General features: G+C 65.0%; 52 protein-coding genes and 1 riboswitch (1 of these 53 running past the window's edge). Of the genes, 7 read left to right on the top strand and 45 right to left on the bottom strand.

The window, feature by feature from the left end; genetic code table 11:
* The 4 genes from cobS to yihA all read right to left on the bottom strand — a co-directional run.
* A protein-coding gene (cobS, locus tag H7688_RS04320) for an adenosylcobinamide-GDP ribazoletransferase (protein WP_183359840.1) crosses the window boundary here: on the bottom strand, positions 1 to 391 show its 5' portion. Its footprint begins 368 nt before the window's first position; only the first 391 of its 759 coding nucleotides appear in the window; it begins with the start codon at positions 389 to 391; its stop codon lies off the left edge, out of view.
* Positions 392 to 415: 24 nt separating this feature from the next.
* Complete coding sequence (cobT, locus tag H7688_RS04325; protein WP_183359841.1) at positions 416 to 1,468, bottom strand: nicotinate-nucleotide--dimethylbenzimidazole phosphoribosyltransferase; 1,053 nt, start codon at positions 1,466 to 1,468, stop codon at positions 416 to 418.
* A gap of 80 nt (positions 1,469 to 1,548) precedes the next feature.
* Positions 1,549 to 2,070, bottom strand: coding sequence for a bifunctional adenosylcobinamide kinase/adenosylcobinamide-phosphate guanylyltransferase (cobU, locus tag H7688_RS04330; RefSeq protein WP_183359842.1), 522 nt, complete (start codon positions 2,068 to 2,070; stop codon positions 1,549 to 1,551).
* An 89-nt stretch (positions 2,071 to 2,159) separates the two neighbouring features.
* Positions 2,160 to 2,340: riboswitch (cobalamin riboswitch) on the bottom strand.
* A 39-nt stretch (positions 2,341 to 2,379) separates the two neighbouring features.
* The gene (gene yihA / locus H7688_RS04335) at positions 2,380 to 3,036 is read right to left on the bottom strand and encodes a ribosome biogenesis GTP-binding protein YihA/YsxC (RefSeq protein ID WP_183359843.1); all 657 of its coding nucleotides are present in this window, start codon (positions 3,034 to 3,036) and stop codon (positions 2,380 to 2,382) included.
* A 144-nt stretch (positions 3,037 to 3,180) separates the two neighbouring features.
* On the opposite strand from yihA, the gene H7688_RS04340 reads away from it, so the two are divergent.
* Complete coding sequence (locus H7688_RS04340; RefSeq protein ID WP_183359844.1) at positions 3,181 to 4,032, top strand: HDOD domain-containing protein; 852 nt, start codon at positions 3,181 to 3,183, stop codon at positions 4,030 to 4,032.
* Positions 4,033 to 4,072: 40 nt separating this feature from the next.
* On the opposite strand, the gene H7688_RS04345 is transcribed toward H7688_RS04340, so the two are convergent.
* Entirely contained in the window at positions 4,073 to 4,264 is a 192-nt protein-coding gene (locus H7688_RS04345; RefSeq protein WP_183359845.1) for a hypothetical protein, read from the bottom strand.
* Between the two features lie 206 nt (positions 4,265 to 4,470).
* Here H7688_RS04345 and H7688_RS04350 point away from each other — a divergent pair, with 206 nt between their 5' ends.
* Genes H7688_RS04350 through glgP form a run of 3 tightly spaced genes read left to right on the top strand, consistent with a single transcriptional unit; the run spans position 4,471 to position 9,884 of the window.
* Complete coding sequence (locus H7688_RS04350) at positions 4,471 to 5,877, top strand: sensor histidine kinase (protein WP_183359846.1); 1,407 nt, start codon at positions 4,471 to 4,473, stop codon at positions 5,875 to 5,877.
* 55 nt (positions 5,878 to 5,932) lie between these two features.
* Entirely contained in the window at positions 5,933 to 7,300 is a 1,368-nt protein-coding gene (locus H7688_RS04355; RefSeq protein ID WP_183359847.1) for a sigma-54-dependent transcriptional regulator, read from the top strand.
* 25 nt (positions 7,301 to 7,325) lie between these two features.
* Positions 7,326 to 9,884, top strand: coding sequence for an alpha-glucan family phosphorylase (gene glgP, locus H7688_RS04360; protein WP_183359848.1), 2,559 nt, complete (start codon positions 7,326 to 7,328; stop codon positions 9,882 to 9,884).
* 6 nt (positions 9,885 to 9,890) lie between these two features.
* On the opposite strand, the gene flhB is transcribed toward glgP, so the two are convergent.
* The 9 genes from flhB to H7688_RS04405 all read right to left on the bottom strand — a co-directional run bounded on the left by flhB (position 9,891) and on the right by H7688_RS04405 (position 15,750).
* A complete protein-coding gene (gene flhB, locus H7688_RS04365; protein WP_183359850.1) occupies positions 9,891 to 10,952 on the bottom strand; it encodes a flagellar biosynthesis protein FlhB in 1,062 nt (353 codons plus the stop codon).
* Positions 10,953 to 10,958: 6 nt separating this feature from the next.
* Positions 10,959 to 11,744 carry a flagellar biosynthetic protein FliR gene (fliR, locus tag H7688_RS04370; RefSeq protein ID WP_183359851.1) on the bottom strand — a complete coding sequence of 262 codons (786 nt, stop codon included), beginning with the start codon at positions 11,742 to 11,744 and terminating at the stop codon, positions 10,959 to 10,961.
* 1 nt (position 11,745) lies between these two features.
* The gene (gene fliQ / locus H7688_RS04375) at positions 11,746 to 12,015 is read right to left on the bottom strand and encodes a flagellar biosynthesis protein FliQ (RefSeq protein ID WP_183359852.1); all 270 of its coding nucleotides are present in this window, start codon (positions 12,013 to 12,015) and stop codon (positions 11,746 to 11,748) included.
* 153 nt (positions 12,016 to 12,168) lie between these two features.
* Positions 12,169 to 12,927, bottom strand: coding sequence for a flagellar type III secretion system pore protein FliP (gene fliP / locus H7688_RS04380; RefSeq protein WP_183359853.1), 759 nt, complete (start codon positions 12,925 to 12,927; stop codon positions 12,169 to 12,171).
* On the bottom strand, positions 12,924 to 13,394 hold the full coding sequence (gene fliO, locus H7688_RS04385) for a flagellar biosynthetic protein FliO (protein WP_183359854.1): 471 nt from the start codon (positions 13,392 to 13,394) through the stop codon (positions 12,924 to 12,926). The genes fliP and fliO overlap by 4 nt, the downstream gene beginning before the upstream one ends.
* Positions 13,391 to 13,651, bottom strand: a complete 261-nt coding sequence (gene fliN, locus H7688_RS04390) for a flagellar motor switch protein FliN (RefSeq protein WP_183360343.1) — start codon at positions 13,649 to 13,651, stop codon at positions 13,391 to 13,393. The genes fliO and fliN overlap by 4 nt, the downstream gene beginning before the upstream one ends.
* A 47-nt stretch (positions 13,652 to 13,698) precedes the next feature.
* The gene (gene fliM, locus H7688_RS04395; protein ID WP_183359855.1) at positions 13,699 to 14,679 is read right to left on the bottom strand and encodes a flagellar motor switch protein FliM; all 981 of its coding nucleotides are present in this window, start codon (positions 14,677 to 14,679) and stop codon (positions 13,699 to 13,701) included.
* 12 nt (positions 14,680 to 14,691) lie between these two features.
* Positions 14,692 to 15,249 carry a flagellar basal body-associated FliL family protein gene (locus tag H7688_RS04400; protein WP_183359856.1) on the bottom strand — a complete coding sequence of 186 codons (558 nt, stop codon included), beginning with the start codon at positions 15,247 to 15,249 and terminating at the stop codon, positions 14,692 to 14,694.
* Positions 15,250 to 15,540: 291 nt separating this feature from the next.
* A complete protein-coding gene (locus H7688_RS04405; RefSeq protein ID WP_183359857.1) occupies positions 15,541 to 15,750 on the bottom strand; it encodes a hypothetical protein in 210 nt (69 codons plus the stop codon).
* A 152-nt stretch (positions 15,751 to 15,902) separates the two neighbouring features.
* Between H7688_RS04405 and H7688_RS04410 the strand changes: the two genes are divergently transcribed.
* The 3 genes from H7688_RS04410 to H7688_RS04420 are packed head-to-tail and all read left to right on the top strand — an operon-like array spanning position 15,903 to position 17,773.
* Positions 15,903 to 16,574 carry a hypothetical protein gene (locus H7688_RS04410; RefSeq protein ID WP_183359858.1) on the top strand — a complete coding sequence of 224 codons (672 nt, stop codon included), beginning with the start codon at positions 15,903 to 15,905 and terminating at the stop codon, positions 16,572 to 16,574.
* Positions 16,571 to 17,113, top strand: a complete 543-nt coding sequence (locus H7688_RS04415; RefSeq protein WP_183359859.1) for a FlgO family outer membrane protein — start codon at positions 16,571 to 16,573, stop codon at positions 17,111 to 17,113. Before H7688_RS04410 ends, H7688_RS04415 begins: the two co-directional genes overlap by 4 nt.
* A 21-nt stretch (positions 17,114 to 17,134) precedes the next feature.
* The gene (locus tag H7688_RS04420) at positions 17,135 to 17,773 is read left to right on the top strand and encodes an outer membrane beta-barrel protein (protein WP_183359860.1); all 639 of its coding nucleotides are present in this window, start codon (positions 17,135 to 17,137) and stop codon (positions 17,771 to 17,773) included.
* Between the two features lie 326 nt (positions 17,774 to 18,099).
* On the opposite strand, the gene H7688_RS04425 is transcribed toward H7688_RS04420, so the two are convergent.
* The 31 genes from H7688_RS04425 to ftsH all read right to left on the bottom strand — a co-directional run bounded on the left by H7688_RS04425 (position 18,100) and on the right by ftsH (position 56,501).
* A complete protein-coding gene (locus tag H7688_RS04425; protein ID WP_183359861.1) occupies positions 18,100 to 19,278 on the bottom strand; it encodes a hypothetical protein in 1,179 nt (392 codons plus the stop codon).
* Between the two features lie 35 nt (positions 19,279 to 19,313).
* On the bottom strand, positions 19,314 to 24,158 hold the full coding sequence (locus H7688_RS04430) for an Ig-like domain-containing protein (RefSeq protein ID WP_183359862.1): 4,845 nt from the start codon (positions 24,156 to 24,158) through the stop codon (positions 19,314 to 19,316).
* 252 nt (positions 24,159 to 24,410) lie between these two features.
* Positions 24,411 to 25,655 carry a flagellar hook-basal body complex protein gene (locus H7688_RS04435; RefSeq protein WP_183359863.1) on the bottom strand — a complete coding sequence of 415 codons (1,245 nt, stop codon included), beginning with the start codon at positions 25,653 to 25,655 and terminating at the stop codon, positions 24,411 to 24,413.
* A 220-nt stretch (positions 25,656 to 25,875) separates the two neighbouring features.
* Positions 25,876 to 26,265: a TIGR02530 family flagellar biosynthesis protein gene (locus tag H7688_RS04440; RefSeq protein ID WP_183359864.1), complete on the bottom strand. Its 390-nt coding sequence runs from the start codon at positions 26,263 to 26,265 to the stop codon at positions 25,876 to 25,878.
* Positions 26,266 to 26,937, bottom strand: coding sequence for a flagellar hook assembly protein FlgD (locus H7688_RS04445; protein ID WP_183359865.1), 672 nt, complete (start codon positions 26,935 to 26,937; stop codon positions 26,266 to 26,268).
* Positions 26,938 to 26,955: 18 nt separating this feature from the next.
* Positions 26,956 to 28,941, bottom strand: coding sequence for a flagellar hook-length control protein FliK (locus H7688_RS04450; RefSeq protein ID WP_183359866.1), 1,986 nt, complete (start codon positions 28,939 to 28,941; stop codon positions 26,956 to 26,958).
* 118 nt (positions 28,942 to 29,059) lie between these two features.
* Positions 29,060 to 29,569 carry a MotE family protein gene (locus H7688_RS04455; protein WP_246329708.1) on the bottom strand — a complete coding sequence of 170 codons (510 nt, stop codon included), beginning with the start codon at positions 29,567 to 29,569 and terminating at the stop codon, positions 29,060 to 29,062.
* A complete protein-coding gene (gene fliJ / locus H7688_RS04460) occupies positions 29,566 to 30,012 on the bottom strand; it encodes a flagellar export protein FliJ (protein ID WP_183359867.1) in 447 nt (148 codons plus the stop codon). Before fliJ ends, H7688_RS04455 begins: the two co-directional genes overlap by 4 nt.
* Positions 30,013 to 30,053: 41 nt before the next feature.
* A complete protein-coding gene (locus tag H7688_RS04465; protein ID WP_183359868.1) occupies positions 30,054 to 31,376 on the bottom strand; it encodes a FliI/YscN family ATPase in 1,323 nt (440 codons plus the stop codon).
* Positions 31,363 to 32,076 (bottom strand): FliH/SctL family protein, encoded by a 714-nt coding sequence (locus H7688_RS04470; protein WP_183359869.1) that lies wholly within the window; start codon positions 32,074 to 32,076, stop codon positions 31,363 to 31,365. The genes H7688_RS04465 and H7688_RS04470 overlap by 14 nt, the downstream gene beginning before the upstream one ends.
* Positions 32,063 to 33,055, bottom strand: coding sequence for a flagellar motor switch protein FliG (fliG, locus tag H7688_RS04475; protein WP_183359870.1), 993 nt, complete (start codon positions 33,053 to 33,055; stop codon positions 32,063 to 32,065). The genes H7688_RS04470 and fliG overlap by 14 nt, the downstream gene beginning before the upstream one ends.
* Positions 33,056 to 33,132: 77 nt before the next feature.
* On the bottom strand, positions 33,133 to 34,704 hold the full coding sequence (gene fliF, locus H7688_RS04480) for a flagellar basal-body MS-ring/collar protein FliF (protein WP_183359871.1): 1,572 nt from the start codon (positions 34,702 to 34,704) through the stop codon (positions 33,133 to 33,135).
* A 90-nt stretch (positions 34,705 to 34,794) separates the two neighbouring features.
* Entirely contained in the window at positions 34,795 to 35,097 is a 303-nt protein-coding gene (gene fliE / locus H7688_RS04485; protein WP_183359872.1) for a flagellar hook-basal body complex protein FliE, read from the bottom strand.
* A 45-nt stretch (positions 35,098 to 35,142) separates the two neighbouring features.
* A complete protein-coding gene (gene flgC / locus H7688_RS04490) occupies positions 35,143 to 35,577 on the bottom strand; it encodes a flagellar basal body rod protein FlgC (protein ID WP_183359873.1) in 435 nt (144 codons plus the stop codon).
* Positions 35,578 to 35,994, bottom strand: a complete 417-nt coding sequence (flgB, locus tag H7688_RS04495) for a flagellar basal body rod protein FlgB (protein WP_183359874.1) — start codon at positions 35,992 to 35,994, stop codon at positions 35,578 to 35,580.
* A gap of 112 nt (positions 35,995 to 36,106) precedes the next feature.
* The gene (locus tag H7688_RS22775; RefSeq protein ID WP_183359875.1) at positions 36,107 to 38,203 is read right to left on the bottom strand and encodes a tetratricopeptide repeat protein; all 2,097 of its coding nucleotides are present in this window, start codon (positions 38,201 to 38,203) and stop codon (positions 36,107 to 36,109) included.
* Positions 38,204 to 38,486: 283 nt separating this feature from the next.
* Positions 38,487 to 39,518 carry a response regulator gene (locus H7688_RS04505; RefSeq protein ID WP_183359876.1) on the bottom strand — a complete coding sequence of 344 codons (1,032 nt, stop codon included), beginning with the start codon at positions 39,516 to 39,518 and terminating at the stop codon, positions 38,487 to 38,489.
* A gap of 9 nt (positions 39,519 to 39,527) precedes the next feature.
* Positions 39,528 to 40,037, bottom strand: coding sequence for a chemotaxis protein CheX (locus tag H7688_RS04510; protein WP_371873159.1), 510 nt, complete (start codon positions 40,035 to 40,037; stop codon positions 39,528 to 39,530).
* Complete coding sequence (locus tag H7688_RS04515; RefSeq protein WP_183353458.1) at positions 40,034 to 40,396, bottom strand: response regulator; 363 nt, start codon at positions 40,394 to 40,396, stop codon at positions 40,034 to 40,036. The genes H7688_RS04510 and H7688_RS04515 overlap by 4 nt, the downstream gene beginning before the upstream one ends.
* A gap of 162 nt (positions 40,397 to 40,558) precedes the next feature.
* Positions 40,559 to 41,590 carry a sensor histidine kinase gene (locus H7688_RS04520; RefSeq protein ID WP_183359877.1) on the bottom strand — a complete coding sequence of 344 codons (1,032 nt, stop codon included), beginning with the start codon at positions 41,588 to 41,590 and terminating at the stop codon, positions 40,559 to 40,561.
* Between the two features lie 242 nt (positions 41,591 to 41,832).
* Complete coding sequence (locus H7688_RS04525) at positions 41,833 to 42,225, bottom strand: rhodanese-like domain-containing protein (protein WP_183359878.1); 393 nt, start codon at positions 42,223 to 42,225, stop codon at positions 41,833 to 41,835.
* Between the two features lie 5 nt (positions 42,226 to 42,230).
* Positions 42,231 to 43,061, bottom strand: a complete 831-nt coding sequence (locus tag H7688_RS04530) for an MBL fold metallo-hydrolase (RefSeq protein ID WP_183359879.1) — start codon at positions 43,059 to 43,061, stop codon at positions 42,231 to 42,233.
* Positions 43,058 to 43,270, bottom strand: a complete 213-nt coding sequence (locus tag H7688_RS04535) for a YgaP family membrane protein (RefSeq protein WP_183359880.1) — start codon at positions 43,268 to 43,270, stop codon at positions 43,058 to 43,060. The genes H7688_RS04530 and H7688_RS04535 overlap by 4 nt, the downstream gene beginning before the upstream one ends.
* Positions 43,271 to 43,287: 17 nt before the next feature.
* Complete coding sequence (locus H7688_RS04540; RefSeq protein WP_183359881.1) at positions 43,288 to 43,734, bottom strand: C-GCAxxG-C-C family protein; 447 nt, start codon at positions 43,732 to 43,734, stop codon at positions 43,288 to 43,290.
* Between the two features lie 171 nt (positions 43,735 to 43,905).
* On the bottom strand, positions 43,906 to 47,112 hold the full coding sequence (locus H7688_RS04545; RefSeq protein WP_183359882.1) for an efflux RND transporter permease subunit: 3,207 nt from the start codon (positions 47,110 to 47,112) through the stop codon (positions 43,906 to 43,908).
* Positions 47,113 to 47,403: 291 nt separating this feature from the next.
* Positions 47,404 to 48,501 carry an efflux RND transporter periplasmic adaptor subunit gene (locus tag H7688_RS04550; protein WP_183359883.1) on the bottom strand — a complete coding sequence of 366 codons (1,098 nt, stop codon included), beginning with the start codon at positions 48,499 to 48,501 and terminating at the stop codon, positions 47,404 to 47,406.
* Positions 48,498 to 49,838, bottom strand: coding sequence for a TolC family protein (locus H7688_RS04555; RefSeq protein ID WP_183359884.1), 1,341 nt, complete (start codon positions 49,836 to 49,838; stop codon positions 48,498 to 48,500). Before H7688_RS04555 ends, H7688_RS04550 begins: the two co-directional genes overlap by 4 nt.
* Positions 49,839 to 50,181: 343 nt before the next feature.
* Positions 50,182 to 52,470, bottom strand: coding sequence for a YncE family protein (locus tag H7688_RS04560; protein ID WP_183359885.1), 2,289 nt, complete (start codon positions 52,468 to 52,470; stop codon positions 50,182 to 50,184).
* A gap of 220 nt (positions 52,471 to 52,690) precedes the next feature.
* Entirely contained in the window at positions 52,691 to 53,581 is an 891-nt protein-coding gene (locus H7688_RS04565; RefSeq protein WP_183359886.1) for an ATP-binding protein, read from the bottom strand.
* A gap of 340 nt (positions 53,582 to 53,921) precedes the next feature.
* Positions 53,922 to 54,503 (bottom strand): DUF4337 domain-containing protein, encoded by a 582-nt coding sequence (locus H7688_RS04570; protein WP_183359887.1) that lies wholly within the window; start codon positions 54,501 to 54,503, stop codon positions 53,922 to 53,924.
* A gap of 210 nt (positions 54,504 to 54,713) precedes the next feature.
* Positions 54,714 to 56,501, bottom strand: a complete 1,788-nt coding sequence (gene ftsH / locus H7688_RS04575) for an ATP-dependent zinc metalloprotease FtsH (protein WP_183359888.1) — start codon at positions 56,499 to 56,501, stop codon at positions 54,714 to 54,716.
* Positions 56,502 to 56,741: the final 240 nt, after the last annotated feature.

The raw sequence follows: 56,741 nt of genomic DNA on the forward strand, positions 1-56,741 counted from the left end.
GGGCCGGCACCGCCAGAAGTGCCTGGTACTTGAGCCCCAGGGCGAGCACGAGTCCGACCGCTCCCACCGCGCCGACCCGGGAGTCCTTCATCACCTCGAGAAAACGCTCCCGGGAGCCCCGGGCCGCCAGGCCGTCGCAGACGTCGGCAAGCCCGTCCAGGTGCAGGGCGCCGGTGACCCCGGCCAACAGGACGACCAGGATAAGGTCCACCAGGGCACGCGGCACAAGCGGCGAAAGCAGGCAATCGGCCCCGGCCAAAAGCGCCCCCAGGGCCAGCCCCACCAGCGGGAACAGGCTCATGGAACGCCCCAGGTCATCCTCCTCGCAACGCACCGTCAGGGGGAGCGGGATGATGGTGAGGAACTGGAAGGCGATCAGGAACAGTCGCATGTGGGTGCCCCTCCGGTCCGCAGACTACCCTTCCGAAACGCCGGCCTCGGCGAAGGTTGCCATTTCGTTGAGGATCTTGAGTCCCGCATCGATGAGCCCCATGGCGAGTGCCGCGCCGGTCCCCTCGCCCAGGCGGAACTTCAGGTCCAGAAGGGGGGTTGCGCCGATGCGCTCCAGCATCATCTGGTGGCCGATCTCGACCGAGGTGTGGGCGGCGAAGAGGTACTCGCGTACGCAGGGGTGCATCTCGCAGGCGATCAGGGCACCCGCGGTGGAGATGAAGCCGTCCACCACGACCGGCAGTCGGTTGGCCGCGGCGCCCAGCACCAGCCCCGCGATACCGGCGATCTCCAGCCCCCCCACCTTGGTGAGTACGTCGAGGGGATCGTTGGGATCCGGGCGGTTCAGCTCGAGCCCCGCCTCGATGACCTTGATCTTGTGCTCCAGTGCGCTGTCGTTGATGCCGGTGCCGCGGTGGGTCACCTCGCGCACCGAGCAACGGGAGAGCGCCGCGATGATCGCCGAGGAGGGGGAGGTGTTGCCGATCCCCATCTCGCCGGTGCCGACCATGGTGACCCCTTCTGCCTTCGCCTTGGCGGCGAGCTCGATACCGACCTCGAGCGCGGCCACGGCCTCCTCGCGGGTCATGGCGCTACCCTTGGCGAAGTTGCGGGTCCCCTTGGCGATCTTCTTGATGATGAGCCCCGGTGCCGGGTCGAAGTCGTAGTCGACCCCCACGTCCACCACCCGCACCTCGGCACCCGAGTGGCGCGCCAGCACGTTCACCCCGGCGCCGCCGCGCAGGAAGTTGAGCACCATCTGGGGGGTGACCTCCTTGGGGAACGCCGAGACACCTTCCTCGACGATGCCGTGGTCACCGGCGAAGGTGAAGATGACCTTCTTGCCCACCTGCGGGCTCAGGTTTCCGGTGATGGCGGCAAAGCGTCGCGCCACCTCTTCCAGGGTGCCCAGCGAGCCGAGCGGCTTGGTCTTGTTGTCGAGCTTCGCCTGGGCCTGGGCGAGAAGGGTTTCATCGACGGGGGAGATGGCGGCGAGGGTGCGGGTGAGCAGTTCCATGGGGGTTGGGGTCTCCTTTTTTCATCGGTTCGATCGGTCGGGTCGGGCCGATCAATTTTGGTTTGTCGGCAGTGCCAGCGCTATTTCAGCTTCAGCGGCAGCCCGGAAATGGTGACGTACACCTCATCCGCCGCGGCGGCCATGAGCTGGTTCGCCTCGCCGGCCAAGTCGCGGTAGGCGCGGGAGACCGGGTGTTCGGGGACGATCCCCATGCCGACCTCGCTGGTCACGATGACCAGCGGCGTCTGCCAGCCGGCGCAGCGCCCGGTGAACTCGCGCACCCGCTCGAGCGCCTCCGCGGCGCCGCCGGGGGAGCTGAACATCAGGTTGGCAAGCCACAGGGTCACGCAGTCGAGCAGGACCACGCTGTAGCTGCCGTCGACCCGGCTCAGCGTCTCGGCCACGGCGACCGGCTCCTCGACGGTCACCCACTCGCTGCCGCGCCGGCCGCGGTGCCTCTCGATACGTTCGGCCATCTCGGCGTCACCCGCCTGGCCGGTCGCCAGGTAGCCGCGCGGCCCGGGATAAGCTTCGGCCAGTTGCTCCGCGAAACGGCTCTTGCCGCTGCGCGTCCCCCCCGTCACCAGGGTCACCTTGGACATGAAAAAACCCCCCTTCCGACGGAAGGGGGGTCTGGTAAAAATCGTTAAACGGCACGATGTCAGCGAGAGCCCCTCTGCCACGGAGGTTGCGTTCTGCGGTCATCCGGGCAGGTTTCCTGACTTACGGGTCCACTTACTCACCGCGCCTTCCCGATACTCTCAGTGGCATTGTTGCGGCTTTCATCACCGTTCACAGTTGCGGGACAGCGAGGGATTTGCACCCTCTTCCCTTTTAACCCCTCTCGGGGCACCTGGACGAGCTTTTATTGTGACTGACCTTGTAACAGAGGGGTGAGTCAAAGTCAATCGCTAAGGCTTTGTGGAGTCCGCCGAAGGCTCCTCCTGAGCATCGGCACCCGGCTCGCCGACCGGCGGGAGCGCCGCCTGTGCCAGTACCATATCGATCCTTTTCCAAATACCCTCTTTACCTTCTTTGGAAAGTGCCGAAAAGTAGTTCAGGTCCTCTTTAACAAGCCCCATGCGCTGCATGATAATCGCGCTCTGCTTGGCACGCTCGTTCTTGGAGACCTTGTCGCACTTGGTCACCACGATGATGGGCGGGATGCTGAAGGCCCGCAACCACTCGAGCATCTGCAGGTCCTCGTCGACCGGGACCCGGCGGATGTCCAGGATCAGCACCACGCCTGCCAGGTTCTTGCGCGTGGAGAGGTAGGTCTCCATCATGGGACGCCAGTTGCGCTTCACATCCAGCGGCACCTTGGCGTAGCCGTAGCCGGGGAGGTCGACCAGCATGAAGTCCTGGTTTACCTGGAAGAAGTTGATGAGCTGGGTACGCCCGGGGGTCGAACTGGTACGCACCAGGTTCTTCCGGTTCACCAGCACGTTGATCAGGCTCGATTTCCCCACGTTGGAGCGCCCGGCAAAGGCGATCTCCGGCAGGTCGCCCTCCGGGTAGTGGGCGGGCTTGGTGCCACTTTTAATGAATTCAGTTGTTTTTACGATCACTCAGGGAACCTTCTCTTTAATTTTCGGCCAGTATAGCCCGCGGGCCCGGTCGGTTCAATCATTAAATCCCCTATTCGCAGGGGCAAACCGTGTGCTATAGTACAGGGCGTTCAACGCCGACTCACACTCAAGGATGATCCAGGTATGAACAAAGAACTCGAAAACGCCATCATGAGGGCTGCCGATCTGCCGACCATCCCGGTCGTGGCGATCAAGGTGATGCAGTTGATCGAAAGCGAGTCGGCGACCGCGGACGAGCTGGCCAAGATCGTGGCCTCGGACCCGGCGGTCGCCGCGCGGGTACTCAAGATCTCCAATTCGTCCTTCTACGGCTGCCAGCGCCAGATCCAGACCTTGTCCAGCGCCATCGTGGTGCTCGGCTTCAGCACCCTACGCAGCCTGGTGGTCGCCGCCTCGGTGAAGCAGGTCTACCGTCCCTACGGGCTCACCGAGAAGATGCTCTGGGAGCACTCCTTTGCCGCGGGACTCGCCGCCAGGATCATCGCCGGCCAGACCCGCGCCGTCAACGAGGAGGAGGCCTTCCTCGCCGGCCTGTTCCACGACATCGGCAAGATCATCATGAACACCCTGGACCGCAACAAGTTCCACGAGGTCATGCAGCACTGCTACAACGAGGGGAGATCCTTCCCGGAGGCCGAGAAGGGGGTGTTCGCCTTCGGCCATGACGAGGTGGGTGCCTACGTGGTCAAGAAGTGGAATATGCCGGATACCCTCTCGCTGGCGATCCTGCAGCACCACCGGATGGACTTCGGCATCGAGGATCCGCCGGGACTGGTTACCCTGACGGCGGTCGCCTCGCTGGCCGACCAGTTCTGCCTGAAACTGGGGATCGGGGCCCGCGCCCCCAAGGAGGACCTGGACATCGCCGGTTCCAAGGCCGGCCGCCTCTTGAGGCTCCCGGCAGACCGGATCAACGCCCTGCTGGAGACCTTCGGCACCGCCTTCGAGACCGATCGCGCACTCTTCATGAGCTGACCGCCCCGCCCAGCAGCAAGCGGTCGTCGAGGCCTGGTGCCTACTCCCGAACAGGCTCCGGGTCCGCATCCTTTTCGGAGGCGCTGCGCTGCCGGGCCTCGTCGGAGATGCTGACGCTGTCCCTGCCCCCCTTTTTTTCGGGCGGTTTTTCGCGCTTTCGCTGGCGCTCCTGCCCTCCCGCGTCCGGGTCGATGCGCAACTGCCCCGGAATCCTGTCGACGCTGTAGCTCATGCTCTCCTCCTTCGTGTGGCCAGGGGCCTGCACGGAAAAAAACGCCGTCCGGCATCATACCAGTTGACAGAACCCTATGGGAAGCTAATTAATAGTCTCGGCACGCACCCACCCGGGCCCGGGACATACGGCTTGTACAGCGGCAAACGCTGATGTATACTTGCCCACTTGGTGGGAATTCTCTCATAAAGTAGGATTACATCGTAATGAGACTGAATACCAAGCTGGTGATGATCATGCTCTCCATGCTGATCATCGCCATGTTGATCCTCTTCATCCTGAACCAGTTCAGCCAAAACGACCTGGTCCAGGAGATCCAGGAAAGTTCCACCGTGGTATCCAAGGCGATCCAGCTGAGCGTCGAAGATCTGACCTCCGAAACGGACGTAGAGTCCTCCCGCCTGAAGGAATATCTGCAGCAGGCACGCAACAAGGGCATCAGCCAGATCAACATCATCAACAACGAGGGCGAGATCATCAACTCGTCCGACCCGGAACAGGTCGGCAAAAAGCGCGAGATCAAGAAGCTGGAGAAGGGGCTCAAGGCCTCGCGGCGCGGCGTCGACTCCGGGACGCTCAAACCCTACGACCTGGTGGTACCGGTCATCGTGGGGGACGAGCAGCTCGGTTACGTGCAGGTCAACATCCTGCTGGACAACATCCGGGACATCCAGCACGCCAACTTCGTCAGGCGCCTGGTAGCGACCAGCCTGGTCTTCCTGTTCGGCATGTTCCTCACCATCTTCCTGGCGCGGCGCTACACCTCGCCGATCCATCGGCTGGCCACCGGGGTGAAGGACGTCTCCGAGGGGGACCTGAGCGTCACCTTCGACGTGGCAAGCGACGACGAGATCGGCGAGCTGGCCCAGAACTTAAACGAGATGGTGGAGAAGCTCAAGGAGCGCGAACTGCTGGAGAAACGGCTCTACGAGGCGGAGCACCTCTCGAAGGTGGGGCAGCTCGCGTCCGGCATCGCCCACGAGATCAGGAACCCGCTCAACTACATAAGCCTCGCCATCGACCACCTGAAGAGCGAGCTGTTACCGGCCTGCCAGGGGCGCGGCGCGGAACTCGAGTCGATCACCAACACCATCAAGGAAGAGGTGCGCAAGGCGAACTACATGGTGCTCAACTTCATGAACTACGGGCGCCCCCTGAAGCTTCGCCTGCAGACGGTGCACTACCCGGAACTTCTGGACAAGGCGATGACCATCCTGGAGGACAAGCTGAAGGAGGCGCGCGTGGAAGTGCGCCGGGAGATCCCGGAGGGGCTCCCCGCCATGCTGGTCGACCCCGAGCTGATGCGCAACTGCCTGTGCAACTTCATCACGAACGCCGCCCAGGCCATGCCCCAGGGTGGAGTCATCACCCTGGGCGCCGGGGTGGACCAGGAGGCCGAAGAGGTCCGGCTGAGCTTCAGCGACCAGGGGGTGGGGATCGAACCCCAGGACCTGGAGAAGGTGTTCCAGCCCTACTTCACCACCAAGGAGGCGGGGATCGGCCTCGGGCTCGCCATCACCGAGCGCATCATCAAGGAACACGGCGGGAGCCTCGAGGTGGAGAGCTGCCCGGGGTGCGGCACCACCTTCACCGTGCGCCTTCCCCTGCGCTAACACGATTTTCTCAACCGTAACCGTAACCTCAACCCGGTTTCAGATTGGAGCAGCAATGAGTGGCAGTATCCTGATAGTTGACGACGAAAAAGGGCAGCGCGACATCCTCTCCGCCATCCTGAGCAAGGAAGGGTACGAGATCGCCGCGGCTCCGGGCGGGCGCGAGGCGCTCGAGGAGTTGGAGCGGGGTGAGTTCGACCTCCTGCTCACCGACCTCAAGATGCAGGGGATGTCCGGGATGGAGCTCATGGAGCGGGTACTCGCCGACAACCCCGGTCAGTGCGTCATCATGATGACCGCCCACGGCACCATCGACTCGGCGAAGACCGCCATCAAGATGGGGGCCTTCGACTACCTGGAAAAACCGCTGGAGCGCGACGACCTGATCCTCACCCTGCAGCGCGCCTTCGAGAAGATCAACCTCCTCAAGGAAAACCGGGTGCTGCACAAGCGGCTCGCCGAGACGAAGATGCTCCCCAACATGATCGGCGAGCACCCCAAGATGATGGAGGTGGCCCGGATGATCAACAAGATCGCCCCCACCTCGACCACGGTGCTCATCTACGGCGAGTCCGGTACCGGCAAGGAGCTGGTGGCCCGCGCCATCCACGACGGCTCGCCGCGCCGCGACAAGGCCTTCTTCGCCATCAACTGCGCCGCGATTCCCGACTCCCTCATGGAGAGCGAGCTGTTCGGCCACGAAAAGGGCTCCTTCACCGGCGCCGGCACCCGCGAGATCGGCCTTTTCGAGGCCGCCGAGGGGGGCACCGTCTTTTTGGACGAGATCGGCGAGATGAACATCGCCATGCAGGCGAAGCTGTTGCGCGCCATCCAGGAAAAGGAGATCCGGCGCGTGGGGGGGAAGGTGAACATCCCGGTGGACGTGAGGATCATCTCGGCCACCAACAAGGACCTCGAGCAGGAGACCCGCAAGGGTGCCTTCCGCGAGGACCTCTTCTACCGCCTCAACGTGATCCGCATCACGCTCCCCCCCTTGCGGGAGCGGGGCAACGACATCCTCACCCTGGCCAATTTCTTCCTGAAGAAGTACAGCGAATCAAGCGGCATCACCCTGAAGGGGATCAGCAAGCCGGCTCTTAAGATCCTCCTCGAGTACAGCTGGCCCGGCAACGTGCGCCAGCTGGAATCGGTCATCGAGCGCGGCGTGCTCATGGCCGAGAGCGACTACATCCAACCCGAGGACCTGCCCGCCGAAGTGCACCACGAGGCGGAACCGGCGGGAAGCCTCCCCTTCGAGTTCCCCGTCGGGGGGATCTCCATCGACGAGCTGGAGCGGGACCTGATCATCAAGGCGATGCAGCGCGCCGACTGGGTGATCAGCAAGGCCGCGCCGCTTTTGGGCATGAGCTACAAAACACTACAGTACCGGCTGGAGAAATTCGGCATCGGCAAGCCGGAGTAAGCCGCCGGTTGAAAAGGAGTGCGTCATGAATCTCGCCAGGACGCTCCACCGATTCACCGTAGTTCCCTCCCTCCCCAAGGAGCTGGCAGGGCTGGCCCGCATCGCCTACAACCTCTGGTGGAGCTGGGACGCCGACGCCATCGGCCTCTTTCGACGGCTCGACCCCGAGCTCTGGCGGGTCACCCGCCACAACCCGCTGGAAATGCTGGGGAGCCTGCAGCAGGCCACCCTGGAGAGCCTCATGGCGGACGAAGGGTTCATGTCCCACCTGGCCCAGGTGGAAGAGAGCCTGGACGCCTACCTCACCGCGCGCACCTGGTACCAGCGCCACGGCAACCCCGGTGCGCGCATCGCCTACTTCTCCATGGAGTTCGGGCTCCACGAATCCCTCCCCATCTACTCCGGGGGGCTCGGCATCCTGGCCGGCGACCACCTGAAGTCGGCCAGCGACCTCGGGCTCCCGCTGGTCGGCGTCGGGCTCCTCTACCGCCAGGGGTACTTCCGCCAGTACCTGAACCTCGAGGGGTGGCAGCAGGAGATCTACCCGGAGAACGACTTCTACAACCTCCCCCTGCACCTGGAAAAGGACCCCTCCGGGCTGCCGCGGCTTTTGGAGCTGGACATCGCCGGGCGCGCCGTGAAGGTGCAGATCTGGCGGGTCCAGGTGGGGCGGGTGCGCCTCTACCTCCTCGACACCAACCTGGAGGTGAACCTCCCGGCAGACCGGGAGATCACCACCCGGCTCTACGGCGGCGACCAGGAGATGCGCATCAAGCAGGAGATCCTGCTGGGTATCGGCGGCATCCGGGCCCTGCGCTTCCTCGGGCTGGAACCCAACGTCTGCCACATGAACGAGGGGCACGCCGCCTTCCTCGCCCTGGAGCGCATCCGCACCCACATGGAGGAGGAGCGGCTCACCTTCCCCGAGGCGGTCGAGGCGGTGCGCGGCGGCAACATCTTCACCACCCACACCCCGGTCGAGGCGGGGATCGACCACTTCCCCCCCGACCTGCTGGAAAAGTACCTGGGGCACTACTACCGCGGACTCGGGCTCGCCCCGGAGGCCTTCCTCGCCCTCGGGATGCAGACCCCGGAGCGCGCGGGGGAGAGCTTCTGCATGGCGGTACTTGCCATGAAACTCTCCAACCACTCAAACGGCGTGAGCGAGCTGCACGGCGAGGTCTCCCGGAAGATGTGGGCGGACGTCTGGCCCGACCTCCCGGAGGAACAGCTGCCGCTCACCTCGATCACCAACGGGGTGCACCAGAACACCTGGCTCTCCGAGGAGATGGCGGCCCTCTTGGTGCGCTACCTGGGGACCCGCTGGATCGAGGAGCAGGGAGGCGAACAGATCTGGCACAAGGTGACCCGGATCCCCGACGCCGAACTCTGGCGCACCCACCGCCGCGGCACCGCCCGCCTGGTGGACTACGCGCGGCGTACCCTCAAGGGGCAGCTGCAGCAATTGGAGGCGAGCGCCAAGGACATCGCCAACACCAATGAGGTGCTCGATCCCGAGATCCTCACCATCGGCTTCGCGCGCCGCTTCGCCACCTACAAGCGCGGCACGCTTTTGTTGCACGACAAGGAGCGCCTGGCCGCCATCCTGAACCACCCCACCCGTCCGGTGCAGATCGTCTTCGCCGGCAAGGCGCACCCCGCCGACCACCAGGGGAAGGAGCTGATCCGGCAGATCGTGCAGCTCTCGCACCAGGAACGCTTCCGGCGTCGCATCGTCTTTCTCGAGGACTACGACATCTCGGTGGCGCGCCACCTGGTGCGCGGGGTCGACGTCTGGCTCAACACCCCTTTGAGGCCCCTGGAGGCGAGCGGCACCTCCGGCATGAAGGTCGCCTTCAACGGCGGGCTGAACCTGAGCATCCTGGACGGCTGGTGGTGCGAGGGGTACCGGGGGAACAACGGCTGGGCCATCGGGCGCGGCGAGGTGTACGACGATCTCGCCTACCAGAACGAGGTGGAGAGCCGGGCCATCTACGACCTTCTGGAGAAGGAGATCGTACCGCTTTTCTACCACCGGGACGTGGACGGCATCCCGCGCGGCTGGACCGCCTGCATGAAGAACTCGCTGCAGTCGCTCTGCCCGGTGTTCTCCACGGACCGGATGGTGCGCGAGTACACCCGGCGCTGCTACCTGCCGGCCTACGAACACTGGGAGCGCCTGAACCGGGACGACAAGCGGCTCGCGGTGGAGCTTGCCCACTGGAAGGAGAAGCTGCACACCCTGTGGGGGCAGCTCTCCATCGACGAGGTGCAGGCCGAGATCGACCGCGAGGTCACCGTGGGGGACCGGCTTCCCATCAAGGTGCGCATCAGCACCGGCCAGATCCCGCTTTCGGAGATCGCCGTGGAGGCCTATTTCGGGGTCCTGGATTCGCGGGGGAGCATCATGGGGGGGGAACTGGTGTCGCTGGAACCGGCAGGGAGCGCGGAGAGCTGGAGCGGGCACTTCGAGGGGGAACTCGAGTGCCGGTTCTGCGGGCGGCACGGCTTCATGCTGCGGATCATGCCGCGCCATCCCGAGCTCGGCCCGGTCTACGCGCCGGGGCTGGTGCTCTGGGGCTAGGTTTTTCTACATCTTTCCTTTCAGGCTGTACACATAGGCCAGGATTTCCGCGACCGCCGCGAAGAGCGACTCGGGGATCTCCTGGCCTTCTTCCACCTGGCCGTAGAGTTCGCGGGCCAGGAAGCGGTTCTCCACCAGGGTCACGTTGTTCTCCCGGGCTATGATCTTGATCTGCAGGGCCATCTGGTCCACCCCCTTGAACACCACGATCGGGGCGGCGTTCTTGGAGCGGTCGTACTTGAGCGCCACCGCGTAGTGGGTCGGGTTGGTGACCACGACGTCGGCGGTCGGGATGATCTGGCGCATGCGGCGCCGGGCCATCTGGAACTGCTTCTGCTTGATCTTCCCCTTGACCGCCGGGTCCCCTTCGGCGTTTTTGTTCTCGTCCTTCACCTCCTGCTTGGTCATCTTCAGGTTTTCCAGGAAGCGCCACTTCACGAAGGCCAGGTCGACCACCGCGAGGACGATCAACACCCCGCAGGTGTGCAGCACGATCTTGAAGGCAAGGTGGCCGATGAACTCCAGGATCCCGGGGAGGTCGCGGTCCACCAGGTAGATGATCCCCTCCATCTCCTCGGTCAGGATCTTGTACGCCATGTACCCCACGATCAAAAGTTTGACAAAGGACTTGGCCACCTCGAACAGGGAGTCCTTGTTGAAAAGCTTGCTGATCCCCTGCGCCGGGTTCAGCCGGGTGATGTCGAACTTGAGCTTCTCGGTGCTCAGCATCACCCCCCCCTGACTCATCTCCACCACGATCCCCGCCACCAACACGATCAGGACAAAGGGCCCCAGGATGAGGGCCAGGCAACCGAACTGCTTGATGAGGAGCGCGTGCACCCCGGTGTAGGTGAGGTCGGTGCGGGTGATTCCCGCGAAGATGTCGTGCATGTTGCTTTTCAGCGTCTTGAGGATGATGCCGGAGGTGGCGTAGAGCCCGATCATCGCCGAAATGAGCGAGATCGCCGAAGTCATCTCGCGGCTGCGCGGCACGCTCCCCTTGCTCTTGGCCTCGTGGACCTTCTTGCTTGTCGGTTTTTCTGTTTTGGAATGTTTGTCGTCTGACATGGCGGGCTAGGCGAGCAGCTTGAAGAGCACGCGCATCTGCCCGGTCATCGCCCCGAAGGCGACCTCGAGGACGCGCAGGAAGACCGGCAGGGAGATCCCCAGGATCACGAAGCCGATGCCGATGTTCAAGGGCATGCTCACCATGAAGACGTTCATGGCGGGGAAGCTGCGGGCCACGATCCCCAGGGCAACCGAGGTGGCCAGAAGCGCCACGGCCACCGGTGCGGCGAGCTTGAGGGCGATGACGAAGACCCCGGTGGATGCGTCCACCAGGAACTTGAGGAGCTCGGGACTCGTGTGCCAGGCGCCCACCGGGATCACCTGGTAGCTCTCCACGATGCCGCGGATGAAGAAGTGGTGCACCCCCAGGGAGAGGAAGATGAGCGTTGCCAGCGCCCCCTGGAACATCGCCATGGTCGGCACGTTGTTCTGGGTGGTCGGGTCGAAGAGCGTCGCCATGGAGAGGCCGATCTGGGCACCCACCTGCTGTCCGCAGAACTCCACGGCGGCAAACACGAACTGGGAGAGGAGCCCCAGGGTGAGCCCGATCAGGCTCTCCAGGATGACCAGGAGCGCCAGGGAGATGATGTCGCTGGGGAGGGTGGCGAGGTGCGGTTTCACGATGGGGAAGAGCAAAAGCGCCATGGCGAAGATGAGCGGTGCCTTGATGCGGTTCGGGACGATGCGGGCGCCGAACAGGGGGATCGCCGCGAAGAGCCCGGCCACCCTGGCGAGCACCAGGGCGAACGGGATCAGGTCGTCGAGCGCCTTGAGCGGCAGGGCGTCGAACACGCTAGTGCCTCATGTTCGCGATCATGCCGTAGACCTCGCGGGTGAAGTCGCTCATGTAGGTCATCATCCAGGGGAAAAAGATGACCATGGCGACCATGACGGCGGCGATTTTCGGTGCGAAGGCGAGCGTCGCCTCGTTGATCGAGGTGACCGCCTGGAAGATGGAGATCAAAAGACCGATCACCAGGGCGCAGATTAAAAGAGGCGCCGAAAGAAGCAGTACCGCCTCGAAGCTGCGGCGGCCGAGTTGTACGACCAGTTCGGGTGTCATGGGAACTCCTTGAACGCGGGAAAAAACGTTGAATCGTTGAGGTGCTGCGTCGGCAAAACGTCGTTGACGGGTGCGGAGACGCCGAGTCGGCGTACCCCGGGAAAAGGTCCCGCTCAACCACTCGACCCCTGTTACGCCGTTGCCCCGCCTCTATTACCCGAAGCTCTTCACCAGCGAGCCGATGATGAGGCTCCAGCCGTCCACCAGGACGAAGAGGAGGATCTTGAAGGGGAGCGAGATCATGACCGGCGGCAGCATCATCATACCCATCGACATGAGCACCGAGGCGACCACCATGTCCAGGACCAGGAACGGGATGTAGACCAGGAAGCCGATCTGGAAGGCGGTCTTCAGCTCGCTCACCACGTAGGCCGGGATGAGGGTCAGGGTCGGGATGTCGTCGGCGTTGCGCGGCCGGGGGAGCTTGGAGAGCGACAGAAACAGCGCCAGGTCCTTCTCCCGCACCTGGGAGAGCATGAACTTTCTGATCGGCGCCACGCCGCGCTTGATCGCCTCCTCCTGGCTGATGGTCTGGGCCTTGTAGGGCTGCAGCGCCTGGGTGTTCACCTGCTGCCAGACCGGGGCCATGATGAAAAAGGTGAGAAACAGGGAGAGCCCTACCACGATCTGGTTGGAGGGGGCCTGCTGGGTCCCCATGGCGCTCCTCAGGAAGGAGAGCACCACCACGATGCGGGTGAAGGAGGTGGTCATCATCAACAGGCTCGGCGCCAGCGAGATGACGGTCATCATGAAGAAGATCTGCAGCACCACGGCCACATCGCCCGGCTTGGAGACCTTCCCCATCCCGACGCTCACCGTGGGAATCGACAGCGGCTCGGCGCCGGCCGTTGCTGCAAGGGTCAGGGAGGCGAGGATAACCAGCAGCGCTCCCAGAAAGGCTTTAGTTCTCACGCGAAACCGCCACTCTTTTTTTGCAGGCTGAATTCCGGCACCCGGGGGGCGGCGGCCAGCTGCTTGATCTTGTTCATGAGGTTGGCCGGGATCAGGGTGGCGCAGCCGCGCTCGTCCACGATCTCGATCTCCTCGAGCATCTCCACCTGCTTCAAGAAGTTGATCCCCTCGCCGGTGTTGGAAAGCAGCAGGTACTCCCCCGCCACCTCCACCAGCATGAGCGACTTCTTGGGAGCCAGGTGCCGGGTCTCCACGACCCGGATGTAGCTGAAGGGGGTACCGCCGGCCTGGGGGAGCTTCAGGTAGCGCCCGGCCAGGTAGTAGAGGATCAGGATGATCCCGATGACCAGGACCAGCGAACCGACCATCCTGGCGAAGCTGCCGGCCAGATCGGCGCCGTCCGAGGCGAAGGCCCCCGCGGGGACCAGCACCAGCAAACCGCCTATCAGCACGCTCAATCTTCTCATAGCACCTTGTCCACCCTTTCGTTGGGGCTCACGATGTCGAGGAGCCGGATGCCGAACTTGTCGTTCACCACCACCGCCTCGCCGCGCGCCACCAGCTTCGAATTGACGAAGACGTCCAGCGGCTCACCGGCCAGCTTGGTAAGTTCCACCACCGACCCCTGGTTCAGTTGCAGGACGTCGCGCACCAGCATCTTGGTGCGCCCCAGCTCGACCGTGAGCTGCAGCGGGATGTCCATGATGAACTCGAGGTTCTTCATCTGCGGGGATTCTTTGGAATCTTCCAAGGCAAGTTTGTCGTTCACATTCAAGTATCACCCCCTATACGCAAGGGGCGGCTGATCTGCACCGCCTTGTTCCCCCCGCTAACACCTGCTATTCCCATGAATTTCTTGGTCCCGCCGATCTTGACCAGGAGGTCGTTGCGGTTGCTCCCTTCAAGCATGACGGTATCTCCGGGAGTCAGCTCCAGAAGTTCCTCCAGCGAGATGGTGGCGCTCCCCATTTCGACCGAGAGGTCGAGCGGCGCGTCGAGCAGCTCCTCGGAAAGCCGGTAGGACCAGAGCGGGTCCACGGCCATCATGTCGGTCTGCACGCCGCGCTTCAACTTGTCGCGGATCGGCTCGACCGTCAAGAACGGGATGGCCAGCGTCATGTTGCCGACCGTCTCCTCGATCTGGATCTTGAGCGCCATGGTGACCACCTGGTACTCGGGCGGCACGATGTTCACCAGGCGCGGGTTCATCTCCATGCGCAACAGGTTCATGGTGACCGGGCAGAGCGGCGCCCAGGCTTTCTCCAGGTCGGCCAGCACGTCCTTGACGATCTTCTCCACCAGGCGGAGCTCGATGGAGGTGAAGAGCCGGTTCATCCCGGCACCCGCCGCCACGCCGCTGCCGCCCAGGATCGAGTCGACGATGGTGAAGACCAGGGTCGAGTCGAAGGCGATGAGCGCCGCACCCTTCAAGGGTTCCATCTTGTAGATCGCCAGGCAGACCGGGGACGGGAGCACGCTCATGAAGTCACCGAACTTGAAGGGGCGCGCCTCTTCCTTCTTGATCTCCACCATGCGGCCCAGGCGGTTGGACAGGGTGACCCGGTTGAACCGGATGAAACCGTCGTAGACGATGTCCAGGTTCGGGATGACCCGGTGCGCCTCGATGTCCAGGAGGTCGAACTGTTCGGCCTGGGGTCCGCCCTTGGCAAGCTCCGCTTCGGGGTTCAGTGTCCCCTCGAAGACGGCCGCGACCAGGGCGTCGATCTCTTCCTTGGTGAGAAGTTTCTCCATCAGGGGGTCCCTTTACTGCACCACGAAGTCGGTGAAATATACCTTGCTGACCTTGTTGGCCCCGGCAATCCGGTTGGAGGCCGCGAGGATCTGCTCTCTCAGGGTGTTCTTGCCCTGCAGGTCCTGGATCTCCTGCATGGTCTTGGTGGTGAGCAGGATCAGGATCGCGTCCCTGAGCGGGGCGACCTTGGTGTCGAGCTCGGCCTTCACCTCGGGATTCACCATCTCGAACTCCACCTTGAGTTTGAGGTAGCGGATCTCCTGGCCGTCGTAGATGTTCACGATAAACGGCTCAAGCGCATAGCTGCTGGCGCTGGGTTTCCCTTCTTTCCCCTCGCCGTGGCCCCCTTCCGCCTTGGCCTCGCCATGTCCACCTTCGGCCTTGGCCTCGGCCTTGGCTTCCACCTTGGCCTCGCCGTGCGCGCCCTTCTTGTCGCCCTTGCTGCCGCCCATGAACATGGCGGCACCGCCCCCGATTACCAAAAGCGCTACCGCGGCGCCGATGATGATGAACAGTTTCTTCTTGTCCTTGGGTGGTGGGGCATCCTGGGTTTTTGCCTGTTCGGCCATACCGGGTTCTCCTTTGTGCTTGCCGCGTGATCGCGTATCGACTGACTCCCATTGCAACCTGGGTGCCAGTTCGGCCCGCAAGCGCCCCGAGAGTGCCGTGAACACTGCCGAATACTGCATCCCCCAGAGATACCGCCTGACTTTGCGCTGAACTTTTACCAACGGATAAGGGGCGATTTTGCCCTGCCAAGCGGCGGTGTTTTGAATTGCGGGTCAATGTTTTGACTAGGGCGCCGACATACCGGCAGAACCCGGGTGGGAGGCGATTCCCGCATCGCTTCGAACGGGAAGCTAAAGTTTCCCGGCGTAGCGCCGACCCGGGAAGTAGTGCCGGCAGCAGCGGGGGAGCTTCCCGATGCTGCGGTGCACCTGCCGGGCCCACGCGCCCGGTGCAGCTGCCGGGACGTCGTTCCCGGTCCGGCGTGCGGCGTGGGGAGGTCGCCTGACCCTGGAGCTCCCTGCCGGACGGTATTCGCGGCAGCTGTCGGGCGGCCCGGGCAAGCCATTCTCATTGGCAGGGCCCTTGCATGATGGTGCATCCTAGCAGGACCCGCCCGAAAGGGCAGGCGGTTCCCGGCGAAGCAGCTTCCCGGGACGGCTCACATCAACCTGGCCGGCAGGGCAACGCGCCCAAGGTCAGTGGAGGATTTTACATGGCTCTGCGTCTGGCTCTTTTTCTTGCACTGCTCACCGCCTTCGGGTGCGCCTCACGGGTCCCCGTGGCAGTGAACCATTCCCTGACCACCCAGAAAAAGGCCAAGGCGGCGCACCACTGGGACGTGCTGGCCGAGGACATCGCCCAGCAGACCAAGCTGGCCATTGCCGACCCGAAGAAGAACTTTCCGAAGAAGCCGATCTACATCCAGCCCGGCGGAAGCTCCAGCTTCGACACCGCCTTTAGAAACTTCCTGATCACCCGGATGGTGAACGACGGGGTGCCGGTGACCGCCGAGCCGCGCGAGGGGCTCGCCATCGGCTACGATACCCAGCTGGTGCGCCACGACAGCAGCCGCTACACCCACATCCCCGGCTCGCTCACCGCGCTGGCCGCCGGGGTCTGGGTGATCCGGGACCTGGCCGCCGGAGCCGCCGCCGATGCCGCGCCGGCCACCCTGGGGCTCACCGCCCTCGCCGATTACGCCCTGGGGCACTACGCCGGCGGGGCCACCCACACGGAACTCATCGTGACCACGACCATCCTGGACCAGTCCAGGTATATCTTCCGCAAGTCGGACATCTACTACCTCGAGGACGAGGACACCGGGCTCTTCAGCGGCGAAGCGCCGGCGCGCCAGGTGAAACAGCTGGGGGTGGTGGCACAATGAAACGCGTTCTTTTAGGACTCTTGCTGACGCTGTTATCCGGCTGCGCCGCGCTTTCCGGCTCGACCCAGCCCGACGGCGACGACTTCTTCATGCAGTCCAACTACCGGGCCGTGGACCAGATGCTGGCCCACATCCCCGCCTCGAAGGCGCTCAACAAGCAGCAGCCGATCATCGTGGCGTCCTTGGTCAACATCGACGACCTGTACAGCTCGCGGCTGGGGCGCACCCTGTCCGAGCAGCTCGCCACCCGGCTCACCCAGAGCGGCTACTCGGTGGTGGAGCTCAAGCTGCGCGACAGCATCTTCGTGAAACAGCTCCAGGGCGAGCTCTTGCTCTCCCGCGAGCTGAAGGACATCACCCGCAACCACAAGGCCCAGGCGGTCCTGGTGGGGACCTACTCCGAGGCAAACGGCCAGGTCTACCTCACCATCAAGCTGGTCAGCGTGGCAGACAACGTCGTCATCTCGGCGCAGGACTACCTGCTGCCGCTCAATTCCAGTGTCCGGTCGCTGCTGTGGGGCAGCGCCAAGCAGCCCTAGTCCGGCAATCCAGGAGAAGTCATGAGAAGCTCACAGTTAAGGTTGTTAGTGTCCTGTCTGTTGGTACCCGTTGCCGTATCGAGCGCCGCCGCGGCGGAAGTGGGCAGCGGTTACTTCTCCGTCAAGGGCGGATCTTTCCTCCCCAACGGCAAGAGCGGCTCCAACAGCCTGGCCAGCTTCGACACCGGCTACAACGGCGAGGTCGCCGTCGGCTACCGCGCCGAGAAATACGCGGCCATCGAGGTCGGTACCGGTATCTTCAGTTCGTCGAGTTCGGTATCCGACGACAACGCCTCCTCGAAGAAGACGCTCTACGGCATCCCGGTGACCGCGACCGCCAAGGCGATCCTCGACCTGGAGAAGCTGGACCTCTTCGCCGGGGCGGGGCTCGGCTACTACTTCGCCTTCATCAAGAACGACATCAGCTTCATAAACGGGCGTTCCCCGGTCAGCGAAAGCAGCCACGGCTCCGCGCTGGGCTACCACCTGACGGTCGGCGGTGACTACAAGGTTTCCGAGCATTTGCGGGTCGGTGCCGACTTCAAGTACTTCGTGGCCAAGCCCGAGTTCACCCTGACCAACGCCCAGGGGACCAAGGACACCGCGAAGATCGACGTGGGTGGCAGCACCATCAACCTGGGGCTCAAGTACTACTTCTGATTCGGGAATCTGACAAAAACGATTGAGGGGGATCCGCCTGCGGGTGGGTCCCCTTTTTTTGTTACCTCTCCCCTCTCCCGCAAGGGGAGAGGGACCCTCGTTGGCCGGCTTTCCCTGAGGTACGGGAGAGGAGGCTGCAGGCAAAGCAGTGGGGCCAGTGGCACTGCGTAACCCATGCACCTACCGGCGCACCGGGCGCATGATGATTCGCCCCTACGAACTGCACTATCGCAGGAACCAAATAAAAAGCTCCCTCGACTTCGCCGGGGGAGCTTTTTTGGTGTGTCAAAGTTTCGAGCCGCGTGTCGGCTCTCCGTCTCGGCCGACTAGGGGAGTACCGGCACCACGTTCGCCGTGGTGACCGTGAAGTCGTTGGTGCCGTCGAAGCCGGTCAGCTGGGTGTTGGAAACCAGGAAGTCGGTGGCCACCGGGTTGCTGCCGGGCTGGGCCACGTAGGTCACGGTGGCGAACTGCCCCAGCCCGAAGCCGGGCGAGCTGATCACCCCGAGTACCAAAACGCTCGGGTTGGTGTAGTTGACAGCCGGCGCCGCGGCGTGGCTTGCCACACCGGAGACCGTCACCAGGGCCTTCCCTAAGCTGTCGCGCTTGAGGGTCACCCCGGCCGGCAGGGTCAGCGTGGTCTGCAGCGAGGTGATCGGTGCGGTGGTGCTCCCCTGGGTGGTCAGGTACAGGGTGCCGGTGTAGTTACCGATCTGGGTGACCCCCTGCGGTGGGGTGGTCACACCGGTCTGGTTGCGGTTGGTGTCACCGAGGAAGTTGGTCACTGCAGTTTGGAAGTTGGTGATCGTAGTGGCGGAGAGCCGGTTGGTGGCTGCCAGGTCGCTGTACCAGGAGGTGAGCACCGACTCCACCGAACTGCTCGCAGCGAGTTTGGAGATCCCTGCCAGGGCCAGGGTGTAGTTTTTCTGGTCCTGGCTCGCGGCGTTCATGGCCACCACACCCGGCTCGACCGGCTGGGTCGCTACCACGTCGAACTGGAACAGGTTGGAGAGCAGGGCGTTGGCGCTCTGTACCGAGGCCGCGCTGAGGACCGTCCCGGTGAGCGCCTTGCGGGTGGCAAGCTCGGTGAGCGGGGTCACCGCGATGCTCAGGGCACCGCCGGCTCCGCTCACCACCTGGGCGGCTCGCAAGGGTGCCGCATCGCTGATGGTGGCATTGGCTCCGGTCGCCTCGTCGATGTAGCTCCCCGAGACCTCGACTACCACGACCCCGGAGTAGCTCCCCAGGTTGACGCTGTAGTAGCCGGTCGTGTCGGTGTGGGTCGCCGGCTTCAGGAGGATCTTGCCGTTCAGGTCGCCACCCGCCGCCGGGGCGTACACGGAAACCGTGCCTCCCTTGATGAGTCCCTTGGAGGCGTAGCCGCTGATGGTGGTGCCCGATTGGCTGGGGCCGGTGCCGACCGGGCCGGTGCTGCTGCCGCCGCCGGCGCAGCCGGCGAGGAGCAAAAGGACGTTTACTGCTGCCAGAAGGTATTTAGTCCGCATGGTATGCCACCTTTATCTCTGTATGGGTCGTTTCGTCACCAGGACACCAGTCCCACGACCTTGGAAAGGATGATGAGCGCATCGCTCGCGTCGAGTTTGCCGTCCGAGTACGGCTTGCCGGTTCTGAAGGGTGCCAGGTCGCCGTGGCGCACCTGATCGCTGTTCGGCGTCACCAGCCCGACCGCCATCTGCAGGCAGAGCATGGCATCGGTGAGATCCACCTTGCCGTCCAGGTTCACGTCGCCGTCCGGATCGGTGCTGAAGCTGAAGCTGTAGTTGCTCCCCAGGGTGTTGTGGGCGAAGTCGGCGATGGCGGTGCTGGCGGTCGCCGTGTAGGTGGTGGCGTAGGCGAGCGGCCCGGTCGGGGTGAGCGTCGCGGTCTTGGTCGCCGCGTCGTAGCTGACCTGGGCGGTCGCACCGTGGTCCAGGTAGAAGGTGCTCGCGTCCACGGTGGCCGCATCCACGTTCTTGCTGAAGGTCACCGTTACCCTGGTATTGGCGACGCTCAGCCGCTTGGTGCCGTCCACCGGCGAGGTCGCCGTTACGGTCGGGGGGATCAGGTCGATGGTCCAGCCCGCCGATTTCGCCGCGAGCTCCTGGTTCCCTGCCGCGTCGGTCGCCTGCACGGTGAAGACGTGGGCGCCGTTGCCGAGGCCGCTGTAGCTCTGGGTGCAGGTAGCCACCGGCACGCTGCCGCAGGCCGAGCAGGGGGCCGCGACGCCGTCCAGGGAGCAGATGAAGGTGGACGGTTCGTTGGCCGAGAAGGTGAAGCTGGAAAGCGGCAGGTTGGAAAGGACCGGCGGCTGGGCAGTGATGCTGGTCACCGGCGGCACGTTGTCGATGGTCACCGAACTGGTCGAGGCGATCGCCTGGGTGTTTCCGGCGTTGTCGGTCGCCACCGACTGCACGGTGTAGGTGCCGTCGGCGAGCGTGCCGCTCGTGTAGATCCAGCTCTTGGTCAGGCTGTTGTAGTTGGCAAGACCGCTGCTCGCCACCGCCCCCAGGCGGTCGGTGAGGGTCACCGTCACCTGCTGCAGCCCGGTTGCAGGTGCAGGATCGTCGGCCGTGCCGCGCAGGGTCGCCAGGTGCCCCATCAGGTAAGGGTTGGCGAGCGGGGTGATGGTGGAGACCGGCGGCACCGTGTCGATGGTGACGTTGCGGCTCACCACCTGGGAGACGTTCCCCACGATCGACCCGTCCAGGGCCGGTGCCACGTCGAGCACCCGGGCCTGGATGGTGTAGGCGCCGTCCGTGGGCAAGAGCCAGTTGTAGCTCCAGGCAGTGGTGCCGCTGGCATCGCTCCAGGTAAGGGTCGTCGGCGGGTTGGTGGCGCTGAACACCGCCACCTGCACCTTCTGCAGCGCGAGCCCGCCCGGCGCCGCCTGCGCGGTTCCGGTGATCACCCGGGGGCTCGAGCTCCCCACCAGGGCGGCGTTCAGTGGCGAGACCAGCTGCACGTCCGGGAGCGGGTTCGCCACGATGATGCTCGCCGTGGAGGGGTTCGCCTGCAGGTTGCCGGCGTTGTCGACCGCCTGAGCCTGGATGGTGTAGCTGCCGTTCACCGGGAGGCTCCAGAGGTAGCTCCAGCTGGACCAGGGGAGTGCCGGGTTCACGGCCGCATCCGCGGCGGCCCGGTAGCTGCCGCCGTTGATGGCGATGTTTACCGTCCCCACCCCGGAGATCGCGTCGGTCGCCGTGCCGGCGAAGTTGAAGCTGGTGCCGGTGAGCGGCGCGCCGGGCGCGGTGATGGTGGAGGAGGGCTTGTTGTTCTTGTCCACGATCCAGGTGTAGGTCTGGGTGGTGGGCGCCGTGGTCGCGGTGTTGCCGGCCGGGTCGGTCGCCTGGACCTTGAAGACGTGGCTGCCGTCTGCCAGGTTCGTGTAGCTGCGCGGGCTGGTACAGGGCGCACTCACCCCGTCGATCGTGCAGCTGAACGCCGAGTTGGCCTCGCTGGACGAGAAGGCGAAGTTGGCGTCGGAGGCCGTGGTGTAGAACGACGGCGTGCTGCTGATGCTGGTGACCGGCGGGGCGGTGTCGATGGTCCAGCCATAGCTCTTGGCGCTGGTCTCCAGGTTGCCGACGGGGTCGGTCGAGAGCACGCTGAAGTTGTGGCTGCCGTCGGCAAGGCCGGAGTAGGAAAACGGCGATACGCAGGAGAGCGTCAGCCCGTCCAGGGTGCACTGCGAGGTGGAGCCCGGCTTGTCCACGGTGAAGCTGAAGGTGCCGCTCGCGGAGTTGTCTAGGACCTTGGGCTTGGCGGCAATCGAGGTGACCGGCGGCACGTTGTCCACCGTGAGGTTCACCGTGGAGAGCACGCTCTGCACGATGCCGTTACTGTCGGTGGCGCGGGCCGAGACCACGTAGGGGCCGTTCAAAGGGAGCGGTGTTGCGGTCCAGCTATAGCTCCACTGGGTCCAGGAGTTGAGCGTGGCGTTCTTGGTGGCCAGGTTCCAGGTTGCGCCGCCGTCGGTGGAGATCTCCACCTTGGTCAGGTTGCTGCCGGTGCCGTCGGCGCCGGTGATCTGGTTCTTGTCGATGGCGGTACCGGAGATCGCGAGCGGGTTTCTCACCGTGCTCCCGGTGGTCGGGGTGACGATGCTGGCGACCGGCGGGAAGCCCCCCTTCCCCTGCAGGTAGCTGGTCACCGGCTGGTTCGGCGCATCCGAGGCGATGACCAGCGAGGCGGTCTTGGTCCCGGTGGTGGTCGGGATGAAGTTGACGCCGATGGTGCAGTAGTCGCCGGCCTCGATCACCGGGGTCGGCAGGTTGCACTGGCGGCTCCCCCCGGCGACCACGTGGTAGAGCCCCGCGTCGGTGCCGGCCAGGCTCATCGCGGAGACATTGAGCTGCAGGGTCCCGGTGTTCAAAAGGTTGAAGACCTGGATCTTGGTGTCGTTCACGTTGACGATGCCGAAGTCGACGGGGCTCGAGGCGCTCGGTGCCGACGGAGAGATCGCCGAGACCGGGCTCAGCTTCAGTCCGAAGATCTTCGAGCCGGCGGTCCCGGCGTAGACCTTCTTGGCGGCCGAGCTCGCGGCGAGCGAGGTCACCGTCTTGTCGGTGAGGCCGGTGTTCATGGCGGTCCAGACGTCGCCGGAGTTGGTGGAGAAGAAGACCCCGCCGCCGTTGGTGCCGGCAGTCAGGAAGCTGGGGTTACCCATCGCGAGCCCGAGCGCCTTCACGTTGGTGTTGGTGATGCCGCTACTTACCTGGAACCAGGTGGCGCCGTTGTCCGCCGAGCGGAATACCCCGCTCGGGGTCCCGACGTAGATGTTGCCGGCGTCCAGGACCAGGGCGTTCACCACCGTGCTGGTGAGGTTCGTGTTGATCTGGCTCCAGCTCCCGCCGTTGTCCGAGCGGTACACCCCGCCGCCGTTGGTGGCGGTAAAGAGCGAGACGCCGCGGAAGGCGAGGCCGGTCAGGTCGGTGTTGGAGGGCTGGCCACCGGCGTAGGCGCTCCAGGTGTCGGTGCCGGAGTTGTAGACGTAGATCCCTTCGGAGGTCGCCGCGTGCAGGGCGCCCCCCGCGCCGAGGCAGAGGGCGCGCACGTCGGTGTTGGGGAGGTTCGCGCTCAGGCTGGTCCAGGTGACGCCGTCGTCGACCGACTTGTAGACCCCGTTTCCGGAGGCCGCGTACACCGGGGTGCCGGTGGGGTCGAAGAGGAACGCGGTCGGGGTGCCGGGGTTTGCGCTGGTGACGGCGATCCAGGTGCTCGCGCTGTCGCTGGAGCGGTAGATCCCGCCGTTGGCCATCCCCCCCACGATGATGGTGTTGTCCGAAGGTTTGATGGCCAGCGAGCTCCCGGGTCTCAGTCCCGTGCCGAGTGCGGTCCAGGAGGAGCCCGACGCAGTGCTGCGGAAGGCCCCCAGGTCGGTGCCGGCGTAGAGGGTGGCGCGGGCCGTGGGGTTGTTCGCCAGGGCGTGCAGGACGGCAGGGACGCTGATCCCCGAAGTGACCGAGCTCCAGGCACCCCAGCTGCTCGAGGCATAGGACTGCTTGTAGAGGCCGTTGCCGGTCCCGGCGTAGGCGGTCCCCGGCGCTGCCGGGTTGTCCACCAGGATGATGTTCACTATGAGGTTGCCGAGCGAGCCGTTGTCGGCGGCCCAGGTGGCGCCCGCGTCGCTGCTGATGAAGACCCCGCCGCCGTTGGTCCCGGCGAAGATGGTCGGGCTCGACCCGGTGGCGCCGTAGGCCAGGCAGAGGACGTCCTGGTTGTTGAGGCCGGTGTTGACGGCGCCCCAGTGCGCGCCCGAGTCGGTAGTCTGGAAGATCCCCGCGTCGGTCGCCGCGTAGACGATGCTGGTCGAGACCGGGTCGATGAGGAGCCAGCGCACGTTCTGGCTGGTGAGCCCGGTGTTCACCTGGCTCCAGCTCCCGGCGCCGTCGCTACTCTTGAAGACACCGGCCGGGCCCGCCGCGTAGAGGGTGGTCGGGGTGAGGGGATCGATCGCCACGAAGCGCACGTTGGTGGTAGTGAGCCCGCTCGAGGCGTCCACCCAGGAGGCCGCGCCGTCGCTGGTCTTGAAGAGCCCGTCCCTGGTCGCGGCGTAGACCACCTTGGGATCGACCGGGTGCACGGCAAAGCCCTGGATCTGGCGGTTCTTCAGCCCGGCGTTGGCCGCAGTCCAGCCGGTCCCCCCCTCGTTCATGGTGTAGACCCCGCCGCCGTCGGTACCGTTGTACACGGTGGCAAGCGGTGTGGTCGGCGCCACTGCCAAGGTTTTGACAACCGCCTTGGAGGGGGCCGGGGTGGGTCCGCTCGAGCTCCAGTTGTTGTAGGTGATGGCGGCCTGGGCCGGTGCGGCACCGGCGAACCAGAGCGCCAGGGCCAACAGCGCGGCCCAGGGCAAACGCAACGAAAAGTTGTTTCGAAGTCTCATGACGCATCCTTGGCACAACGGGTAAAGACGGGTTTCCAGCCGGGCGCCACGCCCCTGCCGGGTGGCCGAAAGGTCGGCCCTGGCACCCTTGCGGTGCTGCTTCCCTTTTCGGCTTTTTTACCAAAAACATTTAGTAAATAATGCACTTGGAGCGTTTCGGGGACGTTTTTCACCCCCGCTGACGCGCATAAAAAAATCCGCCCCGACTCTGGAAGCCAAGGCGGATCTTTTAGTCCTGCAGACTCAAGGAGGCTACCGGATCAGCGACAGCACTTCCTGGGTCATCTGGTCCGTGGTGGTGATGGTCTTCGAGTTCGCGGAGTAGGCGCGCTGGGTGGTGATCATCTTCACGAACTCGCTGGCCAGGTCGACGTTGCTCCCCTCGAGCGAGTTGCTGAGTACCTTCTCGCTGGAGCCGTTGGGCTTGTTGCTGGCCAGCGTGAAGGCGCCGGTGGAGACGCCGGCTTTCGAGTTGGACTGGTACAGCGAGCTGCCGGCCTTGGTCAGGGCACCCGGGTCGGAGGCGGTCACCACGGCGAGGCGCTGCACGGTGGCGGCGTTGGCTGCGGTTACCGAGACGCCGGTGGAGCCGGAGGCGTTGTAGAAGTTCTGGGTGATGCCGTCGGCGCCCAGGTAGGTGATCAGGCCGTCCGGGTCGATCTTGGTGATCTTGCTGAAGGCCTTACCTTCTTCGGTCTGTACCGAGGCATAGGAGGTGGTCACGGCGGTCACCGCGGTGGTGGTGGCAGCCGGGATCGAGGTCCCCGCGGCACCGGCGGCACCCTGCAGCGCGGCGTAGGCGGCCGAGAGGGCGGCGTTCACCGCGTCGGCGTTGCCGCCGTTGGGGGAGGCCGCGAAGGTGGTGTTGGCCGCGATGGCGGCGTTGTTTGCCGCGGTGGCGGCGGTTACCAGGGCCTGGGCAGCGGTCTTGGCGGCGCCGGCCGACATGGCGGTTACCGCGGCCTGTGCCGTGGCGATGTCGGTGGTGATGGCGGTGGTGGCCGGGGTCACCACGGCGGCGGTGTTGAAGGCGACGGCGGCGGTGGTGATGCCGGACTGGTTGTCGGAGAACTTGATCGGGTTACCCGCGGTGTCGAGCACCTGGTAGCCGTCGGCGTTCACCAGGGTCAGGTTGTTGTCCACGTGGAAGGCACCGTTGCGGGAAAGGAACGCCGAGTCCTGGCTGGCCAGGGGCGACGGCGAGGTCGGTGACTTCAGGGCGAAGAAGCTGTTCCCCTGGATGCAGAGGTCGGTGACGTTTTCCGAGCTCTGCGAGGAGCCCTGGGTGAAGATGTTCTGTACCGCCTGCATCTGGACGCCGCGCCCCACCTGCGAGTTGGCGCCGGCGTTGCCGGAGAGCAGGTCGGAGAACAGCGAGCGGGACTCCTTGAAGCCGGTCGTGTTGACGTTGGAGATGTTGTTGCCGATCACGTTCATGGAATCGCCGTACGCAGTAAGACCGCTAACACCCGTATAAAGAGCAGAAGTAAGACTCATTTTAATGCCTCCTGTGTTGTAGTGGTTGGGACACCTCAGTCGGTCGGTGTCCGCCGGGCTTCCTTCAAGAGGGCCAGCCCAAAAAGTCGGTTCTAAGTTCTCTGTGCTACGTTCTGGTTCCAGGTTTCTCGTTGTGCGTTTCGGGTACTCGGTTACTTTTTCAAGCTGGTGTCGTCGGTTTTTCTCCGTGTGCTTGGTGGCTTTAGTGGCCAACCTGCCGTTAGAGCACTACCGCCGAGTCGATGTTGGTGAACACGTTGCCCTGCATTGCCTGGCGATCCATCGCGGTTACTACGGTGCGGTTTTTGACACTAACCACGAGCGCTGCATCTCCAAGCATGATCAGGGAATCCCTGCCGCCCTTCTGGGCCACGCTGTCTACTGCTCCTGCCAACTTCTTCAGATCGCTGTCGCTTAAGGTGATCCCCCGCGACTTGAGCCTCTCCTGTGCATGCTGGGAGAGTTTTACCGGCTGACCGGGGAGTTTCTGGTCCAGTACCTGGGCAAACGGTGTGCCGGATCCTGTCTGCTTCGCCCCCTGCGGTGTGGCCGGGTTGGGTCTGACCGGCGCCTGAATCGGTTGCGGGAACAGGATGCTGTTATCGATCATCTAGCCCCCTGTGCTCACCGCCGTTACGTCAGTGAGACTCAATTTTACGTTGCCGACGGAGAGGACCGGCGTCGCCCCGGACATGTCCACGCCGTCCACCTTCCCCTTGATCATCGGGGTGGTGGTTACCGTGTTCCCCTGAGCGTCCTTGGCGCTGACCGAGAAGCTGTAGGCGCCGGAGGAGAGCTGGCTCCCCAGGTTGTTGGTGCCGTCCCAGCTGACCGAACCGTCGCCGGCGCCCATGGCACCTGCGTTGATGGTCTTGATCACCGAACCGCTCCCGTTGAGGATGTTCACGGTGACCTGGTCTGCCGACTGCCCCAGGTTGAAGTTGACGGAACTCGGGCTCCCGGAGGTGAGGCTCACCTGGGACCCGGAGGCCTTGACCTCTTTCCCGATCAGGGAGACCGAGGCCATGGTCATGCTGTTGCCCCCCTGGTTCAGGAGGCTCGTCAGGTTCGAGTTGGTGTTGTAGGCCTGCTCGACCTGGGTTATCTGCGCCAGCTGGCTGATGAACTGGCTGGAATCCTGAGGATTCAGGGGATCCTGATTCTGCAGCTGGGTTACGAAGAGCTTGAGGAAGTCGTCCTTGTTCATCCCGGTCGCCTTCTTCATCGCTGCCGCGGCCGCGGTCGAGTCGGTGGCCGCGCTGCCGGTTACGTCGCTGATCATCGTGCTGCCTCCTTTAGGTTAGAACCTCACGTCGAGCAGGTTGTTGACCTCTTCGGTCACGTAATTCACCCGCGTGGTCTCCGCCTCGCCGCCGTAGCCGCCGGCACGTGCCGACTTGAACCAGGCGCGCTGCTGCTGCGCGTCGCCCTGTTGCTGCTGGAGCGGGGAGTTGAAGCCGCCCCCGGTGGAGACGTCGAACCCTTCCATGGTGAAGTTCTTGCTGGTCAAGGAATCCTTCAGGCTGTCCAGGTTGCTCATCAGGAGGTCCTTCACCATCTTGTTGTCGGCCTGCACCTCGACCCTGACCCGGTTGTCCTCCATGCGGACCTGGATCTTCAGCTCGCCCAGTTCGCCCGGGTTGAGCCTGATGCTGAGCTCGCCGTTCCCCTTGCCGTCGTGGGTCACCACGCCGTCCTTGATCTGGGACAGGATGCTCTCGTGCAGATCCTTCAGGTGGGTCGGTTTGGTCTCGGCTGCGACCTGGGCCTCGCCGGCGCTCTCGGGCTTCAGGGTGAAGCCGGCAAGCTGGGCCTGGGCGTTCTGGTTCACCTGAGCCTTCTGCTCAGCCTCTCCCTGCTGCTTGTTTTCGGCGAAGCCATCCTGGCCGGCCGGGGAGCCCTGGAATGCGGTGAAACGCGCCGCCGGGGCCGCGCTGCCGCTGACGCTCGCTTCCTGCACCGGGGCCTCCTGCTGGGTGGCGGTGCGTTCCGCCGCGCCGCGCAGTTCGGAGTAGGTGCCGTGGAAGGCCTGGGCTGCTCGTGCACTCTTCGGGTCGGCCGGAGTCGCCTTTTCGGCAGCCGAAGCCGCCTGCGGGACCACCTCCTGCACCGTGACCTGGGAAGAGCTGCTGCTCGTCTGCGCAGCGGCGCCTGCCTGCCTCTGCGAAGCCGTTGCCAATTGCGGCTCCTGTTCTGGAGCGCCGGTCTTGGCGGGAACTGTGGTGCCCGCGGGTTCCGCGTTCTGCGTCACCTCCGGGTGCACTTCGGGGCCGGCAGCGCGCAGGGCGTCGAGCGCCGTGCTGTCCGTTGCCGCCTGCTCTTTTACTACCGTGAGTTTCTCCGGCTCTCCGGCCTTGTTGACCGGTTGGGCCGTCTCGGCCACCGGGACTGCTGCCGGGACTGCTGCCGGGGCCACTGCCGCGGGGGGTGCCGGCTGAAGTGCCGGTGCCTCGTGGCTGCTTGCCAGGGTCGGCAGGACAAGCGCCGCCGCCTGGGTCTGCGTGGCGGAACCTTCCGCCGGGGCGTTTCCTTCCTGGTGAAGCGGTGCTGCCGCAGCTGCGGCAACTTCTGGTGCTGCTGCAGCCTTGGCTGTCGCCGACGGCGCGTCCGGTTGCGCCGCCGTTACCGGGGTGGCCGGCTGGGCCATTGCCGCCAGTAAGGCTTGTGCCATCTGCTGCTGCGCCGCCTGGGTGAGCGACGCCGGGTCCTGCCCAGTTGCCTGGTCCTGCTGGTCGGCAGCCGGCTCTACTGCCTGGTGCTCTGCTGCCTCTCCGGCTGCGGGAAGGGGTGCCGGCAGTACTGCTGCCGTCGGGTTAGCCGGGATCTGCTGCGGAACGGTTGCCGCGTCCTGCCGGTGCGCTTGGGCCGCCAAGCCGGTGCGCAGTGCAGCGCGCAGCGCCGCGTCCAGGCCGGCCGTGCCACCCTTGGCTGGCGTTGCCTCCCCCGCAAGGGCCCCCTCGAGTTCCTGCGCCAGGGCCTCGGTGCCGGAGAGGAGTGCTGCGGTTTGCTGCTCTTCCGCCGTTTTCTGGGAGTCCGCCGCCTGGGTGCCGCCGGCGTTCGCCGTGGTACCGTAGGCAGTGGCGAGCTTCAGGAGGATCCCCTTCGCCGCCGCATCCCCGCCCTGCGCGTCGGCCGTCTGGCCCGCATCGGCACGGTTTTGCTGGCTCCCCTGCAAAAGCTGCGCGAAGGAACCGGTCCCGTCCGCCGCTGCCGCAGCTCCCCCCTTCACCATCTGGGGTACTGCGGGTGCTACGTCTGGCATTACTACGTTTGCTATCATCTGCATGCTTTCTCACCTCCTCTTTTTCCGACATGGACTGCATAAACGCCGCGTCGAAGTTTTGACGCGAAACGGTGTGTAAAGGGGGGTACTGCAACTTCTTAGCCAGATTCCCCTGCTCCCCCTACTCCCTGCCGCGCAGGGTGAGGCGGGTCCACTCGAGGACCTTGGGCTGGGTGATGAACGGGATCAGCTTCACCACCGTCTTCTGGTCCATCTGGTTGAGCATCTCGATGAGCATCTTCTCGTCGAGCTTGTTCAAGAGCGTCCCCGCCTCGTCGGGCTTTAGGGACTTGTAGATCTTGATCATCTTCTTGTAGCGCTCGTCTTCCTGCTTCTTCTTGGCGACCAGCGCACCTTCCAGCCCCTTCTTGGCGGCGTTCAGCTCGGCGACCCGGGTGTCCAGGGTGGCGGAGAGCTTCTTGAGCGCCTCCTCCTTCGCCTTCAACTGGGCCTCCTTCTCGACAAGCTGCTGGCGCCGGGCCTCCAGGGCCTGGACCTCGCCGGCAGCCCCGCCGGCCGCGGCACCACGCTGCACCGCCTCGCTCGCGCCGGCCCGGAGCTCGAAAGGACCCGGTGCGAACCAGGTCAAAATCCCGGCGGCGGTCAAAAGGGTGAGCACGCTCTTTTTCACTGCTGGCCTCCCCTGCTCTGCACCGCGACCTCGTCCAAAAAGGCGCGCTCGCGGGTGAGCTGCTCCAGGCGCAGGTCCTTGAGCTTCTTCTCCTTGTAGACCTCGAGGGCCTTCTTCTCCTTGGCCGCCACCAAGAGCGCCTCGCGCCGCTCCTGCACCGCCTTCTCCAAAAGCGGCAGCGAGTCGCGGATCGCGTGGATCTCCTGGGTCTTGCGCATGGTGAAGTCGCCGTAGAGCTGCAGGTCCTTGGCCTCGATCCCCTCCGCCTGGCGCTCGCAGAACTCCTGCTCCAGGGCCTTCAGGGCGCTCTTCTCGCGGTTCAGCCGCTCGCGGGCGTTGTCGTGCTGCTGCCGGGCCTGCGCCAGCTCCAGCTGGTGCATCTTCTCCACTTCCTTGCGAAACTTGAGGACCTGCTCAAGCCGGAATTCGGGTTGTCCTGCCATACTGCCTCCCTCCTGGTACTATCGCCTGCTTCCCGGTGCCGTCAGCTCTGGTACCCTTCGAAGATCTCGGCCAGAGCGGCCAGCGATGTCTCGACGCTCACCGCGTCGGAGATGTCCTGCTTCATGAAGGCGATCATCTGGTCCATCTTGGCGATGGCGTAGTCGATCTTGGGGTTGCTCCCCGCCTTGTAGGCCCCGATGTTGATCATGTCCTCGGCCTGCCGGTAGGCCGCCAGGACCTCCTTGAACTGCCCGGCCAGCTTGCGGTGCTCCTGCGTCGTGACGTCGGACATCACGCGGCTTGCGCTGTTCAAGAGGTCGATGGGGGGGTAGATGTTGCGCGCCGCGAGCTCCCGGGAGAGGATGATGTGCCCGTCCAGGATGCTGCGCATGGCGTCCGAGATCGGCTCGTTGAAGTCGTCCCCCTCGACGAGAACCGTGTAGAGCCCGGTGATCGACCCCCCCGGGAAGTTGCCGGTGCGCTCCAAAAGCCTCGGGAGCGAGGCGAACACGCTCGGGGTGTACCCCTTGGTGGTGGGAGGCTCGCCGATCGCCAGCCCCACCTCGCGCATCGCCATGGCGAAGCGGGTGGCCGAGTCCATCATCAATAAGACCTTCTTCCCCTGGGCCTGGAAGTACTCCGCGATGGTGGTGGCGATGTAGGCGCCGCGCATCCTGACGAGCGGAGGCTGGTCCGAGGTGGCGACCACCACGACCGACTTGTCGAGACCTTCCTGCTGCAGGTCCTTCTCGATGAACTCCCTCAGCTCGCGGCCGCGCTCGCCGATGAGGGCGATCACGTTGACGTCGGCCTCGGTGTAGCGGGCGATCATGCCGAGGGTGGTCGATTTACCGACCCCGGAGCCCGCCATGATGCCGACGCGCTGCCCCTCGCCGCAGGTCAAAAGCCCGTTGATGGCCCGGATCCCGAGATCCAGCGACTTGCGGATCGGACGTCTGAGCATCGGGTTCACCGGCGCCGCGTAGATCGGGTACTCGTCGGCGATGGCGATCGGCCCCTTGCCGTCGATGGGGGCGCCCAGGCCGTCGATGACCCGGCCCAGAAGCTCCGGTCCCACCCCGAGTGCCGCCTTCTCGCGCCTCACCGAGATGAGGCTCCCAAGCCCCACCCCGCGCAATTCGCCCAGGGGCATGAGGAGCGTCTTGTTGTCGCGAAAGCCCACCACCTCGGCGGGTATCGGATCGGCCCCCTCGGAGTGCACCTCGCACAGGCTTCCCACCGCGGTCTCGGGGCAGAACCCCTCGATCACCAGGCCGACCACCTGGGTCACCTTGCCGTGGAAGCGGACCGGTTTCGCGTTTTGCACGATCGGGAGGTAGCGCGCCAGGTCAATCCCCACCATTACCTCCTGCGCGCCGGGTGCACTTCTCCTCGCACAGGCGGCGGTAGATCTCGTCCAGCTGGGCGGCAAGCCCCGCATCCAGGGTGCCGCGCCCGGTCTCCACCAGGCATCCCGCACCCGGGATGGCAGGGTCTTCCTTGAGGATCACCTTGCGCTTCTCCCCCGGGGCCACCGCGAACTCGGGGCGCCGGGCCACCATCTGGTAGTCGTCGGGGTTAAGGCGCACCACCATCTCGCCGCCGTCGGCCGCGGTTTCCACCGCGTGGTGCACCACCTGGGCCAGGATCCAGGGATCGCAGGCGAGCTCGCGCTGCATGATGGTCCGGGCGATCTGCACCGAAAGCTTCAAGAGGTCCTCTTCGGCCTCCTGCATGAGCCGGCTGCGCAGGGTGCCGGTCGCCAAAAGCGCCTGCCCCAGGGCCTCGCTCACCCGGGCGAACTGCTCGTCGGCCTGGCGCCTCCCCTCCTTGAGCCCCTCGGCGTGGGCCTGCTGGATGCGCCGCACCGCCTCCTCCTCGGGGATCGACGGGGGCGCCAGGTACTCCAGCGCCTCCTCGACCTCGGGCTGGGGCTCGGGCTCGCCCAGGCTCACCGGGCGGAACACGTCCGGCTCGGGGGTCGACACCTGCTCGCCCAGCGGGGCGAGGGTGAAGCTCTGCTGGGAGTCGAAGCTCCCCCTGAGGATCCTAGACGAGGACATCTTCCGCCCCGCGGCCCGCGATGACCACCTTCCCCTCTTCCTCCATCTTCCGGACGATCTTGATGATCTCGGACTGGGCCTTCTCCACGTCGGAGAGGCGCACCGGCCCCATGACCTCGAGGTCCTCCTTGATCATCTCCGCCGCGCGGCTCGAGATGTTGCGGAAGATCTTCTCCTTCACCTCGTCCGGCGAGGTCTTCATGGCGAGCGTCAGGGTGTCGTTGGACACCTCGCGCATGATCCCCTGGATCGCGCGGTCGTCGAGCTTGAAGATGTCCTCGAAGGTGAACAGGTGCTTCCTGATCACCTCGGCCAGAGGCGGGTTCATGGTGTCGAGCTTGTCGAGGATCTTCTTCTCGCGGCTTCTGTCCAGATGCGCGAACATGTCCACCACCTTCTCGACGCCGCCCACCTTGAAGCGCTGGATGCCGCCCAGGGCGGTCAGTTCCACCCGGATCACCTCGTCGATCTCGGCCAAGATGTCCGGCGAGACCTGGTCGACCTCGGCGATGCGGATCACCACCTCGGCCTGCAGCTCCTGCGGCAACAGGGAGATGATCTCGCTGGTCTGCTTGGGTTTCAATTTGGCAAGGATGACGGCGATGGTCTGGGGGTGTTCCTGGGAGAAGAAGTTCGCGATGGTGCGCGGGTCCATGGTGGAGAGGAGCTCCGTCATGTCCCCGATCCCCGAGGTGCGGATCTCGTTCAACAGGGTCTCGGCGCGCAAGGGGCCCAGCGCCTTCTCGAGGATCTTCTTGACGAACTCCTCGCCCTGCGAGAAGAAGCCGGTTTCGGGGTTGGTGATATCGGTGAACTCGGCGACAACATTGGAGATCTCTTCGCGCGAGACATGACCCAGCCGGGCCATGCTCTGGCTGATCTTCTTGATGTCGGTGTCCTCCATATGCCCGAATACCTTGGCCGTCGCCTCGGGGCCCAGGTAGAGAAGGAGTACAGCGGCTTTCTCCGCTCCAGTCATTGCAGCACCTCTAGTTCCGCGTGGTACGCGGGTGTGTCAAAAATTCGTCAGGGGAGCGTCGGGGCGCCGGAACTGACCTACTCTTTGTGGGTAAGCCAGTTCTGCAGGATCTGCGCGGCCTGATAGGGATCCTGCTTCACCTTGTCGACCAGCTCGAGCTGGGTGACCCGCATCGCCTCCTGCTCGCGCTTGGCTTCCTCGATCATCCGCACCGCCTCGGCATCCGGGACCGGCGTCAGACTGGTGGGGCGCACCTCGGCCTTGAGGATCTTCAGCAGCGGCCGGATCACGAACATGAGCAGCGCCAGGAACCCGGCGGCGATCAGGCCGTTCTTCAAAAGCGCCTGCAGGATCGGGGCATCCCACCACTTGGGACCCTCGGCGGGACCGTCGCCGGTCTCCTGGAAGGGGATGTTGGCCACGGTGACCTGGTCGCCGCGCTCGGCGTTGAAGCCGACGGCGCTCTTCACCAGGGCCTCGATCTTCTGCAGCTCTTCCGGGCTCCTCGGCTGGTACTTCGGCTTGGCATCGGGCTTGGCGCCCGGGGCGAGTTCGTACTTGCCGTCCACCAGGATGGCCACCGACACCTTGGAGAGGCTCCCCACCGGTTCGATGATGCGCGCGGTGGAGCGGCTCACCTCGTAGTTCAGGGTCTCGTCGCTCTTGGAGCCCCCCCCCTGGGTGCTGGTGTTGCCGGGGGCGTTCTGGCGGTTCAGGTTGGACTGCACCCCCGGCACGCCGCTGGCCGTGGTGGTGGTGCTCCCCTTCTCCTCGCTTCTCTGCTCGCTTCGGACCGCGGCGCTTTCCGGGTCGTAGCGCTCCTCGTACTTCTCGACCTGCTTGAAGTCGAAGGCCGCCGAGACGCGGGCCACCGACTTGCCGCTCCCCACCACCTTGTCGAGCAGGCTCTGCAGCTTCTCCTCTTCGGTCCTCTCGAAGGCGAGCTGGGTCTCCTGGCGGGCGCCGGAGAGCTTGGAGGTGGCGTCGCCGGTCGAGTTCTTGCTGAGCACCTTGCCGCGGCTGTCCATCACGGTCACGTGCTCCGGGTCCATCCCCTCGATGGAGGAGGCCACCAGGTGCACCACGCCGTTCACCTCACCCTCGCGCAGGGTGCGGTTGGAGCGCATCTTCAAGACCACCGAGGCGGTGGCCGGTTTTTCGGAGTCCTTGAACAGGGTCTTTTCGGGGAGCGCGAGGTGCACCCGGGCCGACTCGACCCCGGCGATCTGCGAGATGGTGCGGGAGAGTTCGCCCTGCAGGGCGCGCTGGTAGTTGAGCTTCTGCACGAACTCGGTCATGCCGAAGTTCTTGCGGTCGAAGATCTCGAAGCCGACGCCCCCCCCCTGGGGGAGCCCTTCGCTGGCGAGCGAGAGCCGCAGTTCGTGTACCTTGTCGGAGGGGACCAGGACCGCCTTGCCGTCGTCGGTGATCTGGTAGGGGACCTTCTGCTCCTTCAACTTTTTGACGATCTCCCCGGCATCCTCGCTGGTCAGGTTGGCGAAGAGGGGGCGGTAGTCGGTCTTGTTGGCCACGGTGATGAGCGCCGCGAAGGCAAGCAGCGACACCAGCGCCACCGCGCCCACGACGAGCCGCTTCCCGGTGCTCAGGGCAAGAACAGGTTCCAGTAGTTTTTTAAGGCCTTCCGGCATGGCTTCCCCGTCTCAAAATCGCGCCCCCCAAAGGGGCGTGCAGAGGCTTTTTGGGCGGTGTTACCCGCCCGCGACGCCCTTCACATCCGGTTAGACCGGCATCCTCATGATTTCCTGGTAGGCTTCCAGCGCCTTGTTGCGCACCTGGGTGAGCATCTGGAAGGAGACGCTGGCCTTTTCGACCGCCAGCATCACCTCGTGCAGCCCCTTGCTCTCGCCGGTGGCCAGCGACTGGATCGACTTGTCCGCGCCGTTTTGCAGGTCGTTTACCTTGCCGGCCATCTTGGAGAGGAGGTCACCGAACTCGTTGACCGGGTTCTGGGCTGCTTTTTCCTGGACCGGAAAGGCCTGGGACAGACCGCCAGAGATGCCTGAGATGGCAGTGATTTCCATGAGATGCTCCTTGAGAAACGGTTAGTTCGTTGGATGTCGGGCTGGCTAGCGACCCAGTTCCAGGGTCTTCAGCGCCATCGCCTTGGCGGCCTGGGCCGCGGTCACGTTGGCCTCGTAGCTGCGGGTCGCGGAGACCATGTCCGTCATCTCCTCAACCACGTTGATGTTGGGGTAGGCGACGTAGCCGGCGGCGTCGGCGTCCGGGTGGGACGGTTCGTACTGCAGGCGCGGCGGGTTCTGGTCCTCGCGGACCTGGCTGACCTCGACCTTCCTGGCCTGGCTGGCCTGGTTCAGGGCGGCACCGAAGGAGCCCTTCTGGGCCGCGGTCGCACTGAAGACCGCGTCCTTGCGCTTGTAGGGGCCACCTTCGGCCGTGCGGGTCGAGTTCACGTTGGCGAGGTTGCTGGAGATCAGGTTGATCCTGGTGCGCTCGGCGCTCAAAGCCGAGGCGCTGATGTCCATAGAAGAAAAGAAATCCATTTAGATGCTCCCCCTGATTGCCTGCTTCATCATCTCGAATTTCTTGGTCAGGAGCTGGACCGAGGCGTTGTACATGATCTGGTTCTCCGCCATCTTGCCCATCTCGCTTTCCAGCTCCACGCCGTTGCCGTCGGCACTCGGTGCCTTGTCCGGCACCTCGACCACCTGGCCGGTCACCACCTCGAGGCGCGCGCTCGCACCCTTGAGCGGGATGTGGCGCGGGTGGGTGGTCGCCGGTTTCCCACCTTTCTTGAGGGCGCTCTTCAGCTCGTCTTCGAACTTGAGGTCCGTGGGGGTGTAGTTGGGGGTCTCGGCGTTGGCCAGGTTGGCGGCGATCAGCCCCTGGCGCTTGACCCTGAGGTCCAGGGTCTTCCCGAGAAGATCGACCGTGGTCCCGAAAATTCCGTTGACGGGCATGCTGTTTCCTCCTTGCATGAGACTGCACAGCCAGCATCAGCAAAAGCCGTACCAGCGGGCGAAGCCCCGTAAATGGGCGCTTCCCGCCGGTCCGAGTCAGGTTTTTGACAGCTCAGGGGAGCTCCCCGGCGATTTTCAGACGCCAGGCGAGGTCGGCGAGCGACTCGGCGGCCAGTTTCCCCCAGGTGCCGCTGGGGTTCTTTTTGACGAGTTCGTCCCAGGTCCCCTTGGCCTCGCGGATCATCTTGAGCTGCAGGTAGATCTCCCCCATCTTGTAGCGCATCTGGTCGGCACTCTCGCCGCTGGCCACCTTGAGCCCCCCGCGGTAGGCGGCGAGCGCCTCCGGGTACTCCTTGAGGCTCGCGCACGCCCCTGCCAGGGTGAGGTAGCCGTCGGCCAAAAGCGGGCTCTTCTCGGGGGGGGCGGAGAGGAAGCGGGTGAGCGCCCTCTCGGCGCCCGGATGGTCCCCCGCGGCGGCGCACGCCTTGGCCAGGTAGTAGTTACTCTCCGAAAGCTGCGCCTGGCGCCCCTTCTGGTTCAGGAAGGAGAGCTCCGCGCTGACCCGTTTCAGGTCCCCCTGTTCGAAGGCGATGCGCCCCAAAAGCTCGTGCATGCGCTGGGTACGCGGGTCCTTGGGGAACCGGGTCAGGAACCCCTGGGCGCTCGACTGGGCCAGGGAAAGGTTCCCCAGGGCGAGGGCGTCCTCGACCAGGCGCGCCAGCATGAAGGGGGCGCTGCCGGCGGCCCAGCTGCGGTCCACCAGGTAGCCGAACAGGGTGAGCTCCTGGGCCAGCTGCCCGGCCTTGCGGCAGGCCTCGGCGACCCGGGGGGCGAACTCGGGGTCGGCCAGGCAGCGGGTCAGGTACTCCTTGTTCTCCAGGGCGAGCTGCACCAGGGCCTGGTCGCGGTGCCCGGCGTAGACCTCGCGGTACACCGGGAGCAAGAGCTCCTCGCGCATCTTCTTGACGATGGTGGAGAAGATGCCGCGCGGGTAGCGCCGCTGGTACTCGATCGAGGCGTCGAGCCCCGCCCGGGCCGGGCCGTAGAGCCCCTGCATCAGGGCGATCTTGAAGAGCGCCTCGTCGCGCAGGGTGAAGTCGCAGGGGGCGGCGTAGATCCGCTGGTACTTCTCCAGGAGTTCCTGGTAGCGGTCCCGGGAGATGCGGAACAGGTCGCGGTCCACGAGCTTCATGCGGGCCCGCTCGGCGGCGGGGGTGCCTGCGGCGTGGACCACCACCGAGCGGTAGATTTCCAGAGCGGCGCTCGTGTCGCCGTGGCGCGCGGTCAGGTCGGCCAGCCGGTTCATCAAGGGGCCGCTGTAGGCGGTGCCGGAAAAACGCTCGATGAGCCTTAAAAAGAGCGCCCGCCCCCCCTTGAAGTCGCCGTTTTTGGCCTTCAGGTCGGCGAGCGTCTGCAGCAGTTCCGGGGCCTGCTCGGGGTACTCGGGCCAGAGCGCCGCCGCGGCGTTGTAGGCCTTGAGCGCCTCGTCGTAGCGCTCCATCACGTAAAACGCCTGGGCGCTGCGGAACCCGGCCAGCGCCTTCAGCGCCGGGGCCTTGTTGGCGAAGTACCCGAAAAGCTCCAAGGCCTCGCTCCCCTGCTCCTTGTAGAGGGCCCCCTCGGCACGCTGGAACAGGTCCACCTCGTTGTCCGGGAGAAAGCGCTTCAGGGTCTTTATATCGGTGGGGACGAAGGGGAGCGCGGAGGGGGGGGCGGTGCCGAAGTCGCGCACGAACTGCTCGATGCCGGCGAGGATCGGCTCGCGTCCCGGGGCGATGTCGGCGCGGGGGGTGCGCTTCAGGGCCGGCCCCACGTCGAGGGAGAGCACGTTGGGGGTGATGAAATCGATGAGTTCCACCCCGGCGTTGGGCTGCCGGGTCGGCACGGTGACCTGGAGCCACCCCTCGCGCGAGGAACAGTAGATGCCGGAGACGTTGGCGTCGCCGTAGGAGCGCAGCTTCTTGAAGCTCGGGGCGTCGGCCTGGTGCACCTCGATGCGCACCCGGTTCACCCCGCGGTTCAGGGCGAAATCGGGCGGAGACTGGAAGACCAGGTTGATCCGGGTGTAGCCGTGGTGCGGCTGCACCTTGATGCGTAACAGCCGGTTCTTCTCCTGGGCCCCCGCCAGCGCAGGGGTGGCGCAGATGGCGAGGGTGACGAGGAGCCAGAGCTGCCGGCGCCAGCGAAGTGTGCGGAAGGAAGCGGTCATGAGGGGTGGTTAGGCAAAAGGCGTGCCCAACCCTTGAACAGCGTCTGGCGCCCCGTCGCGGCCCTGTCTCAGCGCTTTTCGGGGGCAAAGAGGCGCTTTGGGCCGGGTCCCCGACGGACCGGGCCCCCGCCCAGTCAAAAAAGCGTGCGCTACGAGATGTTTTTTTGACGGCCGGCGCAAGAGCGCCGCTCGGCGTCGCTGCGGTGTGTAGGCGCGGCGGCATGCTGGGGAAAAAGGGAGAGACGGGCGGGGGGAGCACTGCGGGGCGGCCGGGGTAGCCGCCCTAACTTGCCTTCAGGAACTGCTCGACCTTGGTGTTGAGCTCCTCGTGGTCCAGCGGGGGCATCAGGATCCCCTTGACGCCGGCCTTGAGCGCCTTCAATACCGCGTTGCGGGTCCACTGCGGCGCCATGAGGAGCACCACACCCCCCGAGCGCCCCACCAGGGGGACCACCCGGTTGCAGATGGAGAGGTCGCGGTCGGCGGTGTTTTTCAGGGACACCAGGGCGAGCTTTACGTCCCCCTGGGCTAAAAGCCCGTGCAGGTCCGCGTTGAGCGGGGCGTCGATCAGGTTGACCCCGTTCGGGTTCAGCTCGGCGACCAGCGAGTGGCGCCCCTCGTCGTCTCCCAGGACCAGGATGGCGGGGAGCTGGTGCGTTTCCTGGACCGGCGCGGCATCCTCGGCGGCGGAGCCGGCTGACTCGGCGGCGGCAGCTTCCTCCGCGGAAGGCTCGGGCTGCGGGTCGAAGAGGTTGGCGAGCTCGGGTGGGACCATGATGTCCAGCCGGTTCATCTCGTGACCCTGGACCTCCAGCGGCGCGCGGTACATGAGGTAGGGGGCGTCGGGAAGCGGCAGCTCGTCGGTCAGTTCGTCCATCCCCGGCACGTGCTTCACCGGGACCAGGAGCTTTAGGTGCACCTTGTCGGGGAGCATCGGCTGGAAGATCGAGTTGAAGGAGCCGATGATCTGGTTGGCGATCTCGCCGAAGGCGTCGACGTCGTCGGGTTCCTGGATGCAGAGCCGGCGTTTCTCGGCGACGCGCGGTCCCGGGATGCCGAGCAGGATGGAGCTCATCACGATGGCGTCGGACAGGGCGAAGACCAGGTAGAAGCGCCCGGGGTAGGCCTCGCGCGATTCCACCCCTACCACGTAGACCGGGTTCGCGTCGTCGTCGCCGAAGTAGGACCTGCGGTCGGTGTTGAGCATGTCCGACGCCCCCACCGTGAGGCTCTGCCCCAGGAGCATCGAGCTCTCTTCGCCCGCCTGCTTCATGGCGGCGTCCAACATCGCTTGTAGCTTTTCAAATGCCGGCATGGGTACCTTCTAGTTTTCCTTGTGCAGCTTGAGCCCGACCAGGAAACGCTCCGCCTCGTGGATAAAGGGGATGATCACGCAGTCACTGTCCGACATCGAATTCACGGTGTAATCCTCCCCGGCGATCACGGTCGGGATGGAGAGGTTGATGTCCAGCCCCCCCTTGGAGAGGATCTGCTTCACGTACCCCCCGAGCATGTTGGCGATCTCGCCCAGGGCGTCGTTCACATCGTCGTCCACCTCGTCCACCTCGAGGCCGAGCATGTTCGAGGTGACCTTGAGGGCCAGGGTCTTGGGACAGTGAATCGAGAGGATCCCCGTGTAGGTGCCGGCCAGCCCCACCATCCCGGTAACCGAGCAGTGAAAGGTGGTGACCGGCTCCTTGAGCGGGTAGGAGTCTTCCAGGGGCATCATCACCATGGTGTCGAACACCTCCTTGGTGGCGTCGATGACGTAGCTGGCCAGAGTCTCCTCGGTCAGCTGCGTCGCCTGGGCGATCTCCTGGTTCAGGGCCATCATAAGAGGCTCCCCAGCTTCTCGTTCAGCTGGTCCGGGGTAAACGGCTTCTTGATGCTGTCGTTCGCGCCGTTGTTCATGGCCTCCTTGAGGATGTCCTCGCCCCCCTCGGTGGTGATCATGACGATCGGGACGGTGACCCCTTTGGCGCGCACGCACTTGATGAACTCCAGGCCGTCCATGTTGGGCATGTTGATGTCCGACAGGATGAGGCTGATGCTCTTGCCTTCCATGGTACTGAGCCCCTCGATGCCGTCGCCGGCCTCGTAGATGTCGTCCACCGGCAGGCCGGCCTGGCGCAGGCTGCGGGAGATGATCTTTCTCATCGTCGAAGAATCGTCCACGATCAGTACGTTGCCCATGTTGTTGCTCCTCCTTGGTATGTGTTGGTAACTGGTTGTCTATGCGCCGACGGCGTTTTTTCAAAACTCCCGGGGCAGCGCTGCGCGCGGGCGGCTGCCCCAGCCGGGTCTGTCGTACGACTCACCGGGCCTCTTCGGCTCCGGGGAGTAAAACTTTAGTCATCAGTGGTGCGTAGCGCCGTCCAGCGGGAGGAAGACCGAGAAGCGGCTCCCCTTGCCCACCGTGCTCTCCACGTTGATGCTCCCGCCGTGGGCCTCCACGATCGCCTTGCTGATGGTGAGCCCCAGGCCGGTCCCCTTGAAGCCCTGGGCCACGCTGGAGCGGAAGTACTTGTTGAAGATGCGCGGCAGCTCGTCCGAGGGGATCCCGATGCCGGAGTCGCTCACCTCGACCAGGAGTGCCCCGTCCCTGAGCGCGGTCGTGAGGTGGATATTGCCGCGCCGCGGCGTGAACTTGACCGCGTTGCCGATGAGATTTGCAAATACCCGGCCTATCTGCTTGCCGTCCAGCTCGATCCAGGGGATATCCGGGTCGATCTCCTTGGAGAAGTGCGAGCCGTGCACCACCGCCTCGCGCTCGCCGTCGGTGCAGCAGCTCTCCAGCAGCGACCTCACGTTGCAGGGGTGCCGGTCGATCTGCAAGAGCCCCACCTCCAGGCGGTAGGCGTCCAGGACGTCCTCGATCATGGAGAGCATCTTCAGGGCGCTCTTGTCCATCTCGGTGATGAACAGGTTCAGCGCGGGGTCGATCTTCTCCCCGACTTCCCCCAAAAGCGCCTGGACGTACCCCATGATCACGGTGAGCGGGGATTTCAGGTCGTGGGTCATCATCGCCACGAACTCCTCGCGCTGGCAGCGTTCGCGTTTTTCGCTGGTGATGTCGCGCAGCTCGAAGATCTCGCCGCGGTACTCCCCGGACTCGAAGATGGGGGCCGCGCGAACCAGGATCACCGTCCCCTCGATGCTCACCTCCACCGGATGGTCGTGGCACTCCTCGCTGAGCACCCGGTAGATGTGGGTGCGCAAGGGGAGCATGTCGAGGCGCTTGCCGAGGAATTCCCCCGGCGCCACCTTGAGGATCTGCTCGGCCCGCCGGTTCAGGTAGGCCAGGGTCCCCGCGGCATCCAGGTGTACCACTCCCGACTCGATCTGTTCCAGGAGCATCTGCGCTCTCTGGTCTGCGTCCGCGTGCATTGCTCCCTCCCTGAAGCCGACGTGCTGCGTGTGCTGGTTACCTTATCGGAACCGGCGGGACGAGCTTGAGGGTCGTAACGCGTTTTTTAGCGAATACGTGACATTTTTTTCATGGAAGGTTTGGGCGTGGGAGGAAAGGGGTAGGAAGGGTGCCGTCAAGCCGGATGCTGGAGCGCGCCCCCCTCCCTTGACGGGAGGGGAGAGGGGGCGGGTGAAGCTGCCGGCCGCGATAAGGTGGCCGGTTACTTCTCGATGGGGTAGCCGTTGCGGTACCAGCCGACCAGGCCGTCCGAGATCTGGTAGACCTCGCGGTAGCCGCGCGAAACCAGGAGGTTCGCCGCCGAACTGGAGCGGGCACCGACCGAGCAGTACACCAGCAGCGGGCGGTCGCGCGGCAGCTCCTTGAGCCGCTGGGGGAGTTCGGAAAGCGGGATCAGCTTCGCCCCGCGCAGCCGGGCCATGCGGAACTCCTCCGGGGTCCGCACGTCGACGAGCAGCACCTTCTTGTCGCGGGCCAAAAGCTCCTTGGCCTGGGTAGAACTGATGTTTCTTGCCTCTGCGGCAAAGCCGCTCACCGTCACCAGCACGAGCAACGCCAGTACCAGTACGGTTTTCAGACCATGTGCCAATTTCATGACATCTACTCCTCGAATTCCAGGGTATAGCCGACGTGAGCGGGGCGGAACCCCGGGAACTCACGTGCCAGGCGGGCCGAAGCGGCAAAACCGGTGCAGTGCCCGGCGCAGAGCTTCTTAAGGCCGTACTTCTTCAGGGTGCGGATGGTCCCCTCCAGCTGGGACTCCGCGCAAAAGGCCAGGTGACAGCCGCCGACGATCCCGTAGACCTCGGAGACCCCGGTCTTTTTACGTGCCCACTCAACCGTGTTCACCACGCCGGCGTGGCAGCAGCCCAGCAGGAGCAAGAGTCCCTTGGCGGTGACGATGACCAGGGACTGGTCGTCGGGGACCTGGTCCGGGAAGCACCCCGCGGTGTCGCAGAAGAGCCCCGCATCGCCGCGCTCGAAGTCGGTGGAGCGGGGGACCTCGCCGGTCAGGAAGATCCCCGGTGCCACCGGGCGGAAGCTCTCCGCGTAGTGGAAACTCGCCCCCAGCCCGGCCAGGAACTCCTCGCTGTAGGGAACGCCGACCGAGCGAGCGCTCCCCTCGCGAACGGCGTAGCGCCGGGTGAAGATGCCGGGGTGGGCCTGCACCTTTTTGGGGCCGCAGCTCTGCAACAGCGGCCAGAGCCCGCCGGCGTGGTCGTGGTGCCCGTGGGAGAGGATCACCTGCCCCACCTCCCTCAGGTCCAGGTTCATGCGCTGGGCGTTGTGCAAGAGCGTCTGCCCCGCCCCGGTGTCGAAGAGGATCGACTCGCCGTCCTTCTCGACCAGCGCCGCGAAGCCGTGCTCCCCCAGGGTCCCCGAGAGCGGTCCCGCCGTGTTGTCGCAGAGGATCCTGATCCGACCGTTCACTTGCAGCAGCCCTGCTGCGGCTGCTTGGGCACCCCGAGCTTCTCCAGGATGGTCATCATCGGGCACCAGTTGGTGAAGCCCGACTGCAGGAGGTTCGCCCCGATGAAGGCGGTGAACCAGAGCCAGCGGGGATCAACGTAGTGGGCGAGGGCCAGGGAAATGAGCGTGAAACTTCCTGCGATCAGGCGCAGCCATCTGTCGACGTACATGGATTACCTCCCTTTTGCTACTTGGGCTCGAAGCCCTGGGCCAGCAGCAGTTCTGCCACCTTGCCTGCCGTGGTGGCGGTCAGGTTGACGCACCCTTTCTTGCCGTGCACCGTGAGGGTCTTGCAGCAGGTGGCGCCGTAGTTGTCCTTGAACCAGCCGTGCAGTTCGCGGGTCAGCGTGGCCGCGGTCTTCTTGTCGCCGGCCAGTACCAGGCCCAGGGCCATGGTCCCCCCCGAGACCGCCCCGCAGATGCAGCCGGCGCCCGAGCCGCCGCCAAAGCCTGCCGCCATCTGTACCACCTCTTCGGGGAGCTGCGGTGCGAAGGTCGCACGGACCGAGGCCAACACGGCCTCGGCGCAGTGCAGCTTGCCGGAGCGGTAGAAACCTTCCGCCTGGTCGGCCACCTGCGAGGCGACATCCGCCGCCAATTCTTTTTCAAGCGTCTCTTTTTTCATCCAGAACATCCAGCCTCCGTAGTTTTCTGTAGCAACGGTTCAACGGTGCTGCGTCACCCTGTCTGCGGGTCCAAGCGGTAGAGGGTAGCAGAATGGTCCCCGCAACCCAATGAAAATCCTCCCGGAGGGGGCCGGCAGCTCGTAGCCCGGTATGCGGGAGCCAACGCTCCTCCCGCCGGTCTACAGCGCCTTCGCCCGGTGCTTCTCCTTCCAGGACTCCACCATGAAGTAGAGGATCGGGATGGTGATCCTGGAGAGCGCGGTGGAGGCGATCTCGCCGCACATCATGGCGAGCGCGAGCCCCTGGAAGATCGGGTCGAAGAGGATCACGAAGCTCCCCACCACCACGGCCGCCGCGGTCAACAGCATCGGACGGAAGCGGACCGCGCCGGCGTCGATGATCGCCTCGTCGAGCGGCATCCCCTCGCGACGCCTCAACTCCGCAAAGTCGATGAGGATGATGGAGTTCCGCACGATGATGCCGGCCAGGGCGATGAAGCCGATCATGCTGGTGGCGGTGAAGAAGGCGCCCATGAGCGCGTGCCCCGGCAGGATGCCGATCAGGGTGAGCGGGATGGGGGCCATGATCACCAGCGGCGTGGTGAAGTCCTTGAACCAGGCCACCACCAGCACGTAGATGAGCACCATCACCGTGGCGAAGGCGGCGCCCAGGTCGCGGAACACCTCGTAGGTGATGTGCCACTCGCCGTCCCACTTGATCCCGGGGCGGGTCTCGTCCCAGGGCTGCGAGGCCGCCCGCTGCTCGATCCGGTAGCCGCCGGGGAGCGAGATCTTGTCGATCTCCTTCTGCATCTGGAGAATCGCGTAGACCGGCGCCTCGATCACCCCGGCCACGTCGCCGGTCACGTACACCACGCTCTTCAGGTTCTTGCGGTAGAGCGACTTCGCCTCCACCCCCGGTACCACCCGGACCAGTTCGGAGAGCGGCACATTCCCCTTGGCGCCGGGGACGTAGACCGAGGCAAGCGAGGAGAGGTCGTTGCGGGAGCCGGTGGGGAGCCTCAGGTTGATGAAGACCGGTTCTTTCTCGCCGGCCGCGTGCATGAGTCCCGCCGGTGCACCACCCACCGCGACCTGCAGGGTGTGCACCACGTCGGCCGCCGCCACCCCCGAGAGCGCCGCCTTCTCGCGGTCCACCTCGAAGCGGAAGCTCGGCTGGTCGTCTTCCTGGTACCAGTCGGCGTCGACGACACCGGCGGTATTCTTGAAGATATCCTTCACCTTGGCGGCGATGGCGACCCGGGTTTCCTGGTCCGGGCCGTACACCTCGGCCACCAGCGTGGAAAGCACCGGCGGTCCTGGCGGGATCTCGGCCACCTTGATGCGGGCACCGTAGCGGTCGGTGATCGCCTTCAGCTGCGGGCGGATCCGCTTGGCGATGTCGTGGGACTGCCCCTTGCGCTCGTCCTTGCCGACCAGGTTCACCTGGATCTCGGCGATGTTCGCACCCTTCCTGAGGTAGTAGTGGCGCACCAGGCCGTTGAAGTTGAAGGGGGAGCTGATCCCGACGTAGCTCTGGAAATCGGTCACCTCGGGGACCTTCCGGAGCGCATCGCCCAACTCGGCCACCATGCGGGCGTTCTCCTCCAGCGTGGTCCCCTCCGGCGCGTCCACGATGAGCTGCAGCTCGCTCTTGTTGTCGAAGGGGAGCATCTTCACGGTGACCGCCTTGAAGTAGATGAGCGAGCAGGAGGCCAGGAGCAGCACCACCACCAGCGTCAGGAAGCCGGCGCGCACCTTCTTTTTATGCAGGAGCGCCCCCATGACGCGCCGGTAGAAGCGGGTCACCCCGGATTCCTCCGGCTCCGCGTCGCTGCCGAAGTGGGACTCCCCCTTCATGAACCGGTAGGCGAAGTACGGGGTCACGATGAAGGCGATCAAGAGCGAGAAGACCATGGCCATGCTTGCGCCGACCGGGATCGGGCGCATGTAGGGTCCCATGAGCCCGCCGACGAACCCCATGGGGAGGATCGAGCCGATGACCGCCAGGGTCGCGAGCATGGTCGGGTTGCCGATCTCGTCGACGGCGCGGATCGCCGCTTCCAGCGGTTTCAGTCGCGTGGTGGTGAAGTAGCGGTGGATGTTCTCCACCACGACGATGGCGTCGTCCACCAGGATCCCGATGGAGAAGATGAGCGCGAACAGGGTGATCCGGTTCAGCGTGTAGCCGACCCGGTTGAAGATGAACATGGTGAGCGCCAGCGTCACGGGAATCGCGATGGCCGCGACGGCGCCGGCGCGCCACCCCATGAAGACGGCGATCAGGATGGTGACCGAGATGGCGGCCAGGAACATGTGGAACAAAAGCTCGTTGTTCTTGTCCTTGGCGGTTTCACCGTAGTTGCGGGTTACCGTCACCTGCATCTCGGACGGGATGATCTTCCCTTTCTGGAATTCCACCCGTTTCAGGAGGTCCTCGGCGACCCAGGTCGCGTTGGCCCCTTTTCTCTTGGCGATGGAAATGGTGACCGCCGGGTAGTCCCCGGAGCCGCCGCTAAGCCCCTTGTGCGAGGCGGCCGGCCCCAGCCCGAAGAAGACGTAGTCCTGCGGGTCCTGGATGCCGTCGGTCACGGTGGCGACGTCGGAGAGGTAAACCGGGCGGCCGTCTTTCACGCTCACCACCAGGCGCTGGGCGCTCGCCGCGTCAGAGAGGAAGTTTCCCGCGTTCAGCGTGTAGTCGCGGTTACCCGAGGAGAAATCCCCGGCGCGCCGGGCGACGTTCCCCTTTTCCAGGGCCGCGGAGACAGCGAGCGGGGAGAGGCCGTAGGCGGAGAGGCGCCCGGGATCGAGGCGCACCTTCAGTTCGCGGGAGAGCCCCCCCTTGATCTCGGTGGCGGCCACGTTGTCGGCTTTTGCGAGCTCGTCGCAGAGTTCGCGCGCCACCCGTCTCAGGGCGTGGTGGTCGTAGCGCTCGCTCCAGAGCGTCAGGGTGACGATGGGGACGTCGTCGATGGACTTCGGGACCACCAGCGGTTCCTGGGCCCCCGGCGGCAGCAGGGTCCGGTTGCTCATCACCTTGTTGTAGAGCTTGACGAGCGACTCCTCCATGTTCTCACCGACCAGGAAGCGGACCGTGACGATACCCATGCCGGGGCGGCTCGCGGAGTAGAGGTACTCCACCCCCTTGATCTCCCAGAGCTTCTTCTCGAACGGAGCGACCAGGCGCTGCTCGACCTCCTTAGGCGAGGAGCCCGGCATCGGGAGGTAGACGTCGATCATGGGGACCACGATCTGCGGTTCCTCCTCGCGCGGCGTGGCGAGCACCGAGAAGAGCCCCAGCAAGAGCGAGGCGCCCACGATGAGCGGGGTGAGCTTGGAATCTATGAAGGCGCGGGCGATGCGGCCCGCGAAGCCGAGCTTGTCCATGAAGTCTCCACAGGGATGAAGAGGATAAACCTTTTAAAACCAACAGGGATGAATGGGATACATGGGATAAAACCTGAGAACCGGGATGAAGGCAAAATCCTTTTAGCCTCACGGCAAAAGCAGTACAGCCTTTCCCTCTGCTCCAGATGTCGGCGAGCGCCCCACCGTCAAATTGTGCTCTCGTTTTTCATCCCATTAATCCCATTCATCCCTGTTGTTCCAAGTCCTTATCCCATTCATCCCGTTCATCCCTGTTGTCTTAAGTCTTTATCCCATTCATCCCTGCTCAGCTTATTCCAGGCGTGCCCCGTCGCTCACCTGTTCAGCGCCGGCGACCACGATGCGCTCGCCCGCGTTCAGCCCGGAGAGCACCTCGACCTTGCCACCGATCGTCTTACCCAGCTTCACCAACCTCAGCCGCGCAATTCCCCCCTGCCCCACCACCCAAACCGAGGTGAGTGCACCACGCTCCACCACGGCCTTGGCGGGAACCGCAATCCCCTGGCGGGAACCGGTCCTGAAGTAGGCCTTGCCGTAGGCCCCGGCACGCAACGCCTTGCCGGAAAGGTCGATCTTCACCAGGAAGGTGCGGCTCGCCGGGTCCACCAGCGGTACGATCTCGGAGACCCGGCCGGCAGCCGGCGCCCCCTCGAGGTCGAGGGTCACCTGGTCGCCGGGCTTCACCTTGCCCAAAAGCCCTTCGGCCGCGGCCACCTCCAGGCGGTAGCCGCCATCCCCCTCCACGGTGATGAGCGGCGTCCCCGGGAAAACGGTCTGCCCCGCCTCCACCGGCTTGGCCACCACGACACCGGCGATGGGCGAGGTCACCTTGCCGTACCCGGCAACCGTGCCGGCGGCGCGGGCGCTCTCGCGGGTCTGCCTGAGCCGCGCCTCGGCGCGCGCGAGCCCCTGCTGCGCCACCTCCTGCTCCATCTGGCGTTCCTCGAACTCCTGGCGGGTCAGCGCCTGCTCGGCGTAGAGCTTGCGGTAGCGCTCGAAGGTCGCCTCGGCGAGCCTCTTGCGGGAGCGCGCCTCGTCCACCCCGCGCTGCGCCTCCTCGACCGCGGCCTGGGCACCGGCCGCCGCCGCGCCGCTCTCCGCCGCCTCGATGGTTACCAGGACTTTCCCCTTGGGAACCCGCTCTCCCTCGCGCACCTGCACCGCGCTTACCGTCCCGGAAAGCCGGGCAGCCACCACGGCCGAATTGCGCGCCCGGACCGTCCCCACCGCTTCCTGCAGCTCGGGGATCTGCTCCTGCGCCAGCGCGGCAACCGTCGCCCCGCGCACCAGGACCGGGGCCTTTTGCTGCGCCGCCTCGGGATTGCTCTTGCTGCAGCCCAGGGCCGCCAGAAGGATAAGGGCCAGCGCTCCGCCCGTTGCCACTCTCATCGTAATACCTCCGTCACAAGTACCCCTGCCGCGTGGTAGAGCTGGGCCGCCGAACGGAGCTCGGCGTTCTCCACCTCCACCAGGTTGGCCCGCGACCGGTTCAGGGTCGCCTCGGCATCCATCAGTTCCACCATCGAGGAGAGCCCGCCGGCAAAACGCAGCGTCACCAGCCTGACCCCCTCCTGGGCCGCCTGGAGCGCAGCCCGCGCCGAAACGAGCTTGGCAGCCACCTCCTTGCGGCGCAGCCTCGCCTCGGTCACCTGGAGGGTCACCTCACGGCGCCGGTCCTCCAGGACCTCGGCTGCCGCCTGCCGGGAGAGTTCCGCCCTCCCCTTCTCATGGGAGCGGCGCGTGCCGTCGAAGAGGTCCCAGCGCAGGTTGACCCCGACGTTCCAGGAGTCGTGGTCGTAGCCAAGCGGCAGCTCCCGGTCGTTTACCTGGTAGCTCGCCGAGGCGTACACCGTCGGGAGGTAGGCGTTCTTCGCCTGGCGCACCGCAAGCTCCCCCTTCTGCACCGCCTGCTCGGCAACGGCCAGGTCGGGGCGCTGCTTCAGCGCAAGCTCCGCCAGGTCCGCGCGCTGGTCCGGATCGCTCAACTGCGGCAGCCCTGCGATGTCCAGCGCCTCACCTTCGGGCCCACCCAAAACCAGGTTCAGGCGCAGCCGTGAGAGCTGCAGCTCGTTGGTCGCGCTCACCTGCGCCTGCTCGGCCTCGGAAACCTCGGTCGCCGCCCGCAGCTGATCGGACTTGAGCCCGACCCCGTCGCGCTCCCGCACCTGGGCCAGGCGCAGATGCTCCCGGGCGTCGGCCAGCGCCTGGTCGGCGATGTCCCGGTAGGCGCCGGCCCGGCGCACCTCGAGGTAGGCGAGGTAAACCCGGAAGGTGACCTGCTCGCGGGCCTGCCGGAGCGCGGTCTGGGCCGTCTCGGCATCCTTCTCGGCGAGCTTCACGCCGGTCGACACGTTGAAATCGATAAGCGGCTGCTCCAGGCGGAGCAGGGTCCGGAAGTCGCCGCGCGGGCTCGGGTTGTTCAGCGCTCCCGCGGCGAAATCGCTGGCGGGATTGATGCGCCCTTCGTCGAGCTTCATCATGAAAACGCTTGAGGGGGTGGTGGAGAGGAGGGCGCCGCTTTCCAGCGAGACCCGGGGGAGGTAGCGGCTCTTGCTGCCGGCCACCCCTTCCCGAGCGGCCCCCTCTTCCAGGGCCGCCGCCTTCAGCAGGTGGTTGTTGGCCAGGGCCCGCTGCACCGCATCCTTGAGGGAGACGGTCTCGCCGAAAGCAGGGATCGCCGTAGCCCAGAGCAGGCAGGCGATCTGCAGTACTGCCTTGTTGTTCACTGAGATGCCTCCTGGTGGGATTGATCAAGGCGAAGTCGACATATATATGAATCCTTATATATATGCTGTAAGTGCAGTTGTCAAGGTTATTCCCGGTTTTTTAGGGCTCGGGTCGCCAGGGGGGAGGAAAGAGTGGGGCAGGAAGGCGCCAGCTGGCACTGACCGATGAGATCTGAGCTAGCGGGAGGCGGTGAGGAGTGGCCCTCTCAGGCAGGAGGATCCCGATCACCAGGATCCCCCCTGAGGGGGTTAGGGGGTGGGGGAAGCCGCCATGGTGAAATCAGCCGGTCATCTACGGGCGCTCCTCCCTTTCACAAGGGAGGAGCGCCTGGACGGCAGGGGGTCAGGGGAGGACGGCGATGGCGACCGGTCCGGCTGCGGTCTGGGCTCCGGCCACCAGGCCATTGTTCGAGGTGTTGAAGACCGTGACGGTGCTGCCGGAGTTGTTCACCACGTAGTACCGGCCGGTACTCGGTCGTACCGCTACCGCCATGGGGCCGCCGGAGACGGAGATGGTGCCCGCCGGGGTGTTGGTCGAGGTGTTGAGCACCGAGACGGTGTTGCTGCCGTTGTTGGCCACGTAGGCGCGGTTCGCGGCGCTGTCGATGGCGATACCTTGCGGGTTGCTGCCGGCGGAAATGGTGCCGGTCACGGTATTGGTCGAGGTGTTGATCACCAGGACGTTGTTCGAGTTGCTGCAGGTGACGTAGGCGAAGTTGCCGTTCAGGGCGATGTTATTCGGGCCGCTTGCCGACAGTGTGGTCGGTATGGTGGCGATCACCAGGTTGCTGCCGTTGATCACGCTCACCGTGTTGCTCCCGCTGTTGGCGACGTAGATCCGGGATCCCGAGGCGTTCGCCGCGACCCCTTCGGGGCTCGTCCCCACCGGGATGGTGGCGACCACGCTGTCGGTATCGGTGTTGATGACCGACAGGTTCCCCGAGAACTTGTTCGCCACGTAGGCCCGGCTGGTTGAAGGTGCGAGCGCGATACCCCAGGGAGCGTTGCGCACCGGGATCGTTTTGACCGTGGTATTGGTGGTGAGATCGACGACGGACACGGTGCCGCTGCCGCTGTTGGTGACGTACGCCTTGTTGGTGCTGGTGTTCAGCGCCACCCCCTGCGGCGCGGTACCGACCGTGATCGGGGTGCCCGTGATCTGGTTCGTGGAGGTATCGAGCACCTGCAGGGCATTCAAGCCGCTGCTGACCAGGTAGGCCTTGTCGGCAGGGGTTGTCGGGACCACCGTTTGCACGAGGACCGTTACCTTGGTGCTCAAGGTTCCGACGGTCGCGGTAATGGTCGCCGTGCCGTTGGCAACACCCAGCACCGTCCCCTTGGTTTCCGGGGCATTGCCCACCTGGGCGATCGAGGGGGTGCCCGAAACCCAGGTGGCTGAGCTGGTAAGGTCCTCGGTTGAGGAGTCGGAGAAGGTGCCGGTGAGGGTGAGCGGCGCGCTGGTACCGCGGGGAACGGTCGCCGGACTGGGCGTGATGGCCAGTGACCTCAGGGCCTTGACGCTGAGGGTCGTCTCGTCGGAAACCGAACCCAGGGTAGCCCGGACGAAGGTGGTGCCGGAACTGCCGATGCTCGCCAGGCCGCGCGGCCCGCTTACATTGTTGAAGCTGGCCGCCGAGGGGACCGACGACGTCCAGGTCGCCACGGCAGTGACATCCCGGTCGGCGTTGTTGTCGAAGGATCCGGTCGCGGTGAATTGCAGTGTGGTGCCTGAGACGGCGCTCGGGGTGACCGGGGTTACCGTGATGCTGCTCGGGCCTTGGACCGTCACGGCGGCAGGGGTGCTCAACACCCCGTTGTAGGAAGCGGTCACGCTCGCGCTTCCCCCGGCGGCAGCCGTCGCGCGCCCCCTGCTTCCGGCTACGTTGCTGATGCTCGCCACGGTACTTGGGGTGGAGCTCCAGGTTACCAGGGTGGTGAGATCCGGGGTATCGCCGTTGGAGAGGAGTCCGGTGGCGCTGAACTGCTGCTGGTCCCCTGACAGAGCCGTCCAGGTGGCCGGGGAGACGCTAATCGACTGCAGCGTGGCGACGGTCAGGCTGACCGGGCCGCCGGTGACCCCGCCGAAGCTGCCGCTGATCTGGGTAGGTCCCGCCCCCACTCCGGTTGCCATCCCCCCAGCGGCGATGGTGGCAACACCGGTGTTCGAGCTCTGCCAGCTGACCTGGCTGGTGAGGTTCTGGGTAGTGCCGTTGCCCAGGTGGCCGGTAGCGCTGAACTGCAGCCTGCTGCCGGCAACGAGGACGCCCGGGGTTACCGGGGTGATGTCGATCGACTGCAGCGGAGAAACGGTCAAGGTGACCGGGACAGAAGAGAGCGTGCCCAGACTTGCCGTGATGAGGCTTTGGCCAGCCGCCACCCCCGTCGCCAGACCCTGGTTCACGGTGGCAACACTGCTGGTGCCGGAACTCCAGTTTGCGGTACTGGTGACGTCGACCGCACTGCCGTCCGAATACTGGGCGCTGGCGTACAGCTGCAGCGTGGTTCCCGGCGCGAGGCTCGGTGCCGTGGGGAGAACGCTTACCGAAACCAGGGTTGCAGGATGGGACGAGCCCCCACCACAACCCGAGAGCAGAAACACCACGAGGAGCAGCGCGCGACAGAACGTGGACATGGTTCACTCCATGAGAGGCGGGTTAATTAGCTACAGGTAGTGGCAAAACAAGGGACGACCTTAAATACCGTTCATCGCCATCAGTGTCAAGGGATTAAGGAGGCGGGAAGCACATCCACAAGGGGAGGGGTAAAAAAGAGCCGGTCACTGTCGAAACAGGCCGGCTCCAGAGATACCTTCTTGGGCACGTTCGGGTCAGAACGTGGAACTTTTGTTGCCGTTAAGCGCAGCTGTTCAGCAGGTAGCGCCCCACCCAGTTCTTGGAAAACTGGAAGGCGGTCCTGCCGCAGCGCTTGGATTTGTCATGGGACCACTGGATGGCGTCGATCTCCAGGTCCTTGCTCCAGGGGATCTCGACCTTGCGTTTGCGCGCCTCGCGCTCGATGCACAGGCGTACCGCGTCCAGGTAGCGGTCCTGGCTGAAGACGTGGAAGGCAATCCAGAGGCCGAAGCGGTCCGAGAGGGAAACCTTCTCCTCCATCGCCTCGCTCTGCTGCAGCTCGCCGTTCACGAACTTGCCGCCGATCTTGTCGCTCTCGTACTCCGGGAGCAGGTGGCGACGGTTCGAAGTGACGTAGATGAGGACGTTTTCCGGAGCGGAGTAGACCGAGCCGTCCAGCGCGCTCTTCAGCATCTTGTAGCTCAGCTCGCCGATCTCGAAGGTAAGGTCGTCGCAGAGCAGGATGAACCGGTAGGGCTCGTTCTCCACGGCGCTGAAGATCTCGGAAAGGTAGATGAGGTCTTCCTTCTCCACCTGGATCACCCGGAGCCCTTCGGGAGCGAACTTGTTCAGCAGCGCCTTGACCAGCGAGGACTTCCCGGTGCCGCGCGAGCCCCAGAGCAGCGCGTTGTTGGCCGGCATCCCCTTCAGGAACTGGCGGGTGTTGCTGACCATGATCTCTTTTTGATTCTCGACGCCCAGAAGTTCTTCCAGTGTGGTGGTATCGGTGACCTTGACCGGCTCCAGGTATCCGGAGAACGAGTGACGACGCCAGTTGGCGGCATGGCAGGTGGACCAGTCCACCGGTTTCACGGCCTTGGGGAGCAGCATTTCGACGGAGCCGAGCACGCGCTCGAGCTGGGCGACCACTTCAGGCTTCAGATTTATCACTGGTTCTCCTTGTGCTGATAAAAAATAGCCCTTGTGTATACGTGTCAAGCCGCTGATTGTCAATAGGAAAGGCGGTGGCTAGGGGCTAGGGGCTAGGGGCTAGGGGCTAGGGGCTAGGGGCTAGGGGCTAGGGGCTAGGGGCTAGGGACTAGGGGCTGGGGCTGGGGCTGGGGCTGGGGCTGGGGCTGGGGACTGGGGACTGGGGACTGGGGACTGGGGACTGGGGACTGGGGGCTGGGGGCTGGGGGCTGGGGGCTGGGGGCTGGGGGCTGGGGGCGAATAATCATTCGCCCCTTGCCCCGAACCGCCGCGCAGCCACCCGTCGCCCGGACCGCAACCACTACGACAGCAACTTGGTTAGCAGGTCCGGATGGATGGCGAGCCCCAGCAATCCTGCAAAACCCATGAGGCCGCCGAACCCTGCAAACACCCAGGAGAGGTAGAGCAGCCCCGCGCTGTTGGTCAGCGAGGCGACGCCCAGCATCCCGAGGCAGATGGAGAGACAGGCATCGGAGAGGTCGAACTGGTCGTCACGGTAGTTCAGGTCGTCGTAGCTCTTCTCCAGGGCCTTGGCCTTCTTCATCAGCTCGGCCTCCTCCACCTGGTAGCGGGCGATGGTCTCCTGGTACTGCTTCTGCTGCGCCGCGAACTGGGCTTGCGCCTTTTCCGGCGCCAGCACCTTCAGGGCCTGCAGCTGGCTCAGCCCCAGCTCGGCCATGTGGTGCTTCAGTTTCTTGGACTGGTACTCGTTCCAGCGGTCCACCGAGTCCGACTTCGCCTGCAGCATCGCCTGGACGATGTTGTCGTCCTTGATCTTGGTGACTCCCATGAAGACCGACACCAGGGCCACCGTGATGGCGACCCAGCGGTTCAAGCGATTCTGGCCCTCGGCGACCTCCAGCCGTTCACGCAGTTCGTTCATCTGTGATTACCTCCTCGATCCGTATCTCAACTGTGCCCGGAAGGTAAGGCCTTGCGCGTTGTTTGTCAACAGGGCTGTCAGCCGTCCCTTCGAAGCTGCACGTTGGATTGACGTCGCTGCAGGAACGTCCCACGTGCCAAAGTTCGGGGTGAGGGGTGCGCAGGGGCGAATACTCATTTGCGCCCCTACCAGTCAGCGGCCGCTAGCCTGTCAGGCGGCGTGGGCCGGGCGCTGGAACACCGGCTCGAGGATGGCGTCGATCTCGGCCGCGTCCAGGGTCTCCCGCGAAACCAGCTCCTCGGTCAGGCGCTTGAGCGCTTCCATGTGGGTCAGCAAGAGGGTGCGCACCTCTGCGTAGCTGCCGGTGACGATGGCCCGGATCTCTGAGTCGATCTCCAGGGCGGTGTGCTCGCTGAAGTTGCGGGGGTGCCCCGGATTACCCGCGGCGACGGAGTCGTGGTTCCCGAAGGCAACCGGCCCGAAGGCGGTGGACATCCCCCAGTCGCAGACCATCTTCCGCGCGGTATCGGTGGCGCGCGCCAGGTCGTTGCCGGCGCCGGTGGTGGTCGTCTTGAAGATGAGTTCCTCGGCAGCGCGCCCACCCATCAGCACCTTCAGGTGCCCGTCCAGCATCTCCTTGGTGTAGCTGTAGATGTCCTCGGTCGGGATCTGCACGGTCACCCCGAGGGCCCGGCCGCGCGGGATGATGGAGACCTTGTGCACCGGGTCGCACCCCGGCACCAGCTTGGCGATCAGCACGTGCCCCGCCTCGTGGTAGGCCGTGGCCAGCTTGGACTCCTCGGAGAGCACCATCGACTTCTTCTCGGCCCCCATGAGCACCTTGTCCTTGGCGCAGTCGAAATCGTACATCTCCACCAGGTCCTTGCGCGAGCGCGCCGCCAGGATCGCCGCCTCGTTCACCACGTTGGCGAGGTCAGCCCCGGAGAAGCCGGGGGTGCCGCGGGCGATCACGCTCAGGTCCACCTCGGGGCTCAAGGGGACGTTCCTCACGTGCACCTTGAGGATCTCCTCGCGTCCCTTGATGTCCGGAGAGCCGACCACCACCTGCCGGTCAAAGCGCCCGGAGCGCAAGAGCGCCGGATCGAGCACCTCGGGACGGTTGGTCGCCGCCAGCACCACGATCCCGGAGTTGACCGCGAAGCCGTCCATCTCCACCAAGAGCTGGTTCAAGGTCTGGTCCCGCTCGTCGCTCGCCCCGCCGCTTGCGCCGTCGCGCTTGCGCCCCACCGCATCGATCTCGTCGATGAACAGGATGCAGGGGGCTGCCTTCTTGCCGCGGGCGAACAGGTCGCGAACCCGCGAGGCGCCCACCCCGACGTACATCTCGACGAACTCGGAGCCGGAGATGGAGAAAAACGGCACCCCGGCTTCACCTGCGACGGCACGCGCCAGAAGCGTCTTGCCGGTCCCCGGAGGTCCCACCAGAAGAACGCCGGTGGGCATCTTGCCCCCCAGGAGGGTGAAGCGCTCCGGGTCGCGCAGAAAGTCCACGGTCTCCTGCAACTCCTGCTTGGCCTCCTCGGCACCGGCCACGTCCTTGAAGCCGGTATCGGAATCGGCGCCGCTCACCAGCCGGGCCTTGCTGCGCCCGTACCCGGAATAGCGGCGCAGGATCAGCAGCACGCCGCAGGCCACCACCAGGATGATGCCGAGCTCGAGCCACTTCACCCCGGAAGCGGCCGGCTCCGCGCCGAAATCGATCCGCTTGGCGAGCATGGCACTGGCCAGTTCCGCGCCCGCCGGGAGCAGCAGCTGATAGCTGCTGCCATCCTTGGCACGGGCGGTGATCAGGTCACCGGCCAGGCGTACCCGGACGATGTTCCCCTTGTTCACGCGCTCCATGAACGCGGTATAGCTGATCTGCCGGCTCTGCGCGGCAACATGCTCTTTCCAGGCCTGGTAGCCGTACCAGCCGGCCCCCAGTGCGACCAGGACCACCATCAGGATGACCAAACGGATGTATTTTTTGTTGACCATGATTCCTCTAGACGAATTTTCGTCGGTGTTGAAATGAAACCCGAGCAATGCCAGGTAGGCGGATACGTCGCGATTATTTCTGTGCCGGTTTCGGGGTTTTGGGAGAGTACAGCTCGGTTAACCGGGGGGAGGTCGGGGCGTTGAATCCTTTATTTTCTACGCTATTGGCTCTTTTTTTGTACAGAAAATTCTTTTTAATCGGTGGCGCCCAAGGGAAAAGCAGCGGACCACGGCCGCGCG

The sequence above is a fragment of the Geomonas limicola genome (genome assembly GCF_014193675.1).
In the GTDB taxonomy this organism is placed as follows: Bacteria; Desulfobacterota; Desulfuromonadia; order Geobacterales; family Geobacteraceae; genus Geomonas; species Geomonas limicola.

Coding starts and splice junctions, on each gene's coding strand:
- cobT (WP_183359841.1), bottom strand. CDS start 1,468: ATGGAACTGCTCACCCGCACCCTCGCCGCCATCTCCCCCGTCGATGAA.
- cobU (WP_183359842.1), bottom strand. CDS start 2,070: ATGTCCAAGGTGACCCTGGTGACGGGGGGGACGCGCAGCGGCAAGAGC.
- H7688_RS04340 (WP_183359844.1), top strand. CDS start 3,181: ATGAACAAAGAACTCGAAAACGCCATCATGAGGGCTGCCGATCTGCCG.
- H7688_RS04345 (WP_183359845.1), bottom strand. CDS start 4,264: ATGAGCTACAGCGTCGACAGGATTCCGGGGCAGTTGCGCATCGACCCG.
- H7688_RS04350 (WP_183359846.1), top strand. CDS start 4,471: ATGAGACTGAATACCAAGCTGGTGATGATCATGCTCTCCATGCTGATC.
- H7688_RS04355 (WP_183359847.1), top strand. CDS start 5,933: ATGAGTGGCAGTATCCTGATAGTTGACGACGAAAAAGGGCAGCGCGAC.
- glgP (WP_183359848.1), top strand. CDS start 7,326: ATGAATCTCGCCAGGACGCTCCACCGATTCACCGTAGTTCCCTCCCTC.
- flhB (WP_183359850.1), bottom strand. CDS start 10,952: ATGTCAGACGACAAACATTCCAAAACAGAAAAACCGACAAGCAAGAAG.
- fliQ (WP_183359852.1), bottom strand. CDS start 12,015: ATGACACCCGAACTGGTCGTACAACTCGGCCGCCGCAGCTTCGAGGCG.
- fliO (WP_183359854.1), bottom strand. CDS start 13,394: ATGAGAAGATTGAGCGTGCTGATAGGCGGTTTGCTGGTGCTGGTCCCC.
- fliN (WP_183360343.1), bottom strand. CDS start 13,651: ATGAAGAACCTCGAGTTCATCATGGACATCCCGCTGCAGCTCACGGTC.
- fliM (WP_183359855.1), bottom strand. CDS start 14,679: ATGGAGAAACTTCTCACCAAGGAAGAGATCGACGCCCTGGTCGCGGCC.
- H7688_RS04400 (WP_183359856.1), bottom strand. CDS start 15,249: ATGGCCGAACAGGCAAAAACCCAGGATGCCCCACCACCCAAGGACAAG.
- H7688_RS04410 (WP_183359858.1), top strand. CDS start 15,903: ATGGCTCTGCGTCTGGCTCTTTTTCTTGCACTGCTCACCGCCTTCGGG.
- H7688_RS04415 (WP_183359859.1), top strand. CDS start 16,571: ATGAAACGCGTTCTTTTAGGACTCTTGCTGACGCTGTTATCCGGCTGC.
- H7688_RS04420 (WP_183359860.1), top strand. CDS start 17,135: ATGAGAAGCTCACAGTTAAGGTTGTTAGTGTCCTGTCTGTTGGTACCC.
- H7688_RS04425 (WP_183359861.1), bottom strand. CDS start 19,278: ATGCGGACTAAATACCTTCTGGCAGCAGTAAACGTCCTTTTGCTCCTC.
- H7688_RS04430 (WP_183359862.1), bottom strand. CDS start 24,158: ATGAGACTTCGAAACAACTTTTCGTTGCGTTTGCCCTGGGCCGCGCTG.
- H7688_RS04435 (WP_183359863.1), bottom strand. CDS start 25,655: ATGAGTCTTACTTCTGCTCTTTATACGGGTGTTAGCGGTCTTACTGCG.
- H7688_RS04440 (WP_183359864.1), bottom strand. CDS start 26,265: ATGATCGATAACAGCATCCTGTTCCCGCAACCGATTCAGGCGCCGGTC.
- H7688_RS04445 (WP_183359865.1), bottom strand. CDS start 26,937: ATGATCAGCGACGTAACCGGCAGCGCGGCCACCGACTCGACCGCGGCC.
- H7688_RS04450 (WP_183359866.1), bottom strand. CDS start 28,941: ATGCAGATGATAGCAAACGTAGTAATGCCAGACGTAGCACCCGCAGTA.
- fliJ (WP_183359867.1), bottom strand. CDS start 30,012: ATGGCAGGACAACCCGAATTCCGGCTTGAGCAGGTCCTCAAGTTTCGC.
- H7688_RS04465 (WP_183359868.1), bottom strand. CDS start 31,376: ATGGTGGGGATTGACCTGGCGCGCTACCTCCCGATCGTGCAAAACGCG.
- H7688_RS04470 (WP_183359869.1), bottom strand. CDS start 32,076: ATGTCCTCGTCTAGGATCCTCAGGGGGAGCTTCGACTCCCAGCAGAGC.
- fliG (WP_183359870.1), bottom strand. CDS start 33,055: ATGACTGGAGCGGAGAAAGCCGCTGTACTCCTTCTCTACCTGGGCCCC.
- fliF (WP_183359871.1), bottom strand. CDS start 34,704: ATGCCGGAAGGCCTTAAAAAACTACTGGAACCTGTTCTTGCCCTGAGC.
- fliE (WP_183359872.1), bottom strand. CDS start 35,097: ATGGAAATCACTGCCATCTCAGGCATCTCTGGCGGTCTGTCCCAGGCC.
- flgC (WP_183359873.1), bottom strand. CDS start 35,577: ATGGATTTCTTTTCTTCTATGGACATCAGCGCCTCGGCTTTGAGCGCC.
- flgB (WP_183359874.1), bottom strand. CDS start 35,994: ATGCCCGTCAACGGAATTTTCGGGACCACGGTCGATCTTCTCGGGAAG.
- H7688_RS22775 (WP_183359875.1), bottom strand. CDS start 38,203: ATGACCGCTTCCTTCCGCACACTTCGCTGGCGCCGGCAGCTCTGGCTC.
- H7688_RS04505 (WP_183359876.1), bottom strand. CDS start 39,518: ATGCCGGCATTTGAAAAGCTACAAGCGATGTTGGACGCCGCCATGAAG.
- H7688_RS04510 (WP_371873159.1), bottom strand. CDS start 40,037: ATGATGGCCCTGAACCAGGAGATCGCCCAGGCGACGCAGCTGACCGAG.
- H7688_RS04515 (WP_183353458.1), bottom strand. CDS start 40,396: ATGGGCAACGTACTGATCGTGGACGATTCTTCGACGATGAGAAAGATC.
- H7688_RS04520 (WP_183359877.1), bottom strand. CDS start 41,590: ATGCACGCGGACGCAGACCAGAGAGCGCAGATGCTCCTGGAACAGATC.
- H7688_RS04525 (WP_183359878.1), bottom strand. CDS start 42,225: ATGAAATTGGCACATGGTCTGAAAACCGTACTGGTACTGGCGTTGCTC.
- H7688_RS04535 (WP_183359880.1), bottom strand. CDS start 43,270: ATGTACGTCGACAGATGGCTGCGCCTGATCGCAGGAAGTTTCACGCTC.
- H7688_RS04540 (WP_183359881.1), bottom strand. CDS start 43,734: ATGTTCTGGATGAAAAAAGAGACGCTTGAAAAAGAATTGGCGGCGGAT.
- H7688_RS04545 (WP_183359882.1), bottom strand. CDS start 47,112: ATGGACAAGCTCGGCTTCGCGGGCCGCATCGCCCGCGCCTTCATAGAT.
- H7688_RS04550 (WP_183359883.1), bottom strand. CDS start 48,501: ATGAGAGTGGCAACGGGCGGAGCGCTGGCCCTTATCCTTCTGGCGGCC.
- H7688_RS04560 (WP_183359885.1), bottom strand. CDS start 52,470: ATGTCCACGTTCTGTCGCGCGCTGCTCCTCGTGGTGTTTCTGCTCTCG.
- H7688_RS04570 (WP_183359887.1), bottom strand. CDS start 54,503: ATGAACGAACTGCGTGAACGGCTGGAGGTCGCCGAGGGCCAGAATCGC.
- ftsH (WP_183359888.1), bottom strand. CDS start 56,501: ATGGTCAACAAAAAATACATCCGTTTGGTCATCCTGATGGTGGTCCTG.